Source organism: Methylobacterium sp. 092160098-2, from assembly GCF_028920805.1.
Taxonomy (GTDB): domain Bacteria; phylum Pseudomonadota; class Alphaproteobacteria; order Rhizobiales; family Beijerinckiaceae; genus Methylobacterium; species Methylobacterium fujisawaense.
The window spans coordinates 3,593,555-3,650,560 of sequence record NZ_JAQPZJ010000001.1; the positions used below are offsets into that span (position 1 = coordinate 3,593,555).

The window sequence follows — 57,006 nt, forward strand, 5'->3', positions numbered from 1 at the left end:
TCCTGCGCACCGCGGTGGTGAAGGATGGTCAGATGCACGTCCAGGCCGGGGCAGGGATCGTGTACGATTCGGATCCTGCCTCCGAGCAGCAGGAATGCGTCAACAAGGCCAAGGCGCTGTTCCGCGCCGCCGAGGAGGCGGTGCGGTTCGCCGCGCAGGCGAAACGGGGGCAGTAGGCGGGGCCGCGAACTGGTTCCGCGCCCGACCCGATTGCCGAAAGACGGGGATGGTTGACCGCGCCGATGCGAGCGGTCACATCGCCTGCATGCCCGAGCGTGCCGCCGCGATGCCCAACGTCCTCGTCATCGACAACTACGATTCCTTCACCTGGAATCTCGTGCACCTGATCGGTCCGCTCTGCGGGACCGTCGATGTCGTGCGCAACGACGCGCTCACGATCCCCGACATCCGCGCCAGGGCGCCGGACGCGATCGTGCTGTCGCCCGGGCCATGCACGCCCACGGAGGCGGGTATCTGCCTCGACGTGGTCCGTGATCTGTCCGAGGAGATCCCGATTTTCGGCGTGTGCCTGGGTCTCCAGGCCATCGGACAAGCGTTCGGCGGCGATGTCGTGCGGGCGCCCCTGCCGCTCCACGGCAAGGTATCGACGATCCGGCACGGCGCCCGCGGCCTGTTCCGCGGCCTGAACGACAGCTTCGAGGCGACCCGCTACCACTCCCTCGTGGTCGATCGTGCGACCTGCCCGGCCGCGTTGCGGGTCACCGCGGAGGCGGACGGCCTGATCATGGGGCTCGAGCATGCCGAGCGTCCGCTCCATGGCGTCCAGTTCCATCCCGAGAGCATCCGGTCGCAGCACGGCACGGAGATCGTGAAGAACTTCCTCGATCTTGCCACGGCCTGGAATACGGCGCGTGACAGGACGCGTGCCGACGTGCATTGACGCCGGGAGGCCGGGGCGGCCCTCCGTCAGAAGCCATGGATCGTTTCAGACCCCATCTCGCGAAGGTCTCCGGGGGCCTCGCCCTCGACCGTGCCGAGGCCCGTGCCGCCTTCGACGACCTGTTGTCGGGCGAGGTGACGCCGGTCCAGGCCGGCGCCTTCCTCACCGCCCTCAAGGTGCGCGGCGAGACCGTCGACGAGATCGTCGGCGCCGCCGAGGCCATGCGGCAACGCATGACGCGCGTCGCGGCGCCCGCGAACGCCATCGACGTCGTCGGCACCGGCGGCGACCATTCCGGCAGCGTCAACGTCTCGACGCTGGCCGCCATCCTGGTGGCCGCTTGCGGCGTGCCGGTGGCCAAGCACGGGAATCGCGCCGCGACCTCCCGGTCGGGCGCGGCCGACGTGCTCGCGGCTTTGGGCGTCCGTCTGGGCCTCGATCCGGCTGGGCAGGTGCGCTGCCTCGACGAGGCCGGTCTCTGCTTCCTGTTCGCCCAGGCCCATCACCCGGCGATGCGACACGTGGCGGCGGTTCGCTCCGAACTGCCTGTCCGGACGATCTTCAATCTGCTGGGCCCGCTCAGCAACCCGGCCGGCGTCGGCTATCAGCTCTTCGGCGTCGCCCAGGAGGCCCTGGCCGAACCGCTGACGCGCGTCCTTTCGGAACTCGGCAGCCGCCGGGTCTGGACCGTCCACGGGTCCGACGGGCTCGACGAGATCACCGTCACGGGTCCGACGCGGGTGGTGGCCCTCGATCAAGGCAGGCTGTCTCGCTTCACCATCGACCCGCGGGAATTCGGGCTGGCGCTGCGCGCCCCCGAGGAACTGCGCGGCGGCGATCCGGCCGACAATGCCCGGGCGCTTGAGGCCGTCCTGGCCGGCGCCCGCAACGCCTACCGGGACATCGCGGTTCTCAATGCGGGGGCTGCCCTCGTCGTCGCGGGTGCCGCGCAGGCCCTGGCGGACGGCGTCGCGCGGGCGCAGGATGCCGTCGATTCCGGGGCGGCCCGGGCGACGCTCGCCCGCCTTGTCCGGGCTTCGAACGACCACTCCAACGGGGAGGAGGGCCGATGAGCTCGCTGACGCACGACGCGACCCAGCAGACCGGCGCCGAGGCGCCGCCCGAGCGGCCGAACGTCCTCGCGCGGATCGAGGCCTACAAGCGCCGCGAGATCGCCGAAGCGAAGCTGCGCGTGCCGCTCGCCAAGCTGGAACGGCGGGTCGCGCAGGCGGAGCCGGTGCGCGGTTTTGCGGCGGCGATCCGCGCCCACCTCGCCGAGGACCGCCCGGCGCTCATCGCCGAGGTGAAGAAGGCCTCGCCTTCCAAGGGCCTGATCCGCGCCGATTTCGATCCGGCCACCCTGGCCGCCGCCTACGAGGCCGGCGGCGCGACCTGCCTGTCGGTGCTCACCGACGAGCCCTCGTTCCAGGGCCGGCCCGAGTACCTGACGGCGGCGCGCGAAGCCTGCGGGCTTCCGGTGCTGCGCAAGGACTTCCTGTTCGAGCCCTATCAGGTCTACGAAGCGCGGGCCTGGGGCGCCGACTGCATTCTGGTCATCATGGCCTGCCTCGACGACGACGAGGCCGTGGCCCTGGTTGAGACGGCGAATCTCCTCGGCATGGATGTCCTGGTCGAGGTGCATGACGCGGCTGAGCTGACCCGGGCGATCCCCCTCGGTACGGCCCTGATCGGCATCAACAACCGCAATCTCAAGACCTTCGAGGTGTCGTTCGAGACCGCGATCGGGCTCGCGCCGGGCATACCGGCCGATCGCATCGCCGTGGCCGAGAGCGGGATCGGCGACCATGCCGACGTGGTGCGTCTCCGGGACAACGGCCTCGGCGTGGTGCTGGTCGGCGAGAGCCTGATGCGGCAGCCGGACGTCGCGAAGGCGGCCCGTACCCTGCTGTTCGGCGATGCGGAGACCAAGGGCGGCAAGCCGCGGAAGAAGGCTTGAGCGATGGAGCCGGGCTCGACGCTGACCCATCTCGACACCAGCGGCGCGGCCAACATGGTCGACGTCACCGACAAGCCCGCCACCGACCGGACCGCCCGGGCGGAAGGCCAGATCGTGATGAGGCCCGAGACCCTGGCGCTGATCCGCGAGGGCGACGCCAAGAAGGGGGACGTGATCGGCACGGCGCGACTCGCCGGCATCATGGCGGCCAAGCGCACCCACGAGTTGATCCCCCTCTGTCACCCGCTGCTGCTGTCGAAGGTCCGAGTCGAGTGCGAGCCCGACGCGGCGCTGCCGGGCCTGCGCATCGCCGCGGAAGTCCGGGTGCAGGGTCCGACGGGTGTCGAGATGGAGGCCCTGACCGCGGTCTCGGTGGCCTGCCTGACGGTCTACGACATGGTGAAAGCGGTCGATCGCGGTATGCGCATCGAGGGCATACGCCTCATCGCAAAGGACGGCGGTCGCTCGGGCGCGTATCGGGCCCCGCAGGAATGAGCGACCTGATCCCGGTCGCCGAGGCGCTGGCGCGCGTTCTCGCGAGCGTCGCCGGTCCGGTCGAACCCGAAACCGTGCCGCTGGCGCAGGCTGCCGGCCGGACGCTCGCCGCGGATGTCGGCGCCTCCCGCACACAGCCGCCGTTCCCGGCCTCGGCCATGGACGGCTACGCCGTGCGCAGCGCCGACGCCTCAGAGGTGGGGGCATCTCTGCGGATGATCGGCACCAGTGCGGCCGGACACGGCTTCTCGGGACGCATTGGCGCAGGCGAGACGGTGCGGATCTTCACCGGCGCGCCGGTTCCGGAGGGTGCGGATGCGATTCTGATCCAGGAGAATGCGTCCGCGGAGGATGGGACGGTGCGCGTCCTCGAGCCGGTCGAGCCGATGCGGTTCATCCGTCGGGCGGGCCTCGATTTCATCGCGGGCGAAACCCTGATCCCGGCCGGCATGAGCCTCGACGCCCGGCGCTTGGCGCTGGCCGCGGCGGCTGGCCATCCACGCCTCTCCGTGCGGCGGAGGCCGCGGGTTGCGATTCTCGCCACCGGTGATGAGTTGGTGGAGCCCGGGGCGACGCCCGGCTGGGACCAGATCGTCGCTTCGAACAGCCTCGCGCTGGCGGCCCTCGCGGCGGAGGCGGGTGCCGACATCATCGATCTCGGAATCGCGGCCGACGACCACGCCGCCCTGGCGGATGCGTTCCGTCGGGCCCGCGAGGCGCGGGCCGACCTGCTCATCACCCTCGGGGGCGCCTCCGTCGGCGACCACGATCTGGTTCAGAGCGCGCTCGCCAAGGAGGGACTGGAACTCGGGTTCTGGCGGGTCGCCCTCCGGCCGGGCAAGCCGCTGATGCACGGCCGCCTCGGCGACATGCTGGTGATCGGATTGCCGGGCAATCCGGTCTCGTCGATCGTCTGCGGGCTGCTGTTCGTGGTTCCGGCCATCCGTGCGCTCCAGGGGGATCCGCAGGCGGGCGCCGACCGCAGCGAGCCGGCGAGGCTCGGCCGCGACCTTTCGGCGAATGACGGCCGCGCCGACTACATGCGCGCGAGCCTCACCGTGGAACCTGGCCAGCTGCCCATCGCGACCGCCGAGCAGCGCCAGGATTCCTCCATGCTGGGCGTTCTCGGACGCTCTGAGGCCCTGCTCATCCGCGCGCCGCACGCGCCGGCCGCGACCGCCGGCGATCTTTGCCGGATCATCCGTCTCGATCGTCGCCTGTTCTGACGCTCAGGGCATCACGCGCCACGCCTTGAGAGGGCCGGGCAGGTCCAGCGGCATCAGGCGGGCGCTCCGGACCTTGCTCTGGGCGAGTCGCGTGGCGAAGGCCGTCTCGGCCTGAAGATCGTCGGCCGGCCGGGCCGGGCAGGCGACGAGGTATTGAACGCCGAACTCCGTCAGCACCCGGTCGAGGTCGGCCTCGGTACCGCCCAGCCCTTCGATTGCGGCCGTGAGTCCGGGAATCGCCCGGTGATACGGCGCGGCCACGATCTTATGCGGTGTCCGCAACAGGATCGACGGTCCCAGGACGATCGGCGCCAGCACGGTGCCCTCCGGCAGGACCGCGAGGGGGCGCACGGCGGCATCGCTGAGGCAGGCTGTGACCTCGGCCGCATCCGGCGCGGTGCGCAGGTCCGGCGCCAACGCTCCCAACAGGAGCGCCGGGATCATCCAGAGGCAACTGATCATTCCGGCGCCGAGGAGCGCGATCTGCCAGCGCCGGCCATCGGCAGGCGGGCCTGCGGCGCGCGCCAGCGCCCGATCGAGGATGATGCCCGCCACCAGCGGCACGAAGCCGGAGGCGATGTAGAGGCCGCGGAACTGAATGATGCCGAGGATCAGCCCGGGCCACAGGAATAGCGCCATCACCGACCAAGCCCGACGCTCCGGCCCGCACCAGGCCATCCCGGATGCGGTGAAGGTCGCGAGGATCACGACGGGATAGAAGACCAGCGCCTCCCACTGGCCGCGCGCCACGAATTTCGTCAGTGGCGCCATCTCGTTGACGGTCAGCAGCCAATGGATCCGCACGAGAGGCGGCATGTCCGGGAAGGGGCCGCCGAGGCAGGCCGGGAAGGCGGCGACGAACCCGACCAGAAGGACGCATCCGGCCAAGCCTGCGAGGGCGAGCCGGGCGCGGATCGTCGCGAGGCGCTCTCCCGCGACGGCGACTCCGGTGGCGAAGACGAGGCCGCCCACGGTCAGCCAGAGCCACGGTGGCGAGAGCGCGTCGCAATGCGAGACACCCCAGAGGGAAGGCGCTGTCTGCACGGCGAACAATGCGGGCGCGGCGGCCCCGAGCCCGAGGCCAAAGCCCGCCAGCGGGGGATGGGCGGGCGCTCCGCGCAGGCACCAGTCGCCTGTGAGATACAGGGCGGCCAGCGCCACGAAGGGCAGCCCCTCTAGCCCGATCGCCAGGGAGACGGCGGCCAGAATCCCACCGATCATCCCCCGCTTCAGATCGCCGCCGATCATGCAGAAGGCGAGGCCGAGGATCGCGATGATCTGCAGATTGTGATGATCGACCCGGCCTGCCTGGAACTGGATCGTCACACCGAAGGTCTGCGTCGCCGCCACCAGGGCCAGGAGCGCGGCCCGGCTTCCGAAGCTGTGCCGGACGCCGCGGTACAGAACCCAGCCGTAGAGCCCGAACAGCACCATGGGCCAGAAGGCGGCTGTGAGGCCTTCCGCCAGCGCGCGACCTGTCAGGGGCGTGAGTCCCAGGATCATCGCCGCGATGGGTGCGTCCACGAGGCGAGACCAGTGGCTGGGCGTGCCGGCCGGGGCCAGGAACCGGTACTGGACGTTGTCGAACCAGCCCTGTCCGGCCAGCAGGTCGCGGACTTCCACGAGGCGCATGGCGTCGTCGGTATCCGGAACCCGCAGGTGCCGGATCGTCTCCCACACCGCGTGAGGCGCGTTCATCGTCGCGATGCAGAGGGCGGCGAGCACCCACAGGAGCGTGCGGGTCTCGATCCGCCGGCGCGGTCGGGAGGGCAGGGGCGCCGGAGCCGGCATGGTTGGATCACCCGGGCGGGCGGTCGATGCCCTCGCCGTCATGCTGGCGCGGTTCGGCTTAACGCGCGGTCAAGGGACATCGGCCGCGCGTTCCCGCCGCCGCGCCAGCGATTCCTTAACCACGACCCGGCATCCTGCCGTCCGGTCGGCGTCCTGCGCGTCGCACGCCGCACCAATCGCCGGAGCATGGGATGAGCCACCACACCGAGACGCTGGTGATCGGCGCGGGGCCCGCGGGTCTGACCGCCGCCTACCTGCTGTCGAAGAAGGGGCGCTCCGTCACCGTCCTGGAGCGGGATCCGGCGCAGGTCGGCGGGATCTCGCGAACCGTTTCCCACAACGGCTACCTGTTCGATATTGGCGGCCACCGCTTCTTCTCGAAGTCGCAGGCCGTGGTCGATCTCTGGGACGAGATCCTTCCCAACGACTTCATCGAGCGGCCGCGCCTGTCCCGGATCTACTATCGCGGCCGGTACTACGCCTACCCGCTCAAGGCCTTCGAGGCGCTCCGCAACCTCGGCGTCTTCACCAGTGCGGCCTGCGTCGCCTCCTACCTCTATGCCCGCCTGCGGCCGATCGAGGAGCCGAAGACCTTCCACGCCTGGGTGCGCAACCAGTTCGGCGAGCGCCTGTTCGCGATCTTCTTCAAGACCTACACTGAGAAGGTGTGGGGCATGTCCTGCGACGCGATCTCGGCCGACTGGGCGGCGCAGCGCATCAAGGGGCTCGATCTCGGCGCGGCGATCCGCGACGGCATCAAGCGCTCCCTGGGCCTGCGCAAGCGGGCCCCGGCCGGCGGTCCCGTCATCAAGACGCTGATCGAGTCGTTCCGCTATCCGCGCCGGGGACCCGGCATGATGTGGGAGGCCGCCGCCGCCAAGATCGAGGCCCAGGGCGGCCACCTGCGCCTCGACCGCAGCGTCGATTCCCTCAGCTACGATGCCGGGACCGGCATCTGGACGGTGGCGGCCCGCCGCGCCGACGGCAGCCGCGAGACCTTCACGGCCCGCAACGTCATCTCGTCCGCGCCGGTCCGTGAGCTGGTCGACGCGATCCGCCCGCGGCCGCTCAGCACCTTCAACGCCCGGGCGCTGAAGTACCGCGATTTCCTGACGGTGGCGCTGATCGCCAAGTCCGACAAGAACTTCCCGGACAACTGGATTTACATCCACGACCCGTCGGTGAAGGTCGGCCGGGTGCAGAACTTCCGCTCGTGGTCCCCCGAGATGGTGCCGGACGCGGACCATACCTGCCTGGGCCTCGAATATTTCTGCTTCGAGGGCGACGGCCTCTGGAACGCCGACGATGCCGAGCTGGTGGAACTCGCCAAGCGCGAGATCGGTCAGATCGGCCTGATCGACCCGGCCGACGTGGTCGATGCCTGCGTGGTCCGCCAGCCGAAGGCCTACCCGGTCTACGACGAAGAGTATGCCGGCCACGTCGTCACCGTGCGGCGGGAGCTGGAGCGGGATTTCCCGACCCTGCACCTCGTCGGCCGCAACGGCATGCACAAGTACAACAACCAGGACCACGCGATGATGACCGCGATGCTGACCGTGGAGAACATCCTCTGCGGCCGGCGCCGGCACGACGTCTGGCGGGTCAACGAGGATGCCGAGTACACCGAGGCTGGCGTGTCGGGGGCCGAGGCGGCGCTGGGCAGCGAGCGTCTCGTGCCGCGCAAGGTCGCCTGACGCGCAACAGCACCGGGCCCGCGTCACCGAAGCGGCTTGCCGGTCTCTCCCGCGCCCCTATCGTTCCCTTCCGGTAATGCCCTGAACCGAGGGCCGCCGGGAGGATTTGTTTCGATGCGATCTCTGCTTCTCGCCGCGCTCGTCGCGGGCGTGGCCATGCCGGCGGCGGTTCTGCCCGCCCTGGCGCAGGGCGCCGCCCCTGCCGAGACCAAGGCCAAGACCGACGATCTGGAGAAGCTCGAGGGCTTCCACAGCACGGACACGCAGGCCGCCGCCGAAATCCCGCAGACCGGCCGGCGCGCCGACGCGATCCGCAAGAACCTGTCGAAGATCAAGCTGCCGGATGGCTTCAAGATCGATCTCTATGCCGTGGTGCCGGATGCCCGCGCCATCGCGGTCGGTCCGAATGCCGGTGTGCTGTTCGTCGGCACGCGCAAGAGCAAGATCTTCACGGTTACCGACCGCGACAAGGACCGGGTCGCCGACGAGGTCCGGCCCTTCGCGCCGGGCATCGCGTTCAAGATCCCCAACGGCGTCTGCTTCTCGAAGGACGGCGTGCTCACCGTGGTGGAGCAGAACCGCGTCCTGGCCTTCCCGGCCGCCGAGTTCTTCTACGAGAACCCTGACGTCGCCGCCGGCGTGCTGGTCAAGCAGGGCGCGCTGATCCCGGCCTCCGAGGAGAGCTTCAACCACACCGCCCGGGTCTGCCGGGTCGGGCCGGACGGCAAGACCTACATCGCGCTGGGCCAGCCCTACAACGTGCCGCCGCCCGAGAAAATGGATCTCTACAAGAAGACCGGTATCGGCGGCATCATCCGCATCGATGCCGACGGCAAGAACCGCGAGGTCTACGCCACCGGCATCCGCAACTCGGTGGGGATGGACTTCAACACCGACAAGTCCCTCTGGTTCACCGACAACCAAGTGGACGGCATGGGCGACGACAAGCCGCCGGGCGAACTCAACCGCGCCACCAAGGCCGGCGAGAATTTCGGGTTCCCGTGGTTTGGCGGCGGCGCGGTCCGCACGGTGGAGTACAAGGACCAGACCCCGCCGGCCGACGCCGTCGCGCCGCAGGCCGAACTGCCCCCGCACGCGGCCGATCTCGGCATGACCTTCTACAACGGCAAGCAGTTCCCGGCCTCCTACAAGGGCGGGATCTTCATCGCCGAGCACGGGTCCTGGAACCGCACCGAGCCGGTGGGCGCCCGGGTGATGTTCGCCAAGCTCGGCGCCGACGGGAAGGTGGAATCGGTGAAGCCCTTCGCCGAGGGCTGGCTCACCGGCGACGGCGAGTATCTCGGCCGCCCGGTGGACGTGGCGGTGATGCTGGACGGCTCGCTGCTGGTCTCGGACGATTCCGCCGGGGCGATCTATCGGATCTCCTACGAGAAGTAGTGTCTTGTGACGGGGCGCCCCTCACCGAGAGGGACGCCCCGTCGCGAACGGGCGCGACGCACCCCCTCTCTCGTCCGGGAGAGGGTCGGGGTGAGGGGTGCGCCGTCTCCGGAAAGATCCGATCCCTCACCCTGTCCCTCTCCCGCACGGGAGAGGGGACCCGCGCCCCGTCCGGAAGCGCGGGTGCCAGTCTCCACCGGTCCGAGAGTTCGAGCCCGCCCCGATGATCCGCTTGCTTCTCCTCCTTGCCGCCACGCTCGTCCCGCTCTCGGCCGAGGCCGGCGACGCCGCTGCGGGCAAGAAGCGCGCGACCGCCTGCCAGACCTGCCACGGGATGGACGGGCTCTCGAAGCTGCCGGAGGCGCCGAACCTCGCGGGTCAGGTCGAGCCCTACCTCGTGAAGGCGCTCACCGAGTACCGCGACGGCAAGCGGCAGAACGAGATCATGAACGTGGTCGCGAAGGAGCTGTCGGACGCGGATATCGCCAATCTGGCGGCGTATTATGCGGGGATCCAGATCGACGTGCTGCCGCCGGGGTAGACGCTCTTTTTGCGCCCCGCAGCGTCGCTGCGCTCGCAACGACGGAAAAGGCCGGTTCCCGTTTCAGAACCGGCCATCACGTTCGAACGCACAAGCAAGATCGGCTCTCGCGTCTTCCTCGTGACAGATGACGGAAAGCGCCTCACCAACGCGGCGCCTCAATCGTCCATCTTCAGCGCCGCGATGAACGCTTCCTGCGGGATCTCGACGCGCCCGAACTGGCGCATCTTCTTCTTGCCTTCCTTCTGCTTGTCCAGAAGCTTGCGCTTGCGCGAGATGTCGCCGCCGTAGCACTTGGCGGTGACGTCCTTGGACAGTGCCTTGATCGTCTCGCGGGCGATGATCTTGCCGCCGATCGCCGCCTGGACGGGGATCTGGAACAGGTGGCGGGGAATCAGGTCCTTGAGCTTCTCGCACATGGCCCGGCCGCGCGATTCGGCGCGGGTGCGGTGGACCAGCATCGACAGGGCGTCCACCGGCTCGGCATTCACCAGGATCGACATCTTCACGAGGTCGCCCTCGCGGTAATCCGAGACATGGTAATCGAAGGAGGCATAGCCCTTCGAAATCGACTTCAGCCGGTCGTAGAAATCGAACACCACCTCGTTCAGCGGCAGGTCGTAGACCACCATGGCGCGCTTGCCGACGTAGTTGAGGTCGATCTGGACGCCCCGGCGGTCCTGGCAGAGCTTCAGAACGCCGCCGAGATACTCGTCGGGCGTCAGGATCGTGGCGCGGATCCAGGGCTCCTCGATCGATTCGATCTTCATGATGTCCGGCATGTCGGCCGGGTTGTGCAACTCCTTCACCTCCCCGTCGCGCATCTTCAGGCGGTAGACCACCGAGGGCGCGGTCGAGATCAGGTCGAGGTTGAACTCGCGCTCAAGTCGCTCCTGGATGATCTCCAGGTGCAGGAGCCCGAGGAAGCCGCAGCGGAAGCCGAAGCCGAGGGCGGCCGAAGACTCCATCTCGTAGGAGAAGGAGGCGTCGTTGAGCCGCAGCCGGCCCATGGCCGAGCGGAGATTCTCGAACTCGGCCGCGTCCACCGGGAACAGGCCGCAGAACACCACCGCCTGGACTTCCTTGAAGCCCGGCAGCATCTCGGTGGTCTGGCGCTTGTCCTCGGTGATGGTGTCGCCGACGCGGGTGTCGGCCACTTCCTTGATCGAGCCGGTGAAGAAGCCGACCTCGCCCGGGCCGAGGGCGTCGATATCGGCCATCTTCGGCCGGAACACGCCGATCCGGTCGACGCCGTAGACCGCGTCGGCACCCATCATGCGGATGGTCATGCCCTTCTTGAGGGTGCCGTCGATGATCCGCACCAGCACGACGACGCCGAGATAGGCGTCGTACCAGCTGTCCACGAGGAGCGCCTTCAGCGGCGCGTCGCTCTTGCCCTTCGGCGGCGGCAGGCGGGTGACGATCGCCTCCAGCACCGCCTCGATGTTCAGCCCGGTCTTGGCCGAGATCGGCACCGCGTCGGAGGCATCGAGGCCGATCACCTCCTCGATCTGCTCCTTCACCCGGTCCGGCTCGGCCGCCGGCAGGTCGACCTTGTTGAGGACGGGCACGATCTCGTGGTTGGCGTCGAGCGCCTGATAGACGTTGGCGAGGGTCTGCGCCTCCACGCCCTGCGAGGCGTCGACCACGAGGAGGGACCCCTCGCAGGCGGCGAGCGAGCGCGACACCTCGTAGGCGAAGTCCACGTGGCCGGGCGTGTCCATCAGGTTCAGGACGTAATCCTTGCCGTCCTGCGCCTTGTATTCCAGGCGCACGGTCTGCGCCTTGATGGTGATGCCGCGCTCCTTCTCGATATCCATCGAGTCGAGCATCTGCTCGCTCATGTCGCGGAGCGCGACGGTGCCGGTGGCCTGGATCAGCCGGTCGGCCAAGGTCGATTTGCCGTGGTCGATATGTGCGACGATCGAGAAATTGCGGATGGATTCGATCGGGGCTGTCATCGGCATTCCGTTCGGGCGCACGCTGGCGCGCACCCTCTGACGTCGGGACGTATTCGAAAAGATCGGCTCCCGCGCGAGATAGCAGCGCCGCGGGAAGGCGCCAAGCGCGGCCTAAGCGCCTGAGGACCGGCGCCGTCGCGATGAGGGTCCCGTCCCGTCATTCCGGGCGGGCGCAGAAGGGCCCGAATACCAGAACCGCACCGGCTGGCACCGTCGGATCCCGCCGGGTGTCCCGGTCGCGGGCTGCGCGTCGCGGTCCCGGGATGACGGAGGGCATGGACCCGGTCGTCCGGTCCACGGACAAACGACGGGGGCCGGAACGTGCCGGCCCCCGGGTGAACGACGGGACTGTCGCCGACGATCGTCCGTCCGATCAGCGACCGCGGTCGCGGATCAGGCGCTCGATCTCGGCCTCGCCATGGGAGCGCGCCTTGGCCTCGGTCGGATGTTTCCGGTCCGAGCGCTGGTGCAGCTTGCCGTGCTTGCGGATGCTCCACTGGAACAGGGAGCCGCTCTCGCCGACCGGCTCCACATCGAGGCTGAAGGGGTAGGTATCAGTCTGGGTATCGCTCATCGCCCCGATATGGGGCACGCAGCGACTTTTCGCCATGCCTGATCGTGAAGTCCTTGCGCGTTCACGCGTCCGCACCGGTCGCGCGCGCCCGCGCGGCCATGGCAACGAGACTTTTGCGCAGCGCACCCATGTCGGTGACGCGCTCCGGATAGGGGGCCCGGACGGTGCGATCGCCCGCCATCAGGTCCATGCCCTCGGGGTCGAGGCCGGTGAGCCGCCAGGGCAGCCCGGCCTCGCCGCCTGCGCCCGCGGCGTAGAGCGCCAGCGCGTCCGCATGGTCGGCGTTCATATGCTCCACGGCGCCGCGCTCGCCGGCCACGATCGGCTGCGCGTCCGAGAGATCGAGGAGGAGCTGGTCCCGGGTCAGCGTCGCGGCCTTGGCGAAGCCGCCGTTGAGATGGCCGGCGTCCGGCGCGAGGGCGAAGAAGCCGAAATCGGGGAAATCGGCGTAGAGCTTGGCCTTCGGGTGGCGGGCCAGGAACCGCTCGCGTGCCCGCGCCTCAGGTGTCTGGACGGCGCGGCCGACCACCGTCAGCCGCGGATGGGCGAGGGGATCGCCCTTGCCGCCCTGCGCGAACAGCAGCGAGCAGCGCGGCTCGGCGAGCAGGTTGCGGGTATGGGCCGACAGCCGCGACAGCAGCATCAGCGGCGTGCCGTCCACGTCGGTGGCGATGGTGACGAGGGACGCGAAGGGCGTGCCGTCCGGATCCAGGGTCGCGAGGGCACCCGAACGGATGCTGCGCAGGAGCATCCGCGACAGGCCGATCGCGTCGAACGGCGCCGCCTCGGCGGGCAGCGGACGGGCCGGTCCGCCGGGACCCGGACCCGTGTCCATCGTCTCGCCCATCCGCGATTCCTCCCCGGTCCGAATTGCCGCCGCATTCCGCCGCCATGTTAGCGATCTGCCGCAGCGCGCGCGAGGCGTCCGAACCGCGTCAGATGGGCCGCGGCATGCCGCTGTTACGGCCAAGCTATGACCGCCGCTCGCTTTTTCCGATCGGTCGTACTAAAGCACCTGTCCCTTTGCGTGTGCCGGGCTGCGCCGAAACTGCCCGGTTCGCGTTTTCGTCTGCCCCTCGTGGGCCGGGATGCGGCGCGGCCTGTGCGTAGAGCCGGGACCGCGCCTGAGCCCGTTCAGTCAGGGACCGCGCATGCCGACCATCGCCCTCGTCGACGACGACCGGAACATCCTCACCTCTGTGTCGATCGCGCTGGAGACCGAAGGTTACCGCATCCAGACGTACACGGACGGCGCCTCCGCCCTGGACGGTCTGCGCCATTCGCCGCCCGATCTCGCGATCTTCGACATCAAGATGCCGCGCATGGACGGGATGGAGCTTCTCCGACGCCTGCGGCAGAAATCCGACCTTCCCGTGATCTTCCTGACCTCGAAGGACGAGGAGATCGACGAGCTGTTCGGCCTCAAGATGGGCGCGGACGACTTCATCCATAAGCCGTTCTCGCAGCGGCTCCTCGTGGAGCGGGTCAAGGCGGTGCTCCGGCGCTTCGCCAAGGAGGCCCCCGGCAGCACGCCCCGGGGCGAGGCCGAGGTGGCGGCGCGGTCGCTGGAGCGCGGCGCGCTGATGATGGACCCCGAGCGCCACACCTGCACGTGGAAGGGCGAGCCGGTGACCCTGACGGTCACGGAGTTCCTGATTCTTCAGGCGCTCGCGCAGCGCCCCGGCGTGGTGAAGAGCCGCAACGCCCTGATGGACGCGGCCTACGATGATCAGGTCTATGTCGATGACCGGACCATCGACAGCCACATCAAGCGGCTGCGCAAGAAGTTCAAGGTTACCGACCAGAGCTTCGACATGATCGAGACGCTCTACGGCGTCGGCTACCGCTTCAAGGAGGCGTGATCTCCAGGATCCGCCCCGTGACCGCCCGGACCACCCAGCCCCAGACCGAGGATGCCCCGCCCCGCGCCTCCCTGGCCCAGATTCTGTCCCGACCGCTCGGCCTGCCCCGCGCCGTGTGGGACGCAATCGGCCAGCGCGCCTCGTCGAGCCTGACGCGCCGCATCGTCGTCCTCAACCTCGTCGGGCTGATCGCGCTGCTCGTCGGGTTCCTCTACCTGAACCAGTTCCGCCAGGGCCTGATCCAGGCCCGGATCCAGAGCCTCGCCATCCAGGGCGAGATCATCGCGGGGGCGATCGCCGCCTCGGCCTCGGTGGACACCGACACGATCCGCATCGATCCCGACAAGCTGCTCCAGCAGCAGGCCGGCGAGGCGGCGGAGGAGGAATCGCAGCCGCTCGCCTTCTCGCTCAACCCCGAGAAGGTGGCGCCGCTCCTGTCGCGCCTCGTGACGCCGACGGGCAACCGCGCCCGGGTCTACGATCAGGAGGGCGGCCTCCTGTTCGACACCCGCACCCTGTTCAAGCGCGGCGACGCCAGCCGGCCCGATCCGCTGGAGCCCAAGCCCCACAAGCCCGGGATGCTCGAATCCGCCTTCGAGACGATCCAGGCGAAGCTCGGCGGCCTGTTCCGCAGCCGGACCGAGACCGCCGAGGAGACCGGGCCGGTGAACGGCCACTCCCTCCGGGAGGTCCAGGCGGCGCTCGGCGGCAACCGCGGCAGCCTCGTGCGCCGCAACAAGCTCGGCGAGACCACCGTGTCGGTGGCGGTGCCGATTCACCGGGCCGGCTCGGTCCGCGGCGCTCTGCTGATCTCGACCCAAGGCGACGCCATCGACCGGGTCATCGCCTCGGAGCGGTTCGGCCTGCTCCAGGTCTTCCTCGTCGCCTCGGCGGTGATGGTGGTGCTGTCGTTCCTGCTGGCCGGCGCCATCGCGGGGCCGGTGCGCCGCCTCGCCGAGGCCGCCGAGAAGGTCCGGATGGGCATCAAGACCCGCGAGGAGATCCCCGATTTCACCGAGCGGACCGACGAGATCGGCCATCTGTCCGGCGCCCTGCGCGACATGACCCAGGCGCTCTACCGGCGGATCGACGCCATCGAGAGCTTCGCGGCCGATGTCAGCCACGAGCTGAAAAATCCGCTCACGTCGCTGCGCAGCGCGGTGGAGACCTTGCCCCTCGCCAAGACCGACGAATCCCGCGGCCGCCTGATGGCGATCATCCAGCACGACGTGAAGCGCCTCGACCGGCTGATCAGCGACATCGCGGACGCCTCGCGGCTCGATGCGGAACTCGCGCGCGCCGAAGCCCGGCGCGTGGATCTCCGGCGGCTTCTCACCACCGTCGTCTCCGTGGCCAACGAGCGGCGGCGCCCGAAGGACTGCCTGATCCAGCTCGACGTCGAATCGATCGGATCGGAGCAGGACGCGCCCTTCACGATCATCGGCCACGACAGCCGGCTCGGCCAGGTGGTCAACAACCTCCTCGACAACGCCCGGTCGTTCTCGCCGAGCGACGCGAAGGTCCGGGTGGTGCTGCGCCGGGTCCGCGGTGAGGTGGAGATGATCTGCGAGGACGAGGGTCCGGGCATCCCGGAGCACGCCCTGGAGCGGATCTTCGAGCGCTTCTACACCGACCGGCCCGAGCAGGGCTTCGGCCAGAATTCAGGGCTCGGCCTGTCGATCTCCCGCCAGATCGTCCAGGCCCATCGCGGCACGATCCGCGCCGAGAACCGGCCCGGCGCCCCGGATGAGGATGGCGAGCCCACCGTGCGCGGCGCCCGCTTCGTGGTCCGCCTGCCGGCGGCCCCGCGGCAACTCCACGCCTGATGGTCACCCTTCACGGCGCCTGTATCGCGCTGTGCGAGACCGGGATCCTGATTCGCGGCCCGTCGGGCGCCGGCAAATCCAGTCTCGCGCTCCTGCTCGCCAACGCGGCCGACGGGGCCTTCGTGGCCGACGACCGCGTCGTCTGCACGGTGCGCGAAGGGCGACTCGTGGCCTGTCCCCATCCGAGCCTCGCCGGACGGGTCGAGATCCGGGGGCAGGGGATCCTGCCCGTGGCCGAGTTCGGCATCCCGTTCCGCCCGGAGGTGGTTCTGGACCTCGCCGTCGATCTCGTGGAGACGGCACCGCGCCTGCCGGAGCCCCCCGAGGCGGCGGCGCTCCTCGGCCTGACCCTGCCGCGCCTCGTTCTCGACCGGGGCGCGCGCGCCGCCGGCCTCGCGCCGCTGCTCATCCGTGCGGCACTGCGAAAGCATCGGCCGTGACTTCGCAGCCGCACAGGCGGTTCGATTCGCCTAAGACTGGTATACCCCCATGGCGCAGCCGCTGCGGCCGTGGCATGATCGCGGAAATGTCCGGGCAAAAAAGTCGCGTTCGCCTTGTGGGGGGCTGTGCGATGCACAACATGGCGGCATTCACAGGACGTTGGAACACGTGTCGATGATTGGCATGGTGCTCGTAACTCACGGGCTACTGGCGACCGAGTTCAAGGCCGCTCTGGAGCACGTGGTCGGCCCGCAGGATCAGATCGAGACGATCACGATCGGGCCGGAAGACGATATGGAATTGCGACGGCGGGACATCATGTCCGCGGTCTGTCGGGTGAATACCGGTGAGGGCGTGGTCGTGCTCACCGACATGTTCGGCGGCACGCCGTCGAACCTCGCCCTGTCCTGCATGAACGGCGGCTCGGTGGAGGTCGTGGCGGGCATCAACCTGCCGATGCTGATCAAGCTGGCCAGCGTCCGCGACGAGGAGAAGCTCGGCGACGCCGTGCTTCACGCCCAGGAAGCGGGCCGCAAATACATAAACGTCGCCTCGCGGGTTCTGGCGGGGAAGTAGTCTTCACGATCAGGCTTCCAGTACGGCCGCGGTCGGGGTCGTCCGCCGCGTGCTCACGGTGATTCCCACGGAGGCCGCGATCACCAATCCGATCGCCAGCCATTGGATGGGACTGATTCGCTCCCCCAGGAGAACGAGGCCGGCGCAGGCCGCCACGGCGGGTTCCAGGCTCATCAGGACGCCGAAGCTCTTCCGGTCGAGCCGGCGCAGGGCGAACATCTCCAGGGAATAGGGCAGGGCACTCGACATCACTGCCACGCCAAGGCCTGCGGCCAGGATGCCGGGGGTGAGCAGGGCCGGTCCGGCCTCCGACAGGCCGAAGGGCGCCACCACGATGGCCGCCGTGAACATGCCGAGGGACACGGCCTGGCCGCCGTCGATCCGCCCCGCGCGCTGTCCGAACAGGATGTAGAGCGCCCAGCACACGGCCGCGCCGAGATCGAGCAGGATGCCGATCGGATCGAGTCCGTCCTGACCGGAGATCGGCAGGAGCAGCGCGAGTCCGGTGACCGCCACGCCGATCCACAGGAAATCCGACCGGCGGCGCGACGCGATCAGAGCGACGGCCAGCGGCCCGACGAACTCGATGGCCACGGCCGGTCCGAGGGGCAGCCGTGCCAGGGCGAGATAGAACAGGAGGTTCATCAGCCCGAGAGCCGTCCCGTAGAGGGCGATCCAGCCGGCCTCGCGCGCCGTGAGGCTGCGCCGCCACGGCCGCCAGACGGCAACGAGGATCAGGGCCGAGAAGCCGACCCGCAGGGCGGACGTCCCGGATACACCGACCGCCGGAAACAGGTTCTTGGCGAAGGTCGCGCCGCTCTGGAGGGAGACCATGCCGGTCACCAGCGCGGCGACCGAAAGCATCGTGTCGCCGAGGCCGAATCTCATGCGTGACACGCGTCGACATCCCCCAGCACCGCGCCCCGGCGCGGGCCTAGCAGACGCGGCGGCCGCCAAGGGCCGCACCGGGCCGCATGGCTCACGCCACCCTCAATCATGACTGGAGGTTCCGGGACCGCGTCGCGAAGCCCGGGCTCGCCTCTGGCGCTCCGGCGTGGCGCTCCGGAATGACGGCGTGGCCGCAAACCGGAGCGCGGGTGACGTCCAGGCCCTAGAGGATGAACCGGCTCAGATCGGCGTTGGACGCCAGGTCCTGAACCCGCTCGCGCACATAGGCCGCGTCGATCGGCACCGTCTCGCCGGAGCGGTCTGTGGCGGTGAAGGAGATCTCGTCGATCACCCGTTCGAGAACCGTCTGAAGCCGGCGGGCACCGATGTTCTCCACCGAGGAATTCACCTCGACCGCGACCTGGGCGAGCGCGTCCACCGCGTCGTCCGTGAAGGACAGGGTCACGCCCTCCGTTTCCATCAGCGCGACCGTCTGCTTGATCAGGCTCGCCTCGGTGGCGGTGAGAATCTGCTTGAAGTCGTCCACCGTCAGCGGCTGCAACTCCACGCGGATCGGCAGGCGGCCCTGCAGCTCGGGCAGGAGGTCGGACGGCTTCGAGACGTGGAAGGCGCCCGAGGCGATGAACAGGACGTGGTCCGTCTTCACCGGGCCGTGCTTGGTGGCGACCGTGGTGCCTTCGATCAACGGCAGAAGGTCGCGCTGTACGCCCTCCCGGGACACGTCGCCGGAGGACCGGCCCTCGCGGGCGCAGATCTTGTCGATCTCGTCGAGGAACACGATGCCGTTGTTCTCGACCTCGCCGATCGCCTCGCGGACCAGCGCCTCGTCGTCGACGAGCTTATCGGATTCTTCGGCCATCAGGGGCGCATAGGCGTCCCGGACCAGGATCCGGCGCGGCTTGCCGCGCTGGCCGCCGAGTGCCTTGCCGAGCATGTCGCCGATGTTGATCGCGCCCATGGAGGCCCCCGGTACACCGGGAATCTCGAACATCGGCATGCCCGTGGGGGCGCCGGAGGTCAGCTCCAGCTCCACCTCCTTGTCGTCGAGCTCGCTGTTGCGGAGCTTGCGCCGGAAGCTGTCACGGGTGGCCTGGCTGGCGGTCGGCCCGACGAGGGCGTCGAGGAGGCGGTTCTCGGCCGCGGCTTCGGCCTTGGCCTTCACGCCCTCGCGCTTTACCTGCCGGGTCAGGCCGATCGCCACTTCGACGAGATCACGGATGATCTGCTCGACATCGCGGCCGACATAGCCGACCTCGGTGAACTTGGTGGCCTCGACCTTGAGGAACGGGGCGTTGGCGAGCCGGGCGAGGCGGCGGGCGATCTCGGTCTTTCCGCACCCGGTCGGCCCGATCATCAGGATGTTCTTGGGCGCGACCTCCTCGCGGAGCGGACCGATCAGCTGCTGGCGTCGCCAGCGATTGCGCAGCGCGATCGCCACGGCGCGCTTGGCGTCGTGTTGCCCGACGATGAAGCGATCGAGTTCGGACACGATCTCGCGCGGAGAGAACGTCGTCACCGCTGTGCCATCCCTGTTCCCGGCCCGAAATCGGCCCCGCGCCGGGAATGGGGTCCCACGCGGCCCCGCGCAAGGGGGCGCCGCGTGGGCCGATAGCCGCCTCAATGCGCTGCCGGCACCGCTGTAACGCCGGGCTTGTCGTGCTGGCCGAACCGCTCGACGAGGGTCGAGCTGGCGGCGTTGAGGCCGACGACCTCGACGAGGCGCCCGCGGGCGCGGGCCTTCAGCACCACCCGGTCGAGGGCTGCGACGGCCGAGATGTCCCAGAAATGCGCCGCGTTGACGTCGATCACGAGACGCTCGACCGGCTCCAGCACGTCGATCGCCTCGGAGAACGTGCCGGCGGAGGCGAAGAACACCTGCCCGGTGATGGCGTAGGTGCGGGTCCGGCCATCGGCCGAGAGGCTGGAGGTGATCCGGTTGAGACGGGAGACCTTGCCGGCGAAGAACACGCCCGAGAGCAGCACGCCGACCAGCACGCCGATGGCGAGATCCTTCGTGGCCACGACGACCAGGACGGTGGCCAGCATCACCGCGGAGGATGGCAGCGGGTTGGTCCGCAGGCGGGCCAGGGAACGCCAGGAGAAGGTGTTGATTGAGACCATGATCATCACGGCGGTCAGGGCCGCCACGGGCACCACGGCGAGCAGATCCTGCAGCGCCACGAGGAGCAGCAGCAGGAAGGCCCCGGCCACCAGCGTCGAGAGGCGGCCGCGGGCGCCCGAGGAGACGTTGATCACCGACTGGCCGATCATCGCGCAGCCGCCCATGCCGCCGAACACCGCGGAGGCCATGTTGGCCACGCCCTGGCCCATGCATTCGCGGTTCTTGTCGCTGCCCGTGTCGGTCAGGTCATCGACGATCTGCGCGGTGAGCAGGCTCTCCAGCAGGCCGACCGCGGCCAACGTCGCCGCGTAGGGCAGAAGGATCCGCAGGGTCTCGAAGGTGAGGGGCACGTCCGGCAGGGCGAAGCTCGGCAGCGCCGAGGGCAGGGCGCCGAGATGGGCGACCGTGCGGACGTCGAGGTGGAAGATCGCGGTGATCGCCGTCAGCACCGCAATGGCGATGAGCGGGGCGGGGATCGCGCGGGTGATCCGCGGCACGCCGTAGATGATCGCCAAGCCCAGGGCGATGAGCCCGTAGGTCGCCGGCGTGACGCCGGTCAGTTCGGGCATCTGCGCCAGGAAGATCAGGATCGCCAGGGCGTTGACGAAGCCGGTCATCACCGACTGCGAGACGAACCGCATCAGCCGGCCCAACCGGAGGAGGCCGGCCAGGATCTGGATCACGCCCATCAGGATGGTGGCGGCGAAGAGGTACTGCACCCCGTGGTCGCGCACGAGCTCGACCATCACGACGGCGGTGGCGGCGGTGGCGGCCGAGATCATGGCGGGGCGGCCGCCCGCGAAGGCGATGGTGCAGGCGATGACCACGGAGGCGTAGAGGCCGACCTTCGGGTCGACGCCGGCGATGACCGAAAAGCCGATGGCCTCGGGGATCAGCGCGAGGGCGACGACGATCCCCGAGAGGGTGTCGCCGCGGATGTTGGATGTCCACGACCGGAGAAACCCGGTCTGTCCGGGTGAGCTGAGTGACATGCTTGATTCCGCACGAGCGGCGTGCCCGCGTCGCTGGCGGGTCATGGCGCGTCTCGAATGCGTGGTCCGGCGGATCGGCGGCCGGAAGAGCCACCCGGGCTTTCACCGGGTCCTTGCGAATGCGCGGACCCTAGGGGCCTGCGCGCTGCAATGCAACATCCGCGCGCGGCGGCGGGACCGTCAGGCCGCCCGGACCTGCGCCACGAAGCCCGCCACCTCGCTCCCCAGCCCGTTGGAGCGGCGGGCGATGTCGGCGGCGGCCGCCAGCACTTCCGCGGCGCTCGCGCCGGTCTCGCGGGCCGCACCCAGGACCAGCGCCATGGTCTCGGTGACGGAGCGGGTGCCGCTCGCGGCCTCCGAGACGCTGCGGGCGATTTCCTGCGTGGCCAATTGCTGCTCCTCGACGGCCGCGGCCACACCGAGGGCGATGCCGTGGACCTGCTCGATCGTGCCGCCGATCTCCTCGATCGCGGCGACGGCCTCGTGGGTCGCCGCCCGCATGGCGGCGATCTGCCCGGCGATCTCTTCGGTGGCCTTGGCGGTCTGGGTGGCCAGATCCTTGACCTCGGTGGCGACGACCGCGAAGCCGCGCCCGGCCTCGCCGGCGCGGGCGGCCTCGATCGTCGCGTTGAGCGCCAGCAGGTTGGTCTGGCCGGCAATCGTGGAGATGAGGGAGACGACCTGCCCGATGCCCTCGGCGCTGCGGGCGAGGGCCTGGACGCTCGTCCGGGTCCGCCGCGTCGCTTCGACGGCTCCCTCGGCCGCGGTGGAGGTCTGCGTGACCTGAACGCCGATCTCGCTCGCCGTCGCGGCGAGTTCCTCGGTGGCGGCGGCGACGGCCTCGACGTTGTAGGCGGTGGTCTCGGCGGCGCGGGTCACGGCCTGGGACTGCGTGCCGGCGTGATCGGCGTTGCCCGCCATGGTGGCGGCGGCGCGTTCCAAGCCGGCTGCCGCTCCGGCCAGGTGATCGACCAGCCCGCCGAGGTTGCTTTGGAACTGATCGGCGAGCCCGGCCATCTCGGAACGCTTGCGCGCCGCCGTATCGACCCGCATCCGCTCGTGCTCGTGCCGGAGGGTCTCGGCCTCGCGCATCGTGTCGCTGAAGACCTGCATGCTGGTCCAGATCGCCCCGATCTCGTCGCGCCCCGGCTTGATCGCGGGCAGGGTCAGGTCGCCGCGCGAGAGGCGCTGGATCGCCTCCGAGACCGCCCGCAGCGGCCGGGCGATCTGCCGCTGCCCGATGAGCAGGCCCAGAGCGCAGCAGATCGCGGTTCCGGCCAGCGCGAGGCCGAGGAGGAGCAGAGTCCGCGCCTGGAACAGCGCCTGGGTGTCCGACTTGATCGCCGCCATCTCGGTCCGGCCCTGCTTCACCAGGGCATCGATGCTCGCCTGGAAGACTTTGCGGTTGGCGCGATTGGCGTCGTTGAATCCGAGTTCGGCGGCCGCCTTGGGGCCGGTCGTGTCGCCCGCCTCCGCGAGGGCGCTGCGCAGGGTCCGGAACGCCTCGGCATTGCGCACCATGGCGTCGAAGAGCGGGCGCTCGGCCTCGGTGACGCGCGGCGCCCAGTCCGCCCGGAGCGCGTCCATCTCGGCCAGACCCTTGCGGATGCCGGCGGTGTACTTGGCCGCCTCCGTCCGGTCTGCGGAGGCGTAGACGCCCCGCGAATCCATGGTCACTTCGGCGGCGAGGCGGTTGAAGTTGGCGGCGTCGAGCGCCCGGATCGAGGCGTTCTCGACGCTCGTGAGGGAGTGCTCGAAGCTTCTCAGCGTCGCGACGCTGACCCCGGCTACGATCAGCGTCGTCAGGCTGCACGCGCCGACGAAGCCCAGAAGTTTTCCGCCGATTTTCATTGAGATCCAACCGCAGAGGCTCGATTGGCGCTAAAATGCCGGTTATTCGTCAAAGCCGCGTAAACTAATCGCCGTCGGCATTATTTGTTTTGACGAACGGGCCTCCGTCGCCGGAAGCCCGCTGCGCGGCACCGCTCACGCCGCGCGGACGCTCACGAGGAACCGGTCGACCTCGGCGGTCAGCTTCTCCGATTGCCGCGAAAGCTCGGACGCCGCGTCGAGCACCTGGCCGGCCGCCATGCCGGTCTCCTCGGCGGCGCCCGCGACACCCGAGATGTTGCTCGTCACCTCGCCGGCGCCGACCGCCGCCTGCGCGACATTCCGGACGATCTCCTGCGTGGCCGCGCCCTGTTGCTCGACTGCGGCGGCGATCGAGGTGGCGACGCCACTGATCTCCCGGATCCGCTCGGTGATGCCGCCGATCGACGTCACGGCCTGACCGGTCACCGCCTGGATCTGCGCGATCTGGCCGGAAATCTCGTGGGTCGCCTTCGCGGTCTGCTCGGCCAGCGCCTTCACCTCGGCGGCGACGACGGCGAAGCCCTTGCCGGCGGCACCGGCGCGGGCGGCCTCGATGGTGGCGTTCAGCGCCAGCAGGTTGGTCTGGCCGGCGATGTTCGAGATCAGGCCGACCACGTCGCCGATCCGCGATACGGAATTGCTCAGCTCCTGGACCAGGGCGCCGGTCTGGTCGGCGTCCGAGACGGCGCGCTGCGCCAGATGGGCCGAACCGTCCACCTGCCGGCCGATTTCCTGGACCGAGGAGCCCAGCTGCTCGGCCGCCGCCGCCACCGTGTTCACGTTGGTGGCCGCCTCTTCGGCGGCTGCCGCCACCGTGGTCGACTGGCTCGACGTCTCGGAGGCGGTCGCCGACATGGTCCGCGCGGTCGCCTGCAGCTCCGTGGCCGAGGACGACACCATCCCGACGATCCCGCCCACGGCGCGATCGAAGCTGTCGGCCAGCTCGATCATGGTCCGGCGCCGCTCGGCCGCCGCCGCCGTGTCGGCGATCCGCTTGATCTCGGCATCCTCGGCCGCCTTCCTGGCGACCATGGTCTTGATTCCCTCCACGGCCCGCCCGACCGCGCCGATCTCGTCGCCGCGTCGGGCCTCCGCGATCTCGGCCTCGATCTCACCCCGGGCCATCCGCTGGAGCACCGCGACGAGCCGGCCAAGCGGGCGGGTCAGCATCGCGAAGACCAGGAACGCCAGAAGCGCTGCGATGACGACGCTGGCCACGCTGCCGAGAAGACTGGCGAGATAGGCGGCGCTGAACGAGCGCCCCTGTTCGTCGCTGCGGGCTCCGAGGAGCTCCCGCTCGGCCTGGTCCGCGTCGGCAAGCTTCGCGCGCAGGGCGTCCATGGACGCCTTCCCGGCCCCGCTCGCCTCGATCTGGCGCGCCGCGTCGAGCTGGCCCGCCTCGACGAGGGCGATCTCGTTCCGGGCGATGTCGTTCGACCAGGTCGCGGCCAAGCTGTTCACGGCCGCCAGGCGCGCCTGCTGCGCCGCGTTGTCCACCGTGAGCGCCTGCGCGGTCTCCAGCGCCGCCTTGTACGCCTTCTGGCCGTTGCGGAACGGCTCCAGAAATTTCGGGTCGCCCGAGAGCAGGTAGCCGCGGAGCCCCGTTTCCTGGTTCAGCATCGACTGCGTCACGCCGTCGAGCGCAGAGATGACCTGGTAGGTATGCTCTGTAAGATGATTGACCCGCTCGATCGACGTTAGATGACTGTATCCGATCGCGCTGATCCCGATCGTTACCGCCGCTAAGCTGCCGAAGGCCGCGGTCAGTTTGGTCACGATCCGGACGTCATTAATCGATCGCATAATTCAGCCCTCAGCGCGCATGTTGCGCGACGAATTTTGCTTATTATGGGCCGACTATGCATTTTACAGCGTGAAAATTCCCTTACCGATGCAGTCGTCGTCGTAAATTTCGGCTGGAGCTGCGCCGCGAGATGGCGGGTCCGGCGCTCAAATTTCAGTGATGGATCCGGAAGCTCTCGTGCTCGGTAGATGAAGCGCACGAAATTTAGCCAATCTGATCGTTTTTACATCAATAAATTGTTTGATCGTCGAATTTTCATTGTAGAATTTAGGATTGAGAGGATCTTCTGAAGTCGGCTGGAGCCGCTTCTTTTCCTCATTGCACGCGAATACGACCTGCAGGGCAGAGTCCGCTGCGGGTGCGATGGGGATGCTCCGCTTAGCCCGCCCCGGCGGGGCATGCGCGCCCCGACGATCCGGATGCGGGCAGCCACGGTGCGAGAAGCGGCGTCGATCGTACGGTGTCGACGCCGGCTCAGGCCGCAGCCGCGGGAGGTCAGGCTTCGAGGGTCTCGATCACCAGATTGCCGTTCGTGTAGACGCAGATCTCCGCAGCGATCCCCATGGCGCGCCGGACGATCGCCTCTGCATCGAGGTCTCCGTCTTCCAGCGCGCGGGCGGCCGCCAGGGCGTAATTGCCGCCCGAGCCGATAGCCATGACGCCGCTTTCCGGTTCCAGAACGTCGCCCGAGCCCGACAGAAGCAGGCTGACATCGCGGTCGGCGACCAGCATCATCGCCTCGAGGCGGCGGAGGTAGCGATCCGTCCGCCAATCCTTGGTGAGTTCGACGCAGGCCCGCGTCAGCTGACCGGGATATTGCTCAAGCTTGGCTTCGAGGCGTTCGAACAGAGTGAAGGCGTCCGCCGTGGCGCCGGCGAAGCCGCCGATCACCGCGCCCTTGGCCAGGCGCCGGACCTTGCGGGCATTCCCCTTCACGATGGTCTGGCCCAGGCTGACCTGACCGTCGCCGCCGATGACGACACGGCCGCCCTTGCGCACCATCAGGATCGTGGTCGCGTGCATCTGGGGCACCGCGCCCCGGTCTTCATACCTGAATGCATCCTGGCTCAAGGTTCGGCTCCGCTCTCGATCGCGCCGAGATGGGGAGCTTCGCCGGCCGAGTCCAGCCGGAAGGGGCGGTGGGGCGCCCTCTATTCGGCCACAGGCTCGAAGCTCCGCACAGGACCCGCATCCTGCAGGATCGATTGCGCCGCGGCCTCGGCCAGGAGGGCGTAGCCGCGATCGGCCATGTGGAGCCCGTCGGCGGCGAAGAGCTGCTTGGTGGTCAGCTTACCCTCGCGCACCCAGCCGTGCATGAGATCGGCGCGGCGGATCACCGGAACGTCGAGGTCGTCGCCGATGCTGCGGACCGCGTCACGGAAGCGGGAGGCGCCCGGCGTGGCTTCCAGCTTCGGGCACCATTGCGGCTCCATCAGCACCACGTCGATCCCGGCCTCGCGGATCCGGCGGATGGCCGACACGGTGGCCTCGCGGAAATGTTCGACCGAGACCCCGCGCAGCGGGTCGTTGCTGCCCGTCTGCCAGATCACGAGCTGCGGTTCGGCCGCGATGACGTCCCGGTCGAGCCGCGCCAGCATGTCGTCGACGTGCTCGCCGCCGATCCCGCGATTGATGACCGCGACGTCGATTCCGTGCAGCTTCTTGCGCAGGTCGATCTGGAGGCGGGCCGGGTAGGCGTTGGCCGGGGTCGACGCGCCGATACCCTGCGTCGAGGACGAGCCGAAGGCCACGATCTTCAGCGGTGCGCCGATGGCGATCTGACGGGCGACGTGCGGCAGGTCTGGGCTCTCACGCAGGTCGAGACCCAGCATGTCGAGCGATTCGGGCAGGAGGTCCGCATAGGCCAGAACCGCCGTCGGCAGGACCAGCAAGGCGCTGAGCAAGCCCAGACGGCGCAGCAGTTTGCGGGCGGGGAAGGCAGTGTTCAGCGACTTGGACACGGGACCGACGGCTCCGGCTCACGTGAGCGTTAGATACAGTCTGACACACGGTGCTGAAAAGAGCGGTTCCGTGCCGAGCTTGAAAACACACTGAATTCGTAACGCAAAATTAGGCGGCTTTTGGGGCTGGCGACCGGCCGGCCCCCGAAACGGCGCCGACGCGACGTTTCGGCAGGATGCTGCCGCATCCGGCATGAACCATGCGACCGGTGCTGGGCGCATCTCCGTGAGGGCGGCGGAGCGCGTGGTCAGGGTTTCGGGCGCGATCCCCGACCGGCTTGAGGCCTCCATGAACCGTCCCCCGGTCGGCCGCTTGCGCATCGCGATCCTCACGCACTCGACCCATCCGCGCGGCGGCGTGGCCCACGCTCTGGCTCTCGGAGAGGCCCTGTGCCGGCTCGGCCACGAGGCGGTCGTCCACGCCCCCGATCCGACCGGACGCGGCTTCTTCCGCGCGGCGCGATGTCCGGCGATCTCGGTCGCGGCTAAGCCGGTGGGCGGATCGGCTGCCGCGCTGGTCGGTGCCCGGATCGCCGACTACCTCGCGCATTTCTCCACCCCCGCCGCCTGCGACTTCGATGTGTTTCACGCTCAATGCTGCATCAGCGGCAACGCTCTCGCCACGTTGACCCGCCGCCGCCTCATCCCGGGCTTCGTGCGCACCGTCCACCACATCGACGCGTCTACGGATGCGCAGCTTGCGCAGTGGGAGGAGCGGGCGATCCTCGATGCCGGGCGCCTGCTCTGCCTCAGCCGGACCTGGGCGGCGACGCTGGCCGTGGAATACGGCGCCCGGGCCGAGGTGGTCGGCACCGGCGTGGATAGCGCGACCTACACGCCCGATCCCGGACCGGAGGACGAGGCCCTCCGTCGACGTCTTGGACTCGGCGGCGGCCCGGTCTTCCTCAGCGTCGGCGGGTTCGAGGCGCGCAAGAACACTTTGGCGGTGATCGAGGCCTTCGCGGCCCTGCGTCGCGCCCATCCCGGCGCGCAGCTCGTCGTGGCCGGCGGCGCCTCGCTGCTCGACCATGCGGGATACGAGGCCCGCTGCTGCGCCGCCCTCGAGCGCGAGGGGCTCGCGGTCGGCACCGGCCGTCCGGTGATCCGCACCGGCCCGGTGGACCAGGCAGACATGCCGAGCCTCTATCGGATCGCCGATACCCTGGTGTTTCCCTCGCTCATGGAAGGCTACGGCCTGTGCGTCCTGGAGGCCATGGCCTGCGGCACGCCGGTGATCGTCTCCGCCCGTCCGCCCTTCACCGAGTATCTCGCCCCCGGCGAGGCCCTGTCGGTGAACCCGGAAGACACGGGCGCCATCGCGGCGGCCATGGAGGCGAGTCTCGAACCGGGCCGGCGGGGGCGCCTGCGCAATGCCGGCCGGGAGGTCGCCCGGGCCCATGTCTGGGACGCCTGCGCCGCGCGCCACCTGCCGACCTACGCGGAACTGGCGCCCCGGGGCGCGCCGGTGCTGCCGGCCGCGACGGGGGCCGCGGCCTGGAACACCCTTCGGATCCCCCGCGATGCCTGAGATGCGTTTCCATATCCGCTGGCCGGACGGCACCCGCGAGGCCTGCTACGCGCCCTCGTTGGTGATCAAGGAGCACCTCGCGGTCGGGCAGGACTATCCCGTCGCGGAATTCGTCGCCCTGAGCCGCCTTGCCCTGGGCATCGCCAGCGCGCGCGTCCGCGCCCGCTACGGGTTTCCCTGCGGCCGCGCCGAGGCGCAGCTCGCCCGGATCGAGGAAACCGCGCGCCGGCAGGCGCCGGGAACCGTGCACGTCGAATCCTTCGAGGTCTGACGCCGGGCTTCGATCGGCCCGGCCGCAGGGCTTCGGACCCCAGGGGGACGGGAGCGCCGTCCGCGACGAACGACCTTGCGGCGAGGCGACGCAGGACGGGTGAGCGTCCCCGGCGGGTTGTCCGCAGGATCGATGGGACGAGGACAGGCGTCGGCGATGATGACCCGGATTGCGGCGGCCCTGGTCCTGGCCGCGTCACCCGCCGCGGCGCAGACGCGGCCGTCCAGCACGGCCATGACCTGCCAGCAGACGATCCGCCTCGTTCAGGCCCGGGGCGCCCTGGTCCTGGGGACCGGCGGCATGACCTACGACCGGTTCGTCCGCGACCGGTCGTTCTGCGAGCCCACCGAGATCGCCAAGCGCGCCTTCCGTCCGACCCGCGACAACCCGAACTGCCTGATCGGCTACACCTGCTACGAGCCGGGGGCCGGCGACTGGTTCGGCGCTGACTACTAGTCCGCTTACTGGTCCGCGGCGTCGTTGGAGCGCCCCGGCGGCCGTCAGCCCGCGTCCGGTGCGGCGCGCGCGGGTTCGAGGGCCACGATCACCCGGCGATCCCCCGCCCGGCGGGTGAAGCCCGTCGCGTCGAGGTGCTCCAGCAGGGGGATCGAGAACTTGCGCGAGATTCCCAGCGTGGCGCCCGCTTCCCGGGCCAGGAAGCCCATGTCCGGCGTCCCGGCCTCGGGGAAGGCCTCCACGAGGCGGGTCTTGGCGGTGGCGACCGCCTCCCGGTGGAACAGGACGGCGCGGCGCTGGACCCGGTCGACGGCGCGGATCACCGTGCCGGCGCCCACGAGGTAGGTGAGCGCTTCGCGCCGCCGCACGTCGCGTCCGATGGCCTCCGCCTCGTCGGGCGGGCTGAGTCCGGCGCGGCGGAAGACCTGCTCCAGCCGGCGGGCGGCCTCGCTCTCGTTGCGGGCCGGGTCGAACTCGGCTCGCCGCCACAGGGCGCCCGCCTGGGCGACAGCGCCCGCGGCCGCGAGGTCGCGCAGCACCGCACCGGTCACCGTCTCGGGCAGCGCCAGGGCACGGGCGAGCCGCTCCAGGGCGATCCCGTGATCCATCGGGTTGTCGCGGTGATGGTGGGCGAGGGCCGCCAGCGTGCCGCTGCGCAGGGCCGCGAAGGCCGCGGCGCCGATGTAGCGGTCGCCGATCGCGCGGGCGCCCGCTTCGGAGAGAATCTGCCGGGCGCGCTCCGGCGCGATGCCGGCGATCCGGGCGAGTTCGGTGAGGGGTGCCCCGGCCGCGCCCAGCTGACCGAGGCGGACCGTGATCGCCTCTCCGGCATGGCCTGCCGCGAGTGCGGCCAGGTCCGCCATGACCCGCGGGTCGTGGCGCCGACGGCGGCGGCTCGCCGGATCGAGGATCCGCCCGCCTGCCACCGTGACGGAGGGCGAGTCGAGCCGCAGCACGAAAGGCTCCCGTGCCGGCACGGCGACCGGTTCGCCTAGATGGAGTTGGGCCTGGGTGCTGGCGCCGGGCTCCAGGGCATCACGGTCGAGCAGGCGCAGCCGCGCCTCGACCTCGGTGGTCCCGAACAGAAGGCGACAGGCCGAGCCCCCCGCCAGGGCGTCCGCACCGGCCGCCGCGGTGATCGTCACGTCGAGCCACGCGCTCGGGGCGAGCAGGCCCGGCGGCGACAAAGCCTGCCCGCGGGCGACCTCGTCGAGGTCGATCCCGCGCAGGGCGACCGCGGTGCGGCGCCCGGGCTCGGCGCGCTCCACCGCACGTCCGTGAATCTGGAGGCCACGCACCACCGCCGTGCGGCCGCCGGGCGCGATCTCCACCGTGTCGCCGACGGCGAGCGGTCCGCGCCGCAGCGTCCCGGTGACGACGGTGCCGAATCCCGGCCGTGAGAAGACCCGGTCCACCGGAAGATACGGGAAGCCGTCGTCGCGGCCGGGCTCCGTCTCGTCCAGCAGCCCCGACAGGGCGGCCGACAGCTCCGGCAGGCCGGCGCCGGTGACGGTCGACGTCGCGATGACCGGACCGGCCGCGATCCCCGCGCGGGCGGCGGCGGCGGCGATCTCGGCCGCGCGGGCCGCCACGGTCTCGGGCGTCGCCAGGTCCGCCTTGGTCAGAGCCAGCACGCCGCGGCGCACGCCGATGAGGCGGGCGATCTCCAGATGCTCCACCGTCTGCGGCTTGATGCCCTCGTGCGCGTCCACCGCCAGCAGGACGGCCCGCATGCCGGTGGCGCCGGAAATCATGGCGCGGACGAACCGCTCGTGGCCCGGCAGATCCACGAGGTCGATCTCACCGCGATCGGACGCCAGCAGCGCGAAGCCCGGCACGATGGATACGCCGCGGGCGCGCTCCTCCTTCAGCCGGTCGGTCTCGACGCCCGTGAGCGCCCGGACGAGGGCCGTCTTGCCGTGATCGACGTGCCCGATCACGCCGACGAGGAGTGTCTTCAATGCAGTCACCGACCGGACCATCTCCGCGGTGCCGCCGTCCACCCGGGGCGCACCGCTCGCGCGAAAGGAGAATCCGCCGCGCCGGCGCGTTGCGGCGCCGTTGGCCGCCAGACGGTCGGGGCGGGGGCGTGCGCGGCAGATGGATTGTGGACAATTTGTCTTGCCACGTCGTGCCGTTCCGGGAAAGCGCGTTTTTAACGCAGTGCAGCATGGGGCTTCCGTGCCGGAGTGCCGCGCTCTCTGCTTGACGCCGGGAGGCCTGCCGCCTTTGGTGGATCGGGTGCGTCGGACGGTCACGCCCCGATGCCGATGCCGCGCGGGCCGATGCAACCCAGGGGCATCTGTGCATCGTTAGGCGAGGCAGGTCATCAAGAGGAGCGTATGAGCGACACCGAGAGCCACGCCGCCGAGGAACCCCGCGAGGTCGAGTTGAAGCTCGACTGCGCCGGTCCGGACCTGACGGCGCTCGCGTCCCACCCCCGGCTGAAGCACGCGGCGACAGCCGAGCCCGAACGGTTGGTCACCACCTATTACGACACCCCCGACGGCGCGCTTCGCGAGGCCGGCTTGACCCTCCGGGTGCGCGCCAAGGGCGGCCGGCACGTCCAGACCGTGAAGGCCGGTAGCGGCGGCGTCGGCCTATTCGACCGGGCCGAGTGGGAAACCGAGATCGCCGGGGAAGCGCCGGACCCGGCCGCCTGGGCCGACACGGCGGCGGAGCGGATCCTGCGCAAGGCCGACGCCCCTCTCGAGCGGGTCTTCTCCACCGTCGTGATGCGCCGGGAGATCCCGGTGGAGGAGGGCACGTCCCGGATTCTCGTCACCCTGGACGAGGGCCAGGTCGAGACTGCGCGGGGCCGTGCGCCGCTCTGCGAAGTCGAGCTGGAACTTCAGGACGGCGACCCGGCCGATCTGTTCGTCCTGGCCCAGTCCCTCGCCGAGACCGTGCCGCTGCGCCTCGGCGTGCGCGCGAAGAGCGCGGTCGGCTACGCCCTGCTCGACGGGCGCGGCCCGGCGGTGGTGAAGGCCGAGCCGGTGGACCTGCCGGAGGGAGCGAGTGCCGGGGACGTCTTCCGTCACGTGGCACGCGCCTGCCTGCGCCACATGCGCCTCAACGAGACCGCCTTCCTGGAGGGGGGGCGCCCGCCCGAGGCCCTGCACCAGATCCGCGTCTCCCTGCGGCGCTTGCGCTCGGCGCTGTCGCTGTTCGGTCCGATGCTGCAGGCCGATCCCCGGGCCGCGGGCTTCAACGATTCGATCAAGCAGGTCACCGAGCCATTCGGTCACGCCCGCAACCTCGACGTGTTCCTCAGCGACACGCTTCCGGATCTCGCCAAGCAGCGGCCCGACGAGCCCGGTCTCGACGCGCTGCGCCAGCGGGCCGAAGCGGAGCGCGCCGTCGCCTACGAGGCGGTGATGGCGACCCTGGAAAGCCCGCGATGGCGCGCGCTCATCATCGACCTGGCCGGCTGGGTCGAGGCGGGGTCCTGGGCCGACGGGCCCGACGCCGCCGTCGACGGGCGTCACTTCGCGGCGCAGGTGCTCGACAAGGCGCGGTCGCGGCTGAAGAAGCGCGGGCGCGGTCTCCGACACCTCGACCCGCATACCCGCCATCGGGCCCGGATCGCCGCCAAGAAGCTGCGCTACGGCGCCGAGTTCTTCGCCGATCTCTACCGGAAGAAGAAAGCAGTCCGCCGGCAGGAGAAGTTCGGCGCCGCGCTCTCGGACCTGCAGGACCATCTCGGCGCACTCAACGATCTGGAGACGGCCCGGTCGATGACCGAGAGCCTGTCCGGCCCGCCGATGCCGGGACCGGACGACCCCGGGGCTCAGAAGCTGCTCGACGCCGCCGCGGAGGCCCGGTCCGACCTCCTCGACGTCAAGCCGTTCTGGCGCTGACGCGATCCGGGCCGCACTGCGGGCCGGAGCCGGGTCTGCGCGGCGCCCCTCGTGAGAGCGGTGCCGCGCAGGCCATGCTGACCTGCGCGCCCGGCGGCTCGTCGTCTCCGGGGGCGTCTGATCCGGAGACGCGGATTCGGGATCTTCGAGAACTCTGACCGTCGGGGGAGCCCGGCGCCGCAACGGCGACCCGCGTCGACGGGGCGAGCGCCCGAACCGTACCGGAGGCCGAACGGGTCGATCCGCGTCGCGCCGAGCCACGGAACGCGCTTTTTGACGGACGGAGCGCCGACCGACCCGGCGCGTTTATCGGCGCGGGTTACAGATCCGGCGCCCGCCGGCCCGCGGCCCTGTCGATAGAAGCGGAGTATTGCCCGGGGGAGACCGCCGCCGGCTCGAAGCGCGGGCCTGGGGGGCACCCGAACTTCGTTCCGGCGGCGTGACGACGTGCACGGCTTCCGCGGAGGGGGAATCGCTGAAGCCGCATTTCGCCGGCCGCGCTTTGGAACGCGGTCGACCGAAAAACTCGCATGGCCATGTTGCCGAAGGATGTCTGGTCTCGGGAGCCGACCCCTTTTATGGGCTGACCTTCGGGGATGGGTTTCCTCCGCGCCGCCGTCTGCTATCCCTCCCGATCACTCCCGACGTCCGACCTTGCCGCCGACAGTCCCGAATGAGCCTTCTGCGCGACCTCTTCGGCCATGTCGGCCGTACCGTGACGGCCTATGCCGGTGACAAGGCGCTGATGCTCGCGGCGGTCTCGGCCGCGGCCAACGTCATCGTCGCCGACGGCGAAGTCGCCGGTCCGGAATTCGACGCGGCTCTGCTCGGCCTGAAGGCCGACCCGGTCCTGATGAAGGGCTACGACGCTTTGATGCTGGAGACCGAACTCTACGAGGGCATCGCCCGGGCGCGGACCCGGCTCGGCCGGGCCGAGAATCTGCGCCATGTGGCGGCGGTCGCCGAGCGCCCCGCGAACCAGCGCGAGAACGTCTTCTTGATCGCCGCGGACGTCGCCGATCAGGACGGGATCAGCAACATCGAGGCGAGCGCCCTCGGCGAGATCGCCGTAGCCCTGCGGGTCGACGCGATCGGACTGCTCCGCGCGAATCCGGTCCGACGCCCGCCGGTCTGACAGATCCGGTTGGCATCGCGGTTGCTCGGCGCGGACGCGCTGCCCAGCCGGCCGCGCCCGCCTATAAAGACCCCGTCGCACGGCGACCCGCCGTGAAAGGAACCGGCATGGCCGAGATGAGCCTCAGCAAGACCCACAACCTGCGCGCCGATGGTGCGCGACTCTGGGCGACGATCCTGGAGACCGCGGCGTTCGGCGGCACGCCGGCCGGCGGCATCAACCGCCTGACGCTCTCGGCCGAGGACGGCCAGGTCCGCGACTGGTTCCGGGAGGCCTGCGAGGCGGCCGGGCTGACGGTGTCGGTCGATGCGCTGGGCACCCAATACGCCCTGCGGCCGGGCCGGGACATGGCCCGCAAGCCGATCGCCTTCGGCTCGCATCTCGACACCCAGCCCACCGGCGGCAAGTTCGACGGCGTCCTCGGCGTCCTGGCGGGCCTCGAGGTGATGCGCAGCCTGAACGATGCCGGGATCGAGACCGACGCGCCGCTGCTCGTGGTCAACTGGACCAATGAGGAAGGCTCGCGCTTCGCCCCCGCCATGATGGCCTCGGCGGCCTATGCGGGAGACTTCACCACCGACGAGATCCTGGCCAAGCGCGACGCCGCCGGCACGACGGTGGCGGAAGCCCTCGACGCCATCGGCTATCGCGGGGTCGAGGCCGTCGGCACGCGGGAGATCGGCGCTTTCGTGGAATTGCATATCGAGCAGGGCCCGATCCTGGAAGCCGAGGGCAAGACCATCGGCGTGGTCGAGGGCGGCCAGGGCATCATGTGGTTCGACGGCGTCATCACCGGCTTCGAGAGCCATGCCGGCACCACGCCGATGCCGCGCCGCCGGGACGCGCTGCTCGCCCTCTCCGAGTTCGCCCTCGCGGCCGAGCGGATCGCCCTGGCGCACGCGCCCTCTGCCGTGGCCACGATCGGCGAGGCCGCGATCCTGGCGCCGTCCCGCAACGTCGTGCCGGGCCGGGTCGCCTTCACGGTGGATGTGCGTGACCCGCGCTCAGCGACCCTCGACGCCATGGAGGCGGACCTGGCCGAGGCGGCCGCCGAGATCGCTGGACGCCGTCGCCTGGAGATCGCGCTGACGCGGATCTGGCGGAAGGAGCCGGTGCCGTTCGATCCCGCCATCGTGGCGGCGATCGATGCGGCCGCCGAGAGCCTGGGGCATGCGCGGCGCCGAATTATTTCGGGCGCCGGCCACGATGCCTGCAACCTCGCCGCCAAGGTGCCCGCCGCGATGATCTTCGTGCCGTGCAAGGACGGGATCAGCCACAACGAGGCCGAATCCGCCACACAGGCCGACTGCGCGGCCGGCGCCGACGTGCTGCTGCAGACCGTGCTCCGTCTCGCCAACGCCCCGCGCACCTAGAAACCTGCAGCTTGGTGGTTCCGGCCGCACAGGAGAAGCGGCGCGCCGAGTCTCGGACGTCGCCGATCCGAGACCGCGTTGCCGTCGTCCCGGGCTCGCCTCCGGCGCCTCGGAATGATGGCAGCGCAGCCGCAAGCCCCTCGGTCCGGAGGTGTACCGCGGCGGAAAATCCCGTAAGGACCGCTCCATGAGCGCGCGATCCTACCGCGACGCCAAGGGCCGGCCGCTCGTCGCGGTGACCGGCATCGGCGTCGTTTCCTCCCTCGGTCGGGGACAGGCCGATACCTGGACGGCCATGACCGAGGGCCGGTCCGGCATCCATGCCATCGCGCGGTTTCCCACCGACGGTCTGCGCACGCGCATCGCCGGGACGGTGGACTTCCTCGACACCGATCCCCTCGTCGCGCCGCTCCTGTCGGAGCGGTTCGCCGCCGTCGCCGCCGAGGAAGCGGTGGCGCAGGCCGGGATCGGCACCAGCGGCGATTTCCCGGGCGCGCTGTTCATCGCGGTCCCGCCGGTGGAGATGGAATGGCCCCAGCGGCAGGCGCTGGCCGAGGCCGCGGGCGGCGACGGTCCGGTCGACTATGCCGGCCTGCTGCGGGCTGCCGCGACGCGCCGCTTCGATCCCTGGCACGACCTGTTCATCTTCGGCACGGTCGCCGACCGCATCGCCGACCGTTTCGGCACCAAGGGCTCGCCGATCTCGCTCTCCACCGCCTGCTCGTCGGGGGCCACGGCGATCCAGCTCGGCGTCGAGGCGATCCGGCGCGGCGAGACCGCGGCGGCGCTCTGCATCGGCACCGACGGGTCGGTGAACCCGGAATCGCTGATCCGCTTCTCGCTGCTCTCGGCGCTGTCCACCCGCAACGATGCGCCGGAAGCGGCCTCGAAGCCGTTCTCGAAGGACCGGGACGGCTTCGTGATGGGCGAGGGCGCGGCCGCTCTGGTTCTTGAGGACGCCGAGGCCGCGATCGCCCGGGGCGCCGCGATCCTCGGCTACGTCCTCGGCTGCGGCGAGAAGGGCGACGGCTTCCATCGCACCCGCTCCAGTCCCGACGGCGCGCCGATCATCGCGGCGATCCGGGCCAGCCTTGAGGATGCCGGCGTCGCGGCCGAGGCGATTGACACGGTGAACGCGCACGGCACCTCGACGCCGGAGAACGACAAGATGGAGGCCCTGGGCCTGGGGGCCGTGTTCGGCGCCCGCGCGGCCAGCCTGCCGGTGACCTCGAACAAGTCGATGATCGGCCACACCCTCACGGCGGCGGGCGCCATCGAGGCCGCGGTCTCGCTCCTGACCATCCGCCACGGCCGTATCCCGCCGACCATCAACCACCGGGTGCCGGACCCCACCATCGCCCTCGACATCGTCGAGACCGCCCGCGACCTGCCGGTGCGCACGGTGCTGTCGAACTCGTTCGGCTTCGGCGGCCAGAACACCTGCCTGGTCTTCGGCGCGGAGCCCGCGTGAGCGCCGCACCTGCCCAGAGCCGCGTCCTCGTGACCGGCGGCGCGTCCGGAATCGGCGCCGCGATCGTCCGCGCCCTGGCCGAGGCCGGGCTGAGCGTCGACTTCACCTATCGCGCCTCCGCCGAGGCCGCGCAGGCCTTGCTGGCCGACCTGCGTGCGGCGCATCCGGACCGGGCCTTCGCGGCCCATTCCGTCGATCTCGGCGATCGGGGGGCGCTGGAGGCGTTCTGCGAGATCGCGGAAGCGGCGGGCTATTACGGCCTCGTCCACAATGCCGGCCAGTCCTGTGACGCCCTCGCGGCGATGCTCGATCAGGAGCGGGCCGAGGCGGCCATGCAGGTCAACTTCTTCTCGTTGACGCGGCTCGCCAAGTCGCTCGTCCGGGAGATGACCCGGGCGCGGTCGGGCCGCATCGTGGCGATCGGGTCCGTCGCCGCCTTGCGGGCGAATGCCGGCAACGCGGCCTACGCGGCCACCAAGGGCGCGCTCATCGCCTATTGCCGCACGCTGGCGATCGAAACCGCCAAGCGCGGTGTGACCGTCAACGTGATTGCCCCGGGCTTCGTCGACACCGCCATGATGGAGCGCTACGCCGCCTACCGGGACGGGATGGAGCGCCAGATTCCCGCCGGCCGGTTCGGGCGGCCCGAGGATGTCGCGGCGCTGACGGCCTTCCTGATGGGCGAGGGCGCCGCCTACATCACGGGGGCCGTGCTGCCCGTCGATGGCGGCCTGACCGCCATGATGGGTGTCCACCGGTCCTGACCGGTGGCCCCGCCGAACCGGACCATCCTGACGATGCGCGCCAGCTTCGCCCTATCCGCCGCCTTCTGCTGTGCGGCCGTCCTGATCCCGGGCCACGCCCGGGCGGAGCCGCAGGTCTACCGGATCTCCGGCCTGCCGCCGGGCGAGCCGCTCAGCATCCGCGCCGAGCCGGATCCGTCCGCCGAGCAGATCGGCGAGATCCGCACGCGTGCCCTGGTCTTCGGCTGCACCAACGACACGCCGAGCCGCACCACGTGGTGCCGGGTGAAGGCCGGACGGGTCCTGGGCTGGGCGCGGCGGCGATATCTGGCGCCGGAGTGATGAGAGAGACGATGAAAGCCCTGCAGCTGTTCGGCGACCGCGACCTGCGCCTGACCGAGATCGAGCCGCCGCCCGCACCGGGCGCCGACGAGGTCCGGATCCGCATCCGCGCCGTCGGCCTCAATTTCATCGATGTCTGGGGCTTCCGCGGCATGGCCTTCGCCAAGCGGAAGATGCCGCTGATCGTCGGCGCGGAAGCGGCCGGGATCGTCGAGTCGGTCGGAGCGGGGGTCACCGGCCTCGCGGCCGGGGACCGGGTCGTGCCCTACGGGGCCATGACCTGCGGCCGGTGCCGGGCCTGCCGCGAGGGGCGCGACAACCTCTGCGAGGACGTGTCCGGGGTGATGGGCTTCCATCTCGACGGCTTCGCCCGGGAGTTGGTCACCCTGCCGGCCCGCCTCGTCGTGAAGGTGCCGGACGGGGTCAGCGACACCGACGCCGCCTGTGCGGGCATCGCCTTCGGCACGGTCCAGCACATGCTGTTCGACAATGCCCGGCTGGAGCCCGGCGAGAGCGTGCTGGTCCATGCCGGCGGCTCTGGCATCGGCACCGGGGCGATCCGCATGGCCAAGGCGATCGGCTGCACCGTCTACACGACCGTCGGCGACGACGAGAAGGGCCGCAAGGCCGCGGAACTCGGCGCCGACCACGTCATCAACTACCGCACCGAGCGCTTCGAGGGCGAGGTCCGCCGGCTGACGAAGCGCAAGGGCGTCGACGTGGTGTTCGAGCATGTCGGCGCCGACACCTGGAACGGCTCCCTGCTCTGTCTGAAGCGCGGCGGCCGCCTCGTGACCTGCGGGTCGACCTCGGGTGTCTCGACCACCATGAACCTGATGCAGCTGTTTCAGCAGCAATACCGCATCACCGGCTCCTTCGGCTGCTCGCTCGCCAATATCGGTCAGTCGCTCGCGAAGATGGAAGCCGGCATCCGGCCGGTCGTCGACACGGTGTACCCGCTCGCCGATTTCGCGCAGGGTCTGGAGCGGCTCGAATCGCGCCGGGTGTTCGGCAAGATCCTCGTCAGCCTGTAGCGCCGACGGCGTCGCGCCCCTCGGGCGCTGCAATGTCTCCGGGTGTCGCGATCAGCATTTCGCGCCGCGAGAGACTTGGCGTAAACGTCGCCGTACGGGTCGCTGGGGGGCCGCCCGGACCGTATCCCTGGAATCGATTGTGCTGCGTCTCGCCCTCCTGCTGAAACGATCGTACCCGCGCCTCGCGGGCTTCGCCATGGTTCCGGTGATCCGGGCCCTGGTCCTTCTGGCGCGCCTCCTCGGGCCGGTGCGGTCCACGGTATTCGCGGCGCTGCTGCTGCGCACCCTCGGACCGCTCCTGCCGGCGCACCGCACCGCGATGGCGAATCTGCGGGCGGCGTTCCCCGACATGCCGGACGCGGAGCGGAGACGGATCGCCCTGGAGGCCTGGGACAATCTCGGGCGGACGGGGGCCGAGTACGCCCATCTCGACACCCTGTTCGATTACGATCCCGCCGCGACGGGCCCGACGCGGACCGAGGTGTCGGGCATCGAGCACTTCTACGCCCTGCGCGACGACGGCGAGCCGGGTCTCATCTTCTCGGCGCATCTGGCGAATTGGGAGCTGCCGGCGATCTGCGCGGCCCGGTTCGGCCTGGACGCCACCGCGGTCTTCCGCCCGCCCAACAATCCGGCCGCGGCGCGCCTGGTCCAGGAGGTCCGGCGCAAGACGATGGGCGGCTTGGCCGCATCCACGCCGGGGGCCGTCTTTGCCATGCGCGACGTGGTCGAGAATGGCGGCCATCTGGGCCAGCTCATCGATCAGCATTTCACCCGCGGCGTCGTGGTGAACTTCCTCGGCCGGCCCTGCCTCGCCAACCCGCTGCTCGCCAAGCTCGCCCGCCATTACGACTGCCCGGTCCATGGCGTGCGCGTCGTGCGCCTGCCGGAGGGCCGCTTCCGCCTCGACCTGACCCCGCCCCTCGACCTGCCCCGGGCCGCCGACGGGACCATCGACGTGGCCGGCGCCATGCAGGCGATGACAGCCGTCGTGGAGGGCTGGGTGCGCGAAAATCCCGGACAGTGGCTGTGGATGCATCGCCGCTGGCGGCCCGACATGCTGCCGAGGGCGAGAGTGACGCCGGCGCTATCTCAACCGACGGTAGAGGCTTCTCAAGCCAACGTGATTTCACCTTCGCCCTCCCAGACGGTCTGATGGATCGATGACGCCCCGGCCCCGCGCCCCGATCCGCGACCGCCGCGCGCTCCGCGCCGCCGTGTTGGCCTGCGCGGCGCTCGCCGCCATGCCGGCGCGGGCCGAGCCGGTCCGCGCCGTCGTGGAATTGTTCACCAGCCAGGGATGCGGCGCCTGCCGGGCCGCGGATCCGGTTCTGCGCGATCTGGCCCGCAAGCCCGGCGTCGTCGCCCTGACCCTGCCGGTGACCTACTGGGACTATCTCGGCTGGAAGGACACGCTGGCGCTGCGGCCGTTGACCGAACGCCAGCGGGCCTACGCCCGGGGCCGGGGGGCGCGGCAGGTCTTCACACCGCAAGTGGTGGTTGACGGCAACGGATTCGCCGTGGGCTCCGACCGGCCGGCCCTGGACCGGCTGATCCGCGAGGCCTGCCAGCACGGCGGGCTGCCGGTCCCGGTGCGGGGGGAGATGAAGGGCGACCGGATCCTGGTGGAGGTCGGGGCGGCCCCGGAGGCCAAGACCGAGATCCGCGGCGATGTCTGGCTCGTGCCGGTGCTGCGCAGCCGCGCCATCGCGATCCAGGCCGGGGAGAATGGCGGCCGGACGGCGACCTACGTGAACGTCGTGCGGGGCATGCAGCGCCTCGGCCACTGGACGGGCCAGCCAATCAGTTTCGAGGTGCCCGATGCCCAGGCCCACATCGCCGACGCGGACAGCTGGGTCGTCCTCCTGCAGGGCGCGGCCGATGGCAGGCCGGGCCGCATCTTCGGCGCCGCGAAGGGACCCGGGCTGTAGCGCCCGGATGCCGGCTACGCCTATTTCAGCGAGATCGGGTCGATCTGTCGGCGGCCCTCGCGCTCGTGGCGCGCCCGGGACTCGCGCGCCAGCGCCGCGAGCCGGCCGTCGAGCCGGTCGGACAGGCGGCCCACCAGCCCGATCGCGCCGTCGATCATCCGGCTGACGAGCGCGACGGTACCGGTGACGGCTCCGACGATCCCGCTCTCGATGGCGCGACCGATTCGGCGAACAAGCTTCATGTCGACGGACTCTGGAAAGGCGGCGCCATCAGCGCCTCGATCCGCGGCAGGTAGGGCAGCGCGTTCGGAGCGTGATGCGGCGGAAAGCGGCGCAGATCCGCGTGCCGGGGGCGGAACTTTTCCGCGACGCGGCCCCCATTTGCGCAGTGCGGCCGGACGGCCTGAACCGGCGGGGTGGCAGGCTCGTTGCAGAGGTGTGAGCGTCCGCCGTTCCGCACAGGCGCTTGCCATCGAGGGTCGACCATGCGGCGACGCCCGTTCCTGTCCGGGATGCTTGCCGCCCTGTCGCTGGCCGGTCGCCGCGCCCATGCGGCCGATCCGGGGGTGGACCTCCTCCTCGTCCTGGCGGCGGACGTGTCGCTCAGCATCAGCGCGGCCCGGTTCGAACTCGAGCGGAGGGGCTACGCGGAGGCCTTCGCGGATCCGCGCGTGCTCCGCGCCATCGGCGAGGGCCCGACCGGCCGCATCGGCGTCGCCCTGTTCGACTGGGCCGGCCCCGGCGAGCAGCAGGTAGCGGTCGACTGGATGGTGATCGGCTCGGCCGGCGATGCGGCCGCCTTCGCCGCCCGTCTGCTGACCGTACCGCGCCCGTTCTATGGCCGCACCGCCATCGGCTCGGCGATCGCCTTCGCCACCGATCTGCTGGTGCGGGCGCCGTTCCGCGCCGACCGGCGGGTGATCGACATCTCGGGCGACGGCACCGGCAATGCCGGGCGCTCCATCGCGGAGGCCCGGGACGCCGCCGTGGCATCCGGCATCACGGTGAACGGCATCGTGATCCTCAGCGATCCCGAGGGGATGCCGGACTTTCTGAAAGAACACACCAACCCGTCGGGTGGTCTGGCGGCGTACTACCGGGCCGTCGTCATCGGCGGCGAGGGCGCCTTCGTGATGACCGCCGAGAGCTTCGCGGCCTTCGGCCGCGCGCTCATCGCCAAGCTCGTGCGCGAGATCGCCTGACCGTCACCCGGATCCCAGAGGACCCACCATCGATGCGCCTCGCCGTTCTCCAGTTCACGCACGAGACCGTGACGTTCCTGCCGAACGACACGACCCGGGACGACTTCATCTATCCCGGTTCGCCGGCCGCCGGAGACGCGCTGCTCGCCACCGATCCCAAGGGCTACATGGGCGGCTTCGTGCAGGTGGCGCGGGAATATGACGGCGTCGCGCTGATCGGCATCACCTCGCCGCTCTGGCCGCGCACCGGCACCGCCTCCGGCTGGATCACTGCGGACGCCTACGCGCATTTCCTCGGACGGATGATCTCGGAGTTGCGGGCGACGGGTCCGTTCGACGGCGTCTACCTCGCGCTGCACGGCGCGATGGCGGTGCGCGGCGTTCCCCGGCCCGAGGCCGACATCGCCCGGCAGGTCCGCGCGGCGGTGGGCGACGCGGCGGTTCTCGTCGGGACCTTCGATCTGCACGGGAACGAGGATCAGGCCTTCCTCGACCATGCCGACCTGGCCTTCGCGGTGAAGTATTTCCCGCATTACGACGGCCACCTCCAGGGCCAGCGGGCCGCCCGGATGCTGGTCCGTACCGTGCGCGGCGATTACCGGCCGGCGCATCGGACCCTCAAGGTGCCGATCCTGTCACCCACCGTGGTCCAATGGACCGGTGCCACGCCCTGGGCCGACCTCGTGCAGCGCGCCCTCGTCTGGGAGGCGCGCGAGCCGGACGTGTTCGTCAACGTCTTCTTCGGCTTCCCGTGGGGCGATGCTCCGGATGGCGGGATGACCGTGCAGGCGATCACCAACGGCGATCCTGACCTCGCCGACCGGGTGGCGCGGGACGTCGCGGATTTCGCGTGGCGGCAGCGGCGTTCGCTGCTCGAGGCGACGCGGATCCATACGATCGCCGACGGCGTGCGCCTCGCCCGGGCGGCGGTCGCGGAGGGCGCCGTTCCGGTCGTCCTCGCCGACCACAGCGACCGGTCCGGCCGGGCGACCTGGCTGCTGGGCGAGATCCTCCGGCAAGGTCTCACCCGCACCCTGGTCGCCACCGTCGCGTCGCCCGCGCTCCTGGCGGCGGCGCGGGAGATCGCGGTGGGCGACCCGTTCGACGCGCCGGTCGGCGGCGGCGGCGACCCGTCCGCGGGCGATCCGGTGCGGATCACCGGAACCGTGCTGCGCGTCGTCGCGGCACCGGAGCCCGGTGTCGCCGGCAGCGGCGGTGGCGGCGGAACCTGGATCTGCGTCGCCTTCGGAGGCGGCAACGTGCTCGTCCTGAGCCCGCAGCTCGCGCAGATCGTCGACCCGGAGGAGCTGTGGCGTCTCGGCCTGGAGCCGGCCGATTTCGACGTCGTGGCGATCAAGTCGCGGGTGCATTTTCGGCGCGGCTTCGACGACAGCGGCTACGCCCGCACGATCCTGCTGGTGGAGCCCCCGGAGCCGTTCCTTGGGACGGTGCGGCTCGATCATCTTCCCTACGCGCAGATGCGGGCGGCCGACTTCTATCCCTACGGCGATCCGCCCGGCCCGGTCCCGTCGGATCGTTGACCGAGCCCTCGGGGACGACAGGTGGCGTCTCCCGTCACCCCCGGGTGCTCGCCCTGCACGTCCGAGACCGCTAGGTTCATCCCGCACGCGCTCGGTGAAGCGCGGCGAGGGAGGAACGGAATGCGGATTTCGGCCGACAGGCTGTCCGCCTATGTGCGGGACATCTTCGTGCGCGAGGGCTGCGCCGAGCCGGAGGCCGAACGGATCGGCCGGTTCCTGGTGGCGGCCAACCTCACCGGCCACGACAGCCACGGGGTCGTCCGCGTCACCCGCTACGTCGAATGGCTGCGCGCGGGCGAGGTCGAGGCCGGCCGCACGCCCGAGATCGTCACCGACGCGCCGAACTTCGCCCTCGTGGACGCCCATTACGGATTCGGCCAGACGGCCGGCCCCGTCGCCGTCGATCTCGGGATCGCCAAGGCGCGGGAGAACGGTGTCGCGATCATTGCCCTGCGGCATGCCGGGCATATCGGCCGGATCGGCGAGTGGGCCGAGCGGGCGGCGGCGGCGGGGCTCGTCTCGGTGCATTTCGTCAACGTGGCGGGCAGCCTCCTCGTGGCGCCTTTCGGCTCGGTGGAGCGCCGGTTCTCGACGGCGCCGTTCGCGGCCGGCTTCCCGGTTCCGGATTCCGAGCCGATCATCCTCGACTTCGCCACCTCGCTGGTGGCCGAGGGCAAGGTGCTCGTCGCGTCCCGGGGCGGCAAGCCGCTGCCGGAGGGCGCGCTGATCGAGCCCGACGGCCGCCTGAGCGCCGATCCGGCGACGCTGTTCGGACCGCTGGAGGGCGTCGAGCGCGACAACCAGCGCGGTGCCGGGGCGATCCGGGCCTTCGGCGAGCACAAGGGATCGGGCCTCGCGCTGATGTGCGAGCTGCTCGCCGGCGCGCTCACCGGCTCCGGAACCGCCGGCCCCGGACAGCGGCGGATCTGCAACGGCATGCTGTCGATCTACGTCACGCCCGCCGCCCTCGGCACCGAGGATGTGCTCGCCGCCGAGACACGGGCCTATCTCGATTTCTTCAAGAGCGCCAAGCCGATGCCCGGCGCCGAGGTTCTGCTGCCGGGCGAGCCGGAGCGGCGGATGCGCGCCGAACGCCTCGCCGAGGGCGTGCCGCTGCCCGAGCCCGTCTGGGAAACCCTCCTGGCCGCCGGCCGGCCGCACGGCCTCGACGGGAACGCCTACCGCGACTGAGCCGGACAAGGCCCGGCGCCACACCACGATCGGCGGCGACCCCCGGCCAAAACGGGGGCGCCGCACGGCCCGGGGACGCCATCCCCGGCATTCGGGAGGAGAACGCGATGCCTCGTTTGCGCTGGCTCATGATCGGCCTCTGCATGGCCGCCAACGCCATCAATTACATCGACCGCGCCAATCTCGCGGTCGCGGCGCCGTCCATGTCCAAGGAACTGGGGCTCGACGCCACCGATATGGGCCTGATCCTGTCGGGCTTCTTCTGGACCTACGCGATCATGCAGCTGCCCTTCGGCTACGTGGCCGACCGGGTCGGCGCGCGGCTCTCCCTGGTGGTCGCGGTGGTCTGGTGGTCGGCCTGCACGGCGCTGACCGCGGCCGGACGGGGCTTCCTGTCGCTGCTCGGCCTGCGCATGCTGCTCGGCATCGGCGAGGCCGGGGCCTATCCGTCCTTCGCCAAGGTCGCGGCCTCGTGGTTTCCCCGCGGCGAGCGCAGCTTCGCCAGCAGCATCTTCGACAGCGGCTCCCGGGTGGGCTCGGCGCTGGCGATCCCGCTGGTCTCCTGGGTGATCGCGACGCTCGGCTGGCGAGAATCCTTCATCGTCACCGGCGTGCTGGGCTTCGTCTGGGCGGTGTTCTGGATGTGGCTCTACCGCGAGCCGGAGAATCACCCGAAGGTCTCGCCGGAGGAACTGGCCCGGCTCCGCGCCGCGCAGGACCGGCCGAAGACCGTCGATGCCGCCGACGCCCAGAATCAGGTGCCGTGGCTGTCGCTGTTCCGGTACCGCACCGTCTGGGGGATGATGGCAGGATTCTTCTGCCTGAACTTCGTGATCTACTTCTTCATCACGTGGTTTCCGACCTATCTGGTCAAGGCGCGCGGCTTCTCACTGGCCGAACTCGGCACGCTGGGCAGCCTGCCGGCCCTGGCGTCGATCCCCGCGGGCTGGCTCGGTGGCTTCGCGTCGGACGCGCTCTACCGCCGCGGCTGGAGCCTCACCGCGGCCCGCAAGACCTGCCTCGTCGGCGGCATGCTGATGTCGTCGGTGATCACGCTGTCGATCATCGCCCCGAACGTCTACGTGGCTCTGCTGTGCTTCGCGGTCGCCTATGGCAGCCTCGCCTTCACGGCGGCGTCGATCTGGGCGCTGCCCGGCGACGTGGCGCCGACCCCGGCCCACGTGGCCTCGATCGGGGGCATCCAGAACTTCGCCTCGAACGTCGCGGGGATCGTGACCACGACCTTCACGGGCATCATGCTGACCGTCACCCAGGGCTCGTTCGTGATCCCCCTCATCGTGGCCGGCGGGTTCTGCCTGCTGGGCGCCTTCATCTACCTGTTCGTGGTCGGCGAGATCGCGCCGCTTCCGGTCCGCGACTCCCGCGTCCCGGCCCTGCGCCCCGAGGCGGCGCGGTGACGGCGACCGGCCCCACCGAATCCCAGGAGAGACCGATGTCCACCTATCCCGTGATCACCCTCCGGCCGGCCGACGGCGTGGCCGTGGCGCGCGGCGCCATCGAGCCGGGCACCCCGGTCGCCGAGGGCGTGACTGCCGCGGAGCGGATCCCGGCCGGCCACAAGGTCGCGGTCAGGGGTCACCGCAGCGGCGAGCCGGTGACCAAGTACGGCCAGATCATCGGCTTCGCGAAGGAGGACATCGCAGCCGGCCGGCACGTCCACGTCCACAATCTCGGGATGGGGGAATTCGCCCGGGACTACGCGTTCGGCGTCGACGCCAAGCCGACGCGACTCGTCACGCCGGCGGCGACCTTCCAGGGCATCCGCCGCCCCGACGGGCGCGTGGCCACCCGCAACTACGTCGGCATCCTCACCTCGGTGAATTGCAGCGCGCACGTGGCCGACCTGATCGCCGACGCGTTCCGCCGCCACCCGATCCTCGGCCTCGACCCGCTCGCTCCCTATCCCAACGTCGACGGCGTCGTGGCGCTGACCCACAAGACCGGCTGCGGCATGGCGATGGGCGAGCCGCTGCGTCTCCTGCGGCGGACGCTCGCGGGCTACGCGCGGCACGTCAACTTCTCGCACATCGTGATGATCGGGCTCGGCTGCGAGGTGAACCAGATCGGGGCGTTCCTGGAGGAGCAGGGGCTCGGCGACCGGATCCGCAGCATGAACATCCAGAGCCTCGGGGGCACGCGGAAGACCGTCGAGGCCGGCATCGACTTCGTGAAGGGGATCCTGGCCGAGGCGAACGTGGTTCACCGTGAGGCGGTGCCGGCGAGCGAACTGATCGTCGCCCTGCAATGCGGCGGCTCGGACGGGTATTCCGGCGTCTCGGCGAATCCGGCTCTGGGGATCGCCAGCGACCTCGTGGTGCAGAACGGCGGCACGGTGATCCTGTCGGAGACCACCGAGACCTACGGGGCCGAGCACCTGTTCACCCGCCGTGCCGTCAGCCCGGAGGTGGGCCAGAAGCTCGTCGACCTGATGCACTGGTGGGAGGACTACACCCGCAAGGAGGGATCGGAGATCGACGCGAACCCGTCGCCGGGCAACAAGGCCGGCGGCCTGACCACGATCCTGGAGAAGTCGCTGGGCGCCATGGCGAAGGCCGGCAGCACCAACCTCGTCGACGTGCTGCGCTACGCCGATCCCGTCACCGCCAAGGGCTTCGTGTTCATGGACACGCCCGGCTACGATCCGGTCTCGGCCACCGGGCAGGTGGCGGGCGGGGCGAATCTCGTCTGCTTCACCACCGGGCGCGGCAGCGTATTCGGCTGCAAGCCGTCGCCGTCGATCAAGATCGCCACGAACTCGGCCATGTACCGGCGGCTCGAGGAGGACATGGACGTCAATTGCGGCACGATCCTCGACGGCGAAGAGAGCGTGGAGCAGGCCGGGCGCCGGATCTTCGACCTGATCCTCCGGGTCGCGAGCGGGGAGCGGACGAAGAGCGAGCAGTTCGATTTCGGCTCCTCGGAATTCGCCCCCTGGCAGATCGGCGCGACCGTGTGAGCCCTGGGCCGCTCGCATCGGATCGAGCGCTGCGCCAGTCCTAAGCGCCGGTTAGAGATCCGTCCGCGTCACATGCGGAAAGCCCAGGATGAAGTCGGCGCCGAAGGCGGTGACGGGCGTGTGGAAGCCCGGCGCGACCTGTCCCGCGGCGACGCGCCGGGCGATCTCCAGGGCGGTCCAGACCGTCAGCGTGTAGCCCTCGGCGGTCTCCATCCGGCTCGCCGCGCGGCGGCCGGCGCCGTCCCAGGCTTCCGCCAGGAAGGTGCTGCGGGCTTTTTCCCGCGCGGCGGCGGACGGGCCGGCGGGCAGCCGGTCGATGCCGCGGTTGATCAGGCGCTGCGCGGTTTCGCCGGCGATGATCCGCCGGATTCCGGCGGGCAGACCGGCCGCCGCCGCCATGGCGGGGAAGGCCTCGAAGTAGACGTCGATGTTCGGCACCCCGGTCGAGTACCACGCGCTGGACACGTCGCCCCAGCCGAGCCCCACGGTCCGGCGCGGGCCGGCGCCGAAATCGGCGGTGCCGCGGGGCGGGCTCGGCAGCTCGACGATGCGTCCGTCCCGGCGCACCCGCGTCCCCCAGGCGATGCCCTCCACCATGGTGCGGGCGGTGCCGCGGCTGAAGCCGCCGAACCCGCCGATGGAGATGCGCAGATGCGTCGCGCCGGGCAGGCGCCCGGCCACGTGGGCGGCGAGGCAATCGCTCGGCACCACATCGAAGCCCGCGGCCGGCAGGAGGACAAGGCCGGCCGCCTTCGCCGCCGCATCCTGCGCGGCGAGCGCCTCCAGCACCGCGATCTCGCCGGTGATGTCGACGTAATGCGCGCCCGCGGCGAGGCAGGCCTCCACCATCGGCCGCGCCGTCTTCGAGAACGGGCCCGCCGCGTGGATCACCGCCGCCACCCCTGCGAGCGCGGCGCGCAGGCCGTCGGCATCGTCGAGGCGTGCGACCCGCATCTCCAGACCGAGCCGGGACGCAAGCGGCCGCAGCGTGTGCGCGTCGCGCCCCGCCAGGATCGGATACAGGCCCTGCCCGACGGCATGCGCGGCCAGGAGCTGGCCGGTATAGCCGGTGGCGCCGTAGATCAGGATCGCGGTCATGCGGGGGCTTCTGCCACCGCTTCCGCAGGTGTCAAAGCGCGCGCCGCACGGCGTTCGCCGATGGTAGGGACGGACGCATCGAATCGCGACACGGCGGGCGGCCCCGGATGTCGGACCGGCCGCCATCGGGAGAAGCGGCACCATGTTCAAGCGAACCGTCCGGCCGAGCGCACGGCGAACCCGCGGCAGGGCTGCGGGTTGGACCGCGGTCCTCCTGGCTTTGACCACACCCGCCTGGGCCGCCGACGGACCCGTGGTCCTGAAGGCGCCGGCCGACCTGATCCCCGGCCTCGCGGCCGTGCCGCAGATCGCTGCGCCGGCCGACGACGCCGAGCGGCGGATCAACGCGGCGGTGAAGCGCCTCGACACGAAGGCCCTCGCGGCGGCGCGGGACTGCAAGGCGCAGGATGGGAAGAACGGCTCCTGGGAGCGGACCGTCGAGACCCCGATGCGCGGCCCGCGTTTCCTGAGCTTCGTGATCTCCGACAGCATGTATTGCGGAGGCGCGCATCCGAACTCCAGCACGATGTCGATCGTCTACGACCTCACGACCGGCGCCCCCGTGGATTGGACCACCCTGCTGCCCGCATCCCTGACCGGCACGCTCGCCCTCGCCGAGGGCGCGGGCGGCACCAAGATGGTGACGCTCGCCTCCAAGACGCTGCACGAACTCTACCTCGCGGGCTATCGGCCGAGGACGGGCGATCCGAAGTCCGTCGATGCGGACAGGGAATGCCGCGAGGCGGTCACCGAGACCTACGACGGCCAGCCCCCGGCCATGATGGCGTGGCTCGACGCCAAGGCCGGAGGCCTCGCGGTGCAGTTCGACCTGGCGCACGTCGTCCAGGCCTGCGCCGATCCGGTGGTGATCCCCACCGCCACCCTGCGCCGCAAGGGCGCCCAGCCCCTCCTCACCGAGGCGATCGAGGCCGCCCACGCCCAAGCCATGAAGTGACGGGATCGCGCGACGGACCGTTTCGCGTCCCGCGGCCTCAGGTCGGGCCGGGCGGTGCGGCCGGCCGGTCCGCGAGCGCCGCCAGGACCCGCCGGCCATGGGCGGTGGTCGCGAGGCTGGCTCGGAGTTCGCGAGACAGGGCGTCCGGGCCGAGGCGGCAATCGAGATCGGGCCGCGCGGCGAACCCGTCGAGTTCTTCGCGGATGAGCACGGCGAAGTCGGCGGGATCCAGCAACCCCTCGGCGGCATCGAGGACACCGTGTTCCTCGAGGAAGCCTCCGCCCAGGCTGATCACGCCGTCCCTGTACCGGATCAGCGCAAAATAGACGCCGAACCCGATCATGGCCCGGTCCCGCCAGCCCGTCGCGGCGATGTAGGTCTGCATCATCACCGTGGTGGAGTAGTCCTCGTGCTCCCCGTCGCGCTGGGCGAGATAGTCGCGAAACACGTCGTGGGCCGCCGGATCGAGATGGAGCAGCGCCTGCATCGCCGGCGCCAGCGCTCCCTGGTCGTCCTCGGGGCCCCAGATCTGCCGGTACAGGTTCTTGGCGGCCACGAGTGCGGGCTGGACTTCGAGATAGGTTGTCAGGAGCTCACGCAGCCCGGGCGCCACCGCAATGCGCTCGCGCGTGATCCGCGCAAAGAAGGCCGGCTCCGTCATCGCCTTCCCGCCGACCCTGAAGGTCAGCGCCAGGGCGTCGCTCCGCAGAAGAGCGGCCAGATCCGTCCGGATCTGACCTGTGAGCCAGCCCAACGATTCCGCGATGGCCGCAGCCGAGAAATCCGCCACGGTGACCACCGGTAGCGAGCGCGCCAGGAAGCGCCCGACCGCCGACGCGCTCGGCCCCGCCGACGCCTGAGGGCGATACCCGTCCTCGTCCTGCGCGATCAGCCGCGCGGGCCCCGAATCGGCGCACCAGGGTCGCGGAATGAAGACTGCGTCGCTGTAGAAGCGGATCTCGACCCTCTCGGCATCGGCTACGTCGCCGAATGTGGAAACGGCCTTGGCGCCCGCATAGCGGCCGAACGCGAAAACGGGCGAGCGGGCGCCGTCCAGGCCGATGCGCTGGAACTCCGTGTTCCGATCCCAGAAGAACCCGTACTTGATCCAGAGCGCCCGCTCGTCCGGTTCCCAGGCCACCTCCGTCATGACGCGGTGCGGCTCGGGGCCCGGGCGCGCGACGAGGGTCGCGACGTGGGCGACGGGTTCGGTCGTCCAGAGTTCGACGGCCTGTGCGCGGTGTCGGGGATCGTCCCCCACCGCATCCGCTGCCGCTTCGGATTCCCTGGGCGAAGGATCGAGGCGCGGCGTGACTGCGTAGCGGCCGCTCGGGCTGAACCAATACGGTTTCACCGCGTCCGGAAGCGGATCGTAGCGCACCGACCCGTCGGTTCGCTCCAGGCGGCAAAGCCCGTAGGACGACCCGCCCGGCCCACATCGGAGGCCGATGAAGGCCAGCCTTCCCTCCGGATCGTCGAACACATCGCCGTGAATCGTCAGGATGGCCGGTCCACCCGGTCGCGGCGGATAAGCCTCCGCGGCGGAAAGACGTCCGATCGGACCGTCGGACGGCCAGGTGATCCCCCGCCCATCCAGCAGGATTTCGAGATCCGCCGCCCGCAGGACGACGAGGCGGTGGAGGTATTGGGTCTCGTCGCTCGGAACATGGCTCACATAGGCTGCGATCAGCTCGGCATCGCGCGTGACGAACAGCCTACGGGCACAGGAATCCCCGCGCGGCAGGCGCCGCCGCACGACATCCCGGCGCGAGCGCCACGCGATCAGGCAGAGTTCCCCGTCTTCGGACAGGCAGATCAGCCTCTCATCGCCGACAAGGGCGGCGGCGCGGATCGAAGCCCGCGGAAAGGGCATGACCATCTGCCACGCACCGTTGTCTTCGATGGCTGCGACCGTGTTGTAGCGTCGTTCGGTGCCGGTGATCTCCAAACGCGGCATGCGGCGTCCTCATCGAGACGTGGGCTCTGACCTGAGCGGTCCGCAACCAAGGGCGGACAATCCGAATGTGCAAAACGATTGAATGCCCTAATATATCTCAATATAGTCTAATGTAACTCGCGGCTAGCGGACCAATAGACGGCCAAAACATACGACAAGACCTTATGCGGGCGGAAGCCTATGGATTGACCTAGTTCATCGCCGGGGCATCCCTGCATACGGGATCCGATCTCGCGCAGGCGCAGGCTTCGCTCCTGAAAGGTGAGGCCGCGTGACCGTGACCGCCCGGGACGGGCCGGTCGGGCCAAGCCTTTCCGTCGGCACCCCGGCTTCGACGCGGCGCCCGGATTGTGTAGCCTGAGGTCGCAACGGCGCGGCATTGTGCCGTGTCGGAGGGACGGATTATGTCCGGGACCGGCGTCGTCGAAGCTGCGGCCGTCCGGGCGAGCGCTGCCTTCCGCCGGCTCGCCGCCGACCTGCCGGACCGGTCGCCCCTGAGGCAGGCCGTGACCGCGGCCTGTCTGCGCCCCGAGAGCGAGTGTGTGGCGGCGCTCCTCGATCAGGCCCGCCTGTCGCCCGAGGCCGCCCGGCGCGTCGCCGAACATGCGGGACGCCTGGTCGAAACCCTGCGTCGGCAGGGGCGCCGCGGCGGCGTCGAGGGGCTGATCCACGAATATGCGCTGTCGAGCCAGGAGGGCGTGGCGCTGATGTGCCTCGCCGAGGCGCTGCTGCGAATCCCCGACACGGCGACGCGGGACGCGCTGATCCGCGACAAGATCGCGGGCGGCGACTGGGCGGCCCATCTCGGGCACAGCCCGTCGCCTTTCGTGAACGCGGCGACCTGGGGCCTGCTCGTCACCGGCAAGCTCGCCGCGACCCGGGACGAGGCCGGCCTGTCCGCCGCGCTCACCCGCCTGATCGCCCGCGGCGGTGAGCCGGTGATCCGCACCGGCGTCGATCTCTGCATGCGGATGATGGGCGAGCAATTCGTGGCCGGGCGGACGATCGCCGAGGCCCTGCGGCATGCCGGGCGGCGCGAGGCCAAGGGCTTCACGTACTCGTACGACATGCTCGGCGAGGCTGCCGTGACCGCCGAGGATGCGGAACGCTACCGGCGCGCCTACGCGGAGGCGATCCGGGCGATCGGGGCGGCCTCCGCCGACCGCGGCGTGCTCCTCGGACCCGGCATCTCGATCAAGCTGTCGGCGCTCCATCCCCGCTACGTGCGGTCGCAGCGCGACCGTGTCCTGGCCGAACTCCATCCCCGTGTGCGGGACCTTGCCCGCCTCGCCAAGGGCTACGGGATGGGCCTGAACATCGACGCCGAGGAGGCCGATCGCCTCGACCTGTCTCTCGATATCCTGGAGCGGCTCGCCCTCGATCCGGACCTCGCCGGCTGGGACGGACTCGGCTTCGTGGTCCAGGCTTACGGCAAGCGGTGTCCCTTCGTCATCGACGTGCTGATCGATCTCGCCCGCCGAAGCCGTCGGCGGCTGATGGTGCGCCTTGTCAAGGGCGCCTATTGGGACAGCGAGATCAAGCGGGCGCAAGTGGACGGTCTGGCGGACTTCCCTGTCTTCACCCGGAAGCTCCACACCGACGTCTCGTATCTCGCCTGCGCGCGTCGGCTCCTCGCGGCTCCGGACGCGGTCTTCCCGCAATTCGCCACCCACAACGCCCAGACCCTGGCGAGCATCGTCGAGATGGGAGGCCCGGATTTTCGGCCCGGCCAGTACGAGTTCCAGTGCCTGCACGGCATGGGCGAGCCGCTCTACGAGGCCGTGGTCGCCGGAGAGCGCCTGCGCCGCCCCTGCCGGATCTACGCGCCGGTGGGCACGCACGAGACCCTACTCGCCTATCTCGTCCGGCGGCTTCTGGAGAACGGGGCGAATACTTCCTTCGTCAACCAAGTCGCCGACGCGGCCGTGCCGATCGCGGCGTTGATCGCCCACCCCGTCACCGCCGTGGAGGCCATGCCGAGCCCCGGGGCGCCGCATCCGCGGATCGCGGCTCCCCGGGACCTGTACGGTTCGCACCGCGCGAACGCCGCCGGTCTCGACCTCGCCGACGAGGCCGCCCTCGCCGATCTCTCGGAGGGGTTGCTGGCGAGCGAGCGCACCGTCTGGCGGGCGGTGCCGTCGGGCGAGGACGACGCGGCGGCCGACGAGCCCGTGCGCAATCCCGCCGACCACCGGGACGTCGTCGGCTTCGCCCGGGCGGCGACGGCTGCGGCGGTCGCAGGCGCATTGGCCCGGGCGGAAGCGGCCGCCGCCGGCTGGGCGGCGACGCCGGCGGCCGCGCGCGCCGCCTGCCTGCGGCAGGCCGCCGACGCCTTCGAGGCGCGGATGCCGGCGCTGATCGGGCTCATCGTGCGGGAGGCGGGCAAGACCTACGCGAACGCCGTGGCGGAGATCCGCGAGGCGGTCGATTTCCTGCGCTACGACGCCGCCGAGGCCGAGCGAATCCTCGGCGACGCGCACGCGCCGCTCGGCCCGGTCGCCTGCATCGCGCCGTGGAATTTCCCCCTGGCGATCTTCGTCGGGCAGGCCGCGGCCGCCCTCGCGGCGGGGAACACGGTCCTGGCCAAGCCCGCAGAGGAGACGCCCCTGATCGCCGCCGCGGCGATCCGCGTGCTCCACGCGGCCGGGATCCCGGCGGATGCCCTTCACCTGCTGCCGGGGGACGGCCGTGTCGGCGCCGCCCTGGTCGCGGATCGGCGCGTGCAGGGCGTGATGTTCACCGGCTCGACCGCGGTGGCCAAGGCCATCCAGCGCGCACTCGCGGGGCGGCTGAACCGCTTCGGCGAGCCGGTGCCCTTCGTCGCCGAGACCGGCGGCCAGAACGCCCTCGTGGTCGATTCCTCCGCGCTTGCCGAGCAGGTGGTGGCCGACGTGATCGCCTCGGCCTTCGATTCCGCGGGCCAGCGCTGCTCGGCGCTGCGGATCCTGTGCCTGCAGGAGGAGATCGCCGACCGGACGCTGCACATGCTCAAGGGCGCCCTGCGGGAGCTGCAGGTCGGCGACCCTCGGCGCCTCGCCGTCGATATCGGACCGGTCATCACCGCCGACGCCGCCGCCCGCCTCGTCGATCATGTGGCGAGCCTGCGCGCGCGGGGGTTTCCCGTGGAGCAGTTGCCCCTGCCGCCCGAGGCCGGCGCCGGGACCTTCGTACCGCCGACGCTGATCGAGATCGGGGCGGTCGCCGATGTCGAGCAGGAGGTGTTCGGCCCGGTGCTGCATGTGCTGCGCTACCGTCGGGATACCCTCGACAGGCTCCTCGCGGCGATCGATGCCACCGGCTACGGGCTGACCTTCGGGCTGCACAGCCGCGTCGACGAGACCATCGACCACGTCCTCGGCCGCGTGCGGGCCGGCAACCGTTACGTGAACCGCAACATCATCGGCGCGGTGGTGGGCGTGCAGCCCTTCGGCGGCTCGGGCCTGTCGGGGACGGGCCCCAAGGCCGGGGGCCCGCTGGCCCTCGGCCGGCTGGTGCGGAGACCGCCCGCCGACGCCTGCGACGGGCTGCCCGCCGACGACGCGGCGCTGCGCCCCTACGTGGCGTGGCTGCGGTCGCGCCATCGCCACGATCTCGCGGAGAGGCTGGAGACCGTCCGCTATCCCGGATCCGCCCCGATCGCGCTGGCCGGACCGGTGGGTGAGCGCAATCAGTACGCCCTGCGTCCGCGCGGGCGCGTCGCCGCCGTCGCGGCGACGGAGACGGCGCTCCTGCTCCAGCTCGGGGCGATCCTTGGCACCGGCAACGCGGCGGTCATCGTCGCGGCCGGCGGCAGCGATGCGGCCCTGGACGGTCTGCCGGCGGTGTGCGCGGCCCGGATCGCCTGGGCTCCGGATCTCGACCGCGCGGGCGACGTCCAGGGCGTCCTGTTCGCGGGCGATGCGACAGCCCTGCGGGATCTCAACGCCGCCCTCGCGGCCCGTGATGGGGCCATCCTGCCTCTCCAGGCCCGCGAGCCGGAGGCGCTGGCGGCCGGCGATCTCTACGATCCGGCGGGCTTGGTCGAAGAGATCTCCACCGCGATCAACACCGCGGCGGCCGGCGGCAATGCCAGCCTGATGAGCGTCGGGTGACCCGGCGGCTGCGCGCTCAGGCCGACCGGCGCAGGTTCCAGAACAGCGGCAGCCCGGTCAGCATGCCTTCGAGGTCGCGCCGGTAGGCGGTCGGCTGGAAGTACTGGCCGCAGGGGAGATAGGCGCCGACCTCCAGGGCGCGCGCCTGGATCCGCGCCGCGAGGGCCTTCTGGGCGGCGAGGTCCGGCGCGGCGAACCACGCGCTGCGCATCTCCTCCAGGGGGGCGTCCGTGAGCCAGCTCGGGACGCCTGCGCGGCCGTTCCCGCGGGCGGCCAGATGGTAGGCCGGCGAGAGATGGTCCAGCCCGCCGGAGAAGATCCCGAACATCGACCAGCCGCCCTGGTCCAGGGGCTTCGCGTTCAGGATCCGCTGGTTCACGGTCCCCCAATCGGTGGCGACGACATCGAGGTTCATCCCGAGCTTGCGGCAGGCATCGGCCATCACCTCGCAGATCGCGTTGATCCGCGGCACGTCGGTCCCGGAGAGCAGCACCACCCGCTCGCCCTTGTAGCCCGCCTCGGCGAGCGCCCGCTTCGCGGCGGCGAGGTCGCGAGGGCCGGTGAGCACCGCCATGCCGGCTGATGACGCCATCGGACCACCCGCGGTGAAGATCCCGATGGGCCCGCGGCGGATCGCCGGGTCGCTGCCGGCGACCGCATCCATCATCTCGGTCTGGTCGACGGCCGAGAGCAGCGCGCGGCTGATCGCGGGATTGTCGAAGGGCGGCAGGGTGTGGTTGAGGCGGATCTGTCCGATCAGCCCGGCGGTCTCCACCAGATCCACCCGCACGGCCGGCTGGCGCATCAGGTCGGGCACGAGATCGACGAGGGGCTGCTCCCACCAGTCGATCTCGCCCGAGCGCAGGGCGCCGGCCGCGGTCGCGCCGTCGGGGATCGTGCGCCACTCGATGCGGTCGAAATGCGCGATGCGCGGTCCGGCGGTGAAG

48 protein-coding genes and 1 other annotated feature (2 of these 49 only partly in view) are annotated in these 57,006 nt (G+C 70.7%); of the genes, 32 read left to right on the forward strand and 16 right to left on the reverse strand.

Going from position 1 to position 57,006, the window contains the following annotated elements:
* The 6 genes from trpE to PQI07_RS16960 form a co-directional block, all read left to right on the forward strand.
* Positions 1 to 176, forward strand: partial view of an anthranilate synthase component I gene (trpE, locus tag PQI07_RS16935; protein WP_043351642.1) — the final stretch only. The gene continues 1,348 nt to the left of window position 1, outside the view; only the last 176 of its 1,524 coding nucleotides appear in the window; its start codon lies beyond the left edge, outside the window; the stop codon is at positions 174 to 176.
* Positions 177 to 286: 110 nt separating this feature from the next.
* On the forward strand, positions 287 to 901 hold the full coding sequence (locus PQI07_RS16940) for an anthranilate synthase component II (protein ID WP_043761266.1): 615 nt from the start codon (positions 287 to 289) through the stop codon (positions 899 to 901).
* A 35-nt stretch (positions 902 to 936) separates the two neighbouring features.
* Entirely contained in the window at positions 937 to 1,974 is a 1,038-nt protein-coding gene (gene trpD / locus PQI07_RS16945; RefSeq protein WP_274927033.1) for an anthranilate phosphoribosyltransferase, read from the forward strand.
* Positions 1,971 to 2,858, forward strand: a complete 888-nt coding sequence (gene trpC, locus PQI07_RS16950; protein WP_043378522.1) for an indole-3-glycerol phosphate synthase TrpC — start codon at positions 1,971 to 1,973, stop codon at positions 2,856 to 2,858. Before trpD ends, trpC begins: the two co-directional genes overlap by 4 nt.
* Before the next feature lie 3 nt (positions 2,859 to 2,861).
* Entirely contained in the window at positions 2,862 to 3,353 is a 492-nt protein-coding gene (moaC, locus tag PQI07_RS16955) for a cyclic pyranopterin monophosphate synthase MoaC (RefSeq protein ID WP_043351646.1), read from the forward strand.
* Positions 3,350 to 4,579 (forward strand): molybdopterin molybdotransferase MoeA, encoded by a 1,230-nt coding sequence (locus tag PQI07_RS16960; protein ID WP_182591694.1) that lies wholly within the window; start codon positions 3,350 to 3,352, stop codon positions 4,577 to 4,579. Before moaC ends, PQI07_RS16960 begins: the two co-directional genes overlap by 4 nt.
* Before the next feature lie 3 nt (positions 4,580 to 4,582).
* On the opposite strand, the gene PQI07_RS16965 is transcribed toward PQI07_RS16960, so the two are convergent.
* Positions 4,583 to 6,370, reverse strand: coding sequence for a hypothetical protein (locus PQI07_RS16965; RefSeq protein WP_274927034.1), 1,788 nt, complete (start codon positions 6,368 to 6,370; stop codon positions 4,583 to 4,585).
* A 191-nt stretch (positions 6,371 to 6,561) separates the two neighbouring features.
* On the opposite strand from PQI07_RS16965, the gene PQI07_RS16970 reads away from it, so the two are divergent.
* The 3 genes from PQI07_RS16970 (at position 6,562) to PQI07_RS16980 (ending at position 10,003) form a co-directional block, all read left to right on the forward strand.
* Positions 6,562 to 8,064, forward strand: coding sequence for an NAD(P)/FAD-dependent oxidoreductase (locus PQI07_RS16970; protein WP_043758350.1), 1,503 nt, complete (start codon positions 6,562 to 6,564; stop codon positions 8,062 to 8,064).
* Positions 8,065 to 8,178: 114 nt separating this feature from the next.
* The gene (locus PQI07_RS16975; protein WP_043351653.1) at positions 8,179 to 9,462 is read left to right on the forward strand and encodes a PQQ-dependent sugar dehydrogenase; all 1,284 of its coding nucleotides are present in this window, start codon (positions 8,179 to 8,181) and stop codon (positions 9,460 to 9,462) included.
* A gap of 223 nt (positions 9,463 to 9,685) precedes the next feature.
* Positions 9,686 to 10,003, forward strand: coding sequence for a c-type cytochrome (locus PQI07_RS16980; protein WP_043351655.1), 318 nt, complete (start codon positions 9,686 to 9,688; stop codon positions 10,001 to 10,003).
* Positions 10,004 to 10,161: 158 nt separating this feature from the next.
* Here PQI07_RS16980 and lepA read toward each other — a convergent pair whose 3' ends face one another.
* The 3 genes from lepA to PQI07_RS16995 all read right to left on the reverse strand — a co-directional run bounded on the left by lepA (position 10,162) and on the right by PQI07_RS16995 (position 13,385).
* Positions 10,162 to 11,964 carry a translation elongation factor 4 gene (gene lepA / locus PQI07_RS16985; RefSeq protein WP_043351666.1) on the reverse strand — a complete coding sequence of 601 codons (1,803 nt, stop codon included), beginning with the start codon at positions 11,962 to 11,964 and terminating at the stop codon, positions 10,162 to 10,164.
* Positions 11,965 to 12,337: 373 nt separating this feature from the next.
* Positions 12,338 to 12,574 (reverse strand): hypothetical protein, encoded by a 237-nt coding sequence (locus PQI07_RS16990; protein ID WP_236952957.1) that lies wholly within the window; start codon positions 12,572 to 12,574, stop codon positions 12,338 to 12,340.
* 25 nt (positions 12,575 to 12,599) lie between these two features.
* On the reverse strand, positions 12,600 to 13,385 hold the full coding sequence (locus PQI07_RS16995) for a HugZ family pyridoxamine 5'-phosphate oxidase (protein ID WP_051975902.1): 786 nt from the start codon (positions 13,383 to 13,385) through the stop codon (positions 12,600 to 12,602).
* Between the two features lie 304 nt (positions 13,386 to 13,689).
* Between PQI07_RS16995 and PQI07_RS17000 the strand changes: the two genes are divergently transcribed.
* From PQI07_RS17000 to PQI07_RS17015, 4 genes are all read left to right on the forward strand, one after another.
* Positions 13,690 to 14,400, forward strand: a complete 711-nt coding sequence (locus PQI07_RS17000; protein ID WP_020094607.1) for a response regulator transcription factor — start codon at positions 13,690 to 13,692, stop codon at positions 14,398 to 14,400.
* Between the two features lie 71 nt (positions 14,401 to 14,471).
* Complete coding sequence (locus tag PQI07_RS17005) at positions 14,472 to 16,226, forward strand: sensor histidine kinase (RefSeq protein WP_051975922.1); 1,755 nt, start codon at positions 14,472 to 14,474, stop codon at positions 16,224 to 16,226.
* Positions 16,226 to 16,666 carry an HPr kinase/phosphorylase gene (locus tag PQI07_RS17010; protein WP_043378502.1) on the forward strand — a complete coding sequence of 147 codons (441 nt, stop codon included), beginning with the start codon at positions 16,226 to 16,228 and terminating at the stop codon, positions 16,664 to 16,666. Before PQI07_RS17005 ends, PQI07_RS17010 begins: the two co-directional genes overlap by 1 nt.
* 175 nt (positions 16,667 to 16,841) lie before the next feature.
* The gene (locus tag PQI07_RS17015) at positions 16,842 to 17,243 is read left to right on the forward strand and encodes a PTS sugar transporter subunit IIA (protein WP_043351658.1); all 402 of its coding nucleotides are present in this window, start codon (positions 16,842 to 16,844) and stop codon (positions 17,241 to 17,243) included.
* A gap of 9 nt (positions 17,244 to 17,252) precedes the next feature.
* Here PQI07_RS17015 and PQI07_RS17020 read toward each other — a convergent pair whose 3' ends face one another.
* The 7 genes from PQI07_RS17020 to PQI07_RS17050 form a co-directional block, all read right to left on the reverse strand.
* On the reverse strand, positions 17,253 to 18,140 hold the full coding sequence (locus PQI07_RS17020; RefSeq protein ID WP_274927035.1) for an EamA family transporter: 888 nt from the start codon (positions 18,138 to 18,140) through the stop codon (positions 17,253 to 17,255).
* A 214-nt stretch (positions 18,141 to 18,354) separates the two neighbouring features.
* On the reverse strand, positions 18,355 to 19,668 hold the full coding sequence (hslU, locus tag PQI07_RS17025; protein WP_274927036.1) for an ATP-dependent protease ATPase subunit HslU: 1,314 nt from the start codon (positions 19,666 to 19,668) through the stop codon (positions 18,355 to 18,357).
* A gap of 101 nt (positions 19,669 to 19,769) precedes the next feature.
* The gene (locus PQI07_RS17030; protein ID WP_043378497.1) at positions 19,770 to 21,266 is read right to left on the reverse strand and encodes a SulP family inorganic anion transporter; all 1,497 of its coding nucleotides are present in this window, start codon (positions 21,264 to 21,266) and stop codon (positions 19,770 to 19,772) included.
* A 60-nt stretch (positions 21,267 to 21,326) separates the two neighbouring features.
* Positions 21,327 to 21,382, reverse strand: a sequence feature (sul1 is cis-regulatory element that is thought to sense ions involved in sulfur or methionine metabolism; They are found in Alphaproteobacteria).
* Positions 21,383 to 21,446: 64 nt separating this feature from the next.
* On the reverse strand, positions 21,447 to 23,117 hold the full coding sequence (locus PQI07_RS17035) for a methyl-accepting chemotaxis protein (protein WP_043351674.1): 1,671 nt from the start codon (positions 23,115 to 23,117) through the stop codon (positions 21,447 to 21,449).
* Between the two features lie 135 nt (positions 23,118 to 23,252).
* Positions 23,253 to 24,941 carry a methyl-accepting chemotaxis protein gene (locus PQI07_RS17040; RefSeq protein ID WP_182591690.1) on the reverse strand — a complete coding sequence of 563 codons (1,689 nt, stop codon included), beginning with the start codon at positions 24,939 to 24,941 and terminating at the stop codon, positions 23,253 to 23,255.
* Positions 24,942 to 25,437: 496 nt separating this feature from the next.
* Positions 25,438 to 25,965, reverse strand: coding sequence for an ATP-dependent protease subunit HslV (gene hslV, locus PQI07_RS17045; RefSeq protein WP_043351688.1), 528 nt, complete (start codon positions 25,963 to 25,965; stop codon positions 25,438 to 25,440).
* Positions 25,966 to 26,093: 128 nt separating this feature from the next.
* Positions 26,094 to 26,903, reverse strand: coding sequence for an SGNH/GDSL hydrolase family protein (locus tag PQI07_RS17050; protein WP_043758336.1), 810 nt, complete (start codon positions 26,901 to 26,903; stop codon positions 26,094 to 26,096).
* 289 nt (positions 26,904 to 27,192) lie between these two features.
* Here PQI07_RS17050 and PQI07_RS17055 point away from each other — a divergent pair, with 289 nt between their 5' ends.
* The 3 genes from PQI07_RS17055 (at position 27,193) to PQI07_RS17065 (ending at position 29,158) form a co-directional block, all read left to right on the forward strand.
* Positions 27,193 to 28,431, forward strand: a complete 1,239-nt coding sequence (locus PQI07_RS17055) for an MSMEG_0565 family glycosyltransferase (RefSeq protein WP_274927740.1) — start codon at positions 27,193 to 27,195, stop codon at positions 28,429 to 28,431.
* On the forward strand, positions 28,424 to 28,702 hold the full coding sequence (locus tag PQI07_RS17060; RefSeq protein WP_043351680.1) for an MSMEG_0570 family nitrogen starvation response protein: 279 nt from the start codon (positions 28,424 to 28,426) through the stop codon (positions 28,700 to 28,702). Before PQI07_RS17055 ends, PQI07_RS17060 begins: the two co-directional genes overlap by 8 nt.
* Positions 28,703 to 28,858: 156 nt before the next feature.
* On the forward strand, positions 28,859 to 29,158 hold the full coding sequence (locus PQI07_RS17065) for a hypothetical protein (protein WP_078947409.1): 300 nt from the start codon (positions 28,859 to 28,861) through the stop codon (positions 29,156 to 29,158).
* Positions 29,159 to 29,202: 44 nt separating this feature from the next.
* On the opposite strand, the gene selB is transcribed toward PQI07_RS17065, so the two are convergent.
* Positions 29,203 to 31,140 carry a selenocysteine-specific translation elongation factor gene (selB, locus tag PQI07_RS17070; RefSeq protein ID WP_274927741.1) on the reverse strand — a complete coding sequence of 646 codons (1,938 nt, stop codon included), beginning with the start codon at positions 31,138 to 31,140 and terminating at the stop codon, positions 29,203 to 29,205.
* 360 nt (positions 31,141 to 31,500) lie between these two features.
* On the opposite strand from selB, the gene PQI07_RS17075 reads away from it, so the two are divergent.
* From PQI07_RS17075 to PQI07_RS17115, 9 genes are all read left to right on the forward strand, one after another.
* On the forward strand, positions 31,501 to 33,018 hold the full coding sequence (locus PQI07_RS17075; RefSeq protein WP_274927037.1) for a CYTH and CHAD domain-containing protein: 1,518 nt from the start codon (positions 31,501 to 31,503) through the stop codon (positions 33,016 to 33,018).
* Between the two features lie 673 nt (positions 33,019 to 33,691).
* Positions 33,692 to 34,153, forward strand: coding sequence for a tellurite resistance TerB family protein (locus PQI07_RS17080; RefSeq protein ID WP_043351693.1), 462 nt, complete (start codon positions 33,692 to 33,694; stop codon positions 34,151 to 34,153).
* Positions 34,154 to 34,260: 107 nt separating this feature from the next.
* Positions 34,261 to 35,526, forward strand: coding sequence for a Zn-dependent hydrolase (locus PQI07_RS17085; protein ID WP_446720959.1), 1,266 nt, complete (start codon positions 34,261 to 34,263; stop codon positions 35,524 to 35,526).
* Between the two features lie 187 nt (positions 35,527 to 35,713).
* Positions 35,714 to 36,997, forward strand: a complete 1,284-nt coding sequence (locus PQI07_RS17090) for a beta-ketoacyl-ACP synthase (RefSeq protein WP_043378480.1) — start codon at positions 35,714 to 35,716, stop codon at positions 36,995 to 36,997.
* On the forward strand, positions 36,994 to 37,761 hold the full coding sequence (locus PQI07_RS17095) for an SDR family oxidoreductase (protein WP_111473831.1): 768 nt from the start codon (positions 36,994 to 36,996) through the stop codon (positions 37,759 to 37,761). The genes PQI07_RS17090 and PQI07_RS17095 overlap by 4 nt, the downstream gene beginning before the upstream one ends.
* 3 nt (positions 37,762 to 37,764) lie before the next feature.
* Positions 37,765 to 38,082: an SH3 domain-containing protein gene (locus PQI07_RS17100; RefSeq protein ID WP_078947411.1), complete on the forward strand. Its 318-nt coding sequence runs from the start codon at positions 37,765 to 37,767 to the stop codon at positions 38,080 to 38,082.
* 11 nt (positions 38,083 to 38,093) lie between these two features.
* Positions 38,094 to 39,116, forward strand: a complete 1,023-nt coding sequence (locus tag PQI07_RS17105) for a zinc-binding dehydrogenase (RefSeq protein ID WP_043352778.1) — start codon at positions 38,094 to 38,096, stop codon at positions 39,114 to 39,116.
* 139 nt (positions 39,117 to 39,255) lie between these two features.
* Positions 39,256 to 40,272 carry a lipid A biosynthesis lauroyl acyltransferase gene (locus tag PQI07_RS17110; RefSeq protein WP_274927038.1) on the forward strand — a complete coding sequence of 339 codons (1,017 nt, stop codon included), beginning with the start codon at positions 39,256 to 39,258 and terminating at the stop codon, positions 40,270 to 40,272.
* Between the two features lie 7 nt (positions 40,273 to 40,279).
* Positions 40,280 to 41,047 carry a DUF1223 domain-containing protein gene (locus PQI07_RS17115; protein WP_051975901.1) on the forward strand — a complete coding sequence of 256 codons (768 nt, stop codon included), beginning with the start codon at positions 40,280 to 40,282 and terminating at the stop codon, positions 41,045 to 41,047.
* A 20-nt stretch (positions 41,048 to 41,067) separates the two neighbouring features.
* Here PQI07_RS17115 and PQI07_RS17120 read toward each other — a convergent pair whose 3' ends face one another.
* Positions 41,068 to 41,289 (reverse strand): hypothetical protein, encoded by a 222-nt coding sequence (locus PQI07_RS17120; protein ID WP_075380498.1) that lies wholly within the window; start codon positions 41,287 to 41,289, stop codon positions 41,068 to 41,070.
* A 243-nt stretch (positions 41,290 to 41,532) separates the two neighbouring features.
* Here PQI07_RS17120 and PQI07_RS17125 point away from each other — a divergent pair, with 243 nt between their 5' ends.
* The 5 genes from PQI07_RS17125 (at position 41,533) to PQI07_RS17145 (ending at position 47,958) form a co-directional block, all read left to right on the forward strand.
* A complete protein-coding gene (locus PQI07_RS17125; RefSeq protein WP_274927039.1) occupies positions 41,533 to 42,249 on the forward strand; it encodes a DUF1194 domain-containing protein in 717 nt (238 codons plus the stop codon).
* 32 nt (positions 42,250 to 42,281) lie between these two features.
* Entirely contained in the window at positions 42,282 to 43,790 is a 1,509-nt protein-coding gene (locus PQI07_RS17130) for a M81 family metallopeptidase (protein WP_274927040.1), read from the forward strand.
* A gap of 120 nt (positions 43,791 to 43,910) precedes the next feature.
* Positions 43,911 to 44,981: a malate/lactate/ureidoglycolate dehydrogenase gene (locus PQI07_RS17135; RefSeq protein ID WP_043758305.1), complete on the forward strand. Its 1,071-nt coding sequence runs from the start codon at positions 43,911 to 43,913 to the stop codon at positions 44,979 to 44,981.
* Between the two features lie 107 nt (positions 44,982 to 45,088).
* Positions 45,089 to 46,399, forward strand: coding sequence for an MFS transporter (locus PQI07_RS17140; protein ID WP_043352792.1), 1,311 nt, complete (start codon positions 45,089 to 45,091; stop codon positions 46,397 to 46,399).
* 35 nt (positions 46,400 to 46,434) lie between these two features.
* Positions 46,435 to 47,958, forward strand: coding sequence for a UxaA family hydrolase (locus PQI07_RS17145; RefSeq protein ID WP_274927041.1), 1,524 nt, complete (start codon positions 46,435 to 46,437; stop codon positions 47,956 to 47,958).
* 51 nt (positions 47,959 to 48,009) lie between these two features.
* On the opposite strand, the gene PQI07_RS17150 is transcribed toward PQI07_RS17145, so the two are convergent.
* A complete protein-coding gene (locus tag PQI07_RS17150) occupies positions 48,010 to 49,056 on the reverse strand; it encodes a saccharopine dehydrogenase family protein (RefSeq protein WP_274927042.1) in 1,047 nt (348 codons plus the stop codon).
* 142 nt (positions 49,057 to 49,198) lie between these two features.
* Between PQI07_RS17150 and PQI07_RS17155 the strand changes: the two genes are divergently transcribed.
* Complete coding sequence (locus PQI07_RS17155) at positions 49,199 to 50,011, forward strand: polysaccharide deacetylase family protein (protein ID WP_274927043.1); 813 nt, start codon at positions 49,199 to 49,201, stop codon at positions 50,009 to 50,011.
* 37 nt (positions 50,012 to 50,048) lie between these two features.
* Here PQI07_RS17155 and PQI07_RS17160 read toward each other — a convergent pair whose 3' ends face one another.
* Positions 50,049 to 51,968 carry a hypothetical protein gene (locus tag PQI07_RS17160; RefSeq protein ID WP_274927044.1) on the reverse strand — a complete coding sequence of 640 codons (1,920 nt, stop codon included), beginning with the start codon at positions 51,966 to 51,968 and terminating at the stop codon, positions 50,049 to 50,051.
* Between the two features lie 404 nt (positions 51,969 to 52,372).
* Here PQI07_RS17160 and putA point away from each other — a divergent pair, with 404 nt between their 5' ends.
* Positions 52,373 to 56,059: a trifunctional transcriptional regulator/proline dehydrogenase/L-glutamate gamma-semialdehyde dehydrogenase gene (gene putA, locus PQI07_RS17165; RefSeq protein ID WP_274927045.1), complete on the forward strand. Its 3,687-nt coding sequence runs from the start codon at positions 52,373 to 52,375 to the stop codon at positions 56,057 to 56,059.
* 16 nt (positions 56,060 to 56,075) lie between these two features.
* On the opposite strand, the gene PQI07_RS17170 is transcribed toward putA, so the two are convergent.
* A protein-coding gene (locus PQI07_RS17170) for an ABC transporter substrate-binding protein (RefSeq protein ID WP_274927046.1) crosses the window boundary here: on the reverse strand, positions 56,076 to 57,006 show its 3' portion. 662 nt of this gene lie beyond the right edge of the window; 931 of the gene's 1,593 nt are visible here — the last part of the coding sequence; its start codon lies beyond the right edge, outside the window; the stop codon is at positions 56,076 to 56,078.

Excerpts from the sequence above, each read along its gene's own strand:
- PQI07_RS16940 (WP_043761266.1), top strand. The coding sequence starts at position 287 with ATGCCCAACGTCCTCGTCATCGACAACTACGATTCCTTCACCTGGAAT.
- trpD (WP_274927033.1), top strand. The coding sequence starts at position 937 with ATGGATCGTTTCAGACCCCATCTCGCGAAGGTCTCCGGGGGCCTCGCC.
- trpC (WP_043378522.1), top strand. The coding sequence starts at position 1,971 with ATGAGCTCGCTGACGCACGACGCGACCCAGCAGACCGGCGCCGAGGCG.
- moaC (WP_043351646.1), top strand. The coding sequence starts at position 2,862 with ATGGAGCCGGGCTCGACGCTGACCCATCTCGACACCAGCGGCGCGGCC.
- PQI07_RS16960 (WP_182591694.1), top strand. The coding sequence starts at position 3,350 with ATGAGCGACCTGATCCCGGTCGCCGAGGCGCTGGCGCGCGTTCTCGCG.
- PQI07_RS16965 (WP_274927034.1), bottom strand. The coding sequence starts at position 6,370 with ATGCCGGCTCCGGCGCCCCTGCCCTCCCGACCGCGCCGGCGGATCGAG.
- PQI07_RS16970 (WP_043758350.1), top strand. The coding sequence starts at position 6,562 with ATGAGCCACCACACCGAGACGCTGGTGATCGGCGCGGGGCCCGCGGGT.
- PQI07_RS16975 (WP_043351653.1), top strand. The coding sequence starts at position 8,179 with ATGCGATCTCTGCTTCTCGCCGCGCTCGTCGCGGGCGTGGCCATGCCG.
- PQI07_RS16980 (WP_043351655.1), top strand. The coding sequence starts at position 9,686 with ATGATCCGCTTGCTTCTCCTCCTTGCCGCCACGCTCGTCCCGCTCTCG.
- lepA (WP_043351666.1), bottom strand. The coding sequence starts at position 11,964 with ATGACAGCCCCGATCGAATCCATCCGCAATTTCTCGATCGTCGCACAT.
- PQI07_RS16990 (WP_236952957.1), bottom strand. The coding sequence starts at position 12,574 with ATGGCGAAAAGTCGCTGCGTGCCCCATATCGGGGCGATGAGCGATACC.
- PQI07_RS16995 (WP_051975902.1), bottom strand. The coding sequence starts at position 13,385 with ATGGGCGAGACGATGGACACGGGTCCGGGTCCCGGCGGACCGGCCCGT.
- PQI07_RS17000 (WP_020094607.1), top strand. The coding sequence starts at position 13,690 with ATGCCGACCATCGCCCTCGTCGACGACGACCGGAACATCCTCACCTCT.
- PQI07_RS17010 (WP_043378502.1), top strand. The coding sequence starts at position 16,226 with ATGGTCACCCTTCACGGCGCCTGTATCGCGCTGTGCGAGACCGGGATC.
- PQI07_RS17015 (WP_043351658.1), top strand. The coding sequence starts at position 16,842 with ATGATTGGCATGGTGCTCGTAACTCACGGGCTACTGGCGACCGAGTTC.
- PQI07_RS17030 (WP_043378497.1), bottom strand. The coding sequence starts at position 21,266 with ATGTCACTCAGCTCACCCGGACAGACCGGGTTTCTCCGGTCGTGGACA.
- PQI07_RS17035 (WP_043351674.1), bottom strand. The coding sequence starts at position 23,117 with ATGAAAATCGGCGGAAAACTTCTGGGCTTCGTCGGCGCGTGCAGCCTG.
- PQI07_RS17040 (WP_182591690.1), bottom strand. The coding sequence starts at position 24,941 with ATGCGATCGATTAATGACGTCCGGATCGTGACCAAACTGACCGCGGCC.
- hslV (WP_043351688.1), bottom strand. The coding sequence starts at position 25,965 with ATGCACGCGACCACGATCCTGATGGTGCGCAAGGGCGGCCGTGTCGTC.
- PQI07_RS17055 (WP_274927740.1), top strand. The coding sequence starts at position 27,193 with ATGAACCGTCCCCCGGTCGGCCGCTTGCGCATCGCGATCCTCACGCAC.
- PQI07_RS17060 (WP_043351680.1), top strand. The coding sequence starts at position 28,424 with ATGCCTGAGATGCGTTTCCATATCCGCTGGCCGGACGGCACCCGCGAG.
- PQI07_RS17065 (WP_078947409.1), top strand. The coding sequence starts at position 28,859 with ATGATGACCCGGATTGCGGCGGCCCTGGTCCTGGCCGCGTCACCCGCC.
- selB (WP_274927741.1), bottom strand. The coding sequence starts at position 31,140 with ATGGTCCGGTCGGTGACTGCATTGAAGACACTCCTCGTCGGCGTGATC.
- PQI07_RS17075 (WP_274927037.1), top strand. The coding sequence starts at position 31,501 with ATGAGCGACACCGAGAGCCACGCCGCCGAGGAACCCCGCGAGGTCGAG.
- PQI07_RS17080 (WP_043351693.1), top strand. The coding sequence starts at position 33,692 with ATGAGCCTTCTGCGCGACCTCTTCGGCCATGTCGGCCGTACCGTGACG.
- PQI07_RS17085 (WP_446720959.1), top strand. The coding sequence starts at position 34,261 with ATGGCCGAGATGAGCCTCAGCAAGACCCACAACCTGCGCGCCGATGGT.
- PQI07_RS17090 (WP_043378480.1), top strand. The coding sequence starts at position 35,714 with ATGAGCGCGCGATCCTACCGCGACGCCAAGGGCCGGCCGCTCGTCGCG.
- PQI07_RS17105 (WP_043352778.1), top strand. The coding sequence starts at position 38,094 with ATGAAAGCCCTGCAGCTGTTCGGCGACCGCGACCTGCGCCTGACCGAG.
- PQI07_RS17115 (WP_051975901.1), top strand. The coding sequence starts at position 40,280 with ATGACGCCCCGGCCCCGCGCCCCGATCCGCGACCGCCGCGCGCTCCGC.
- PQI07_RS17120 (WP_075380498.1), bottom strand. The coding sequence starts at position 41,289 with ATGAAGCTTGTTCGCCGAATCGGTCGCGCCATCGAGAGCGGGATCGTC.
- PQI07_RS17125 (WP_274927039.1), top strand. The coding sequence starts at position 41,533 with ATGCGGCGACGCCCGTTCCTGTCCGGGATGCTTGCCGCCCTGTCGCTG.
- PQI07_RS17130 (WP_274927040.1), top strand. The coding sequence starts at position 42,282 with ATGCGCCTCGCCGTTCTCCAGTTCACGCACGAGACCGTGACGTTCCTG.
- PQI07_RS17135 (WP_043758305.1), top strand. The coding sequence starts at position 43,911 with ATGCGGATTTCGGCCGACAGGCTGTCCGCCTATGTGCGGGACATCTTC.
- PQI07_RS17140 (WP_043352792.1), top strand. The coding sequence starts at position 45,089 with ATGCCTCGTTTGCGCTGGCTCATGATCGGCCTCTGCATGGCCGCCAAC.
- PQI07_RS17145 (WP_274927041.1), top strand. The coding sequence starts at position 46,435 with ATGTCCACCTATCCCGTGATCACCCTCCGGCCGGCCGACGGCGTGGCC.
- PQI07_RS17150 (WP_274927042.1), bottom strand. The coding sequence starts at position 49,056 with ATGACCGCGATCCTGATCTACGGCGCCACCGGCTATACCGGCCAGCTC.
- PQI07_RS17155 (WP_274927043.1), top strand. The coding sequence starts at position 49,199 with ATGTTCAAGCGAACCGTCCGGCCGAGCGCACGGCGAACCCGCGGCAGG.
- PQI07_RS17160 (WP_274927044.1), bottom strand. The coding sequence starts at position 51,968 with ATGCCGCGTTTGGAGATCACCGGCACCGAACGACGCTACAACACGGTC.
- putA (WP_274927045.1), top strand. The coding sequence starts at position 52,373 with ATGTCCGGGACCGGCGTCGTCGAAGCTGCGGCCGTCCGGGCGAGCGCT.